The sequence below is a fragment of the Rugamonas rubra genome, from assembly GCF_900114705.1.
GTDB classification, from domain to species: Bacteria; Pseudomonadota; Gammaproteobacteria; order Burkholderiales; family Burkholderiaceae_D; genus Rugamonas; species Rugamonas rubra.
In genome coordinates, this window is sequence record NZ_FOTW01000022.1 from 1 (window position 1) to 55,868 (window position 55,868).

A 55,868-nucleotide genomic window follows, 5' to 3' on the forward strand; every position below is an offset into this window, starting at 1 on the left:
CACCGGCAGGAACCTGGCGGCCCGCACGGTTGGCGCGCAGGCCACCGAGGTAGCCATCCGCGCGGGCGTGCTCAATCGCATGACCTCGCTGGCACGCCCTCAGTCCGTCCGTATCGCGTAAATTCATGGGGGAAGGGGAAAGTCCCAGTTAGACTCGATTTATGCAACAACGCCAGTGAAAGAAGTAGACCAAGCGTGGAATGAGCTATGAACGCGTTTCCCCCTCGGGCCTATTTTTGGCAATAGGTGCGAAGGTCCGAGATGGGGCGGAGCGGCAGTTCATTTGAATGAACCCGAAAAAAATCGGCGGCTCAGCATGTCGCTGAGCCGCCGATTTTTCATCCGCAGGCCGCGCCGCTGAGCTTGCAGCGGGCGCCCTTCGGCCAGACTTAGTCGCCCGTGGTGGCGACTGGCGCGTCCGACGCCTTGGTCGGTGGGTTTTTCACGCCGACGGCGCTGAAGACCTTAGGTACTTTGGTGATCAGGTTGGCGGCCAGTTCCAGCTGGTTTTTCAGGCTGCCGGCGGCGTCCTTGACGGTGCCCAGTTTCGACAGGTTGGCCGGGTTGCCGGTCAAACCGCTGATGACGCCCGACGATTGGCCGACCAGTTCCTTGTCCTTCAGCGCTGCCAGGATGAAGTTGGAGGCGGCGCCGGCCAGCTTCTGCTTCTGCTTGGCGTCCATCTTCTTGATGTCTTCGTTGGCGACCTTGTCGAAGTCCTTGGCGTTGAGCAGGGCGGCCTGCGACTTGACGATCTCTTGTTCGATCGCGCCTTTTTCCTTGGCGTCGGTTTTTTCGCTGGCTTGTTTTTTCAGCGCGTCGATCTTGGCGATCTCTTCCTTCGAGGCCAGCGACGAGACCATCTGGTCGAGCGAGCTGCGCATCAGGGTTTCGGCGATGCCGGCGTTTTTCAGGAAGCCGTCGACGTCGACGCTGGCGCCGCTCGAACCGCCCAGGCTAGGCAGCGACAGGCCGCCCAGGCCGGCTTGGGCGCCGGCGCTGGCGCCGAGGATCAGAACGATGGCTGCGGTTTGTACGGTGGTGCGGAAATTCATGGTGTCGCCTTCTTCAGTTGGTGGTGGGTAAAACGATTTTTGTTGCGAGCGTGCCCATCAGCTTGTCGGCCTCGTCGAGCACGTCCTGCAGGATCAGCTTGCTCACGTCGCCGGCGCGGCTGGATTTTTGGTAGCCGGTGCTTTTGAAGTTGCCTTCCAGGCCCTGCTTGGCGACGACGGCGCCGTCCTTGCGCTGGCGCAGGGTGTAGCGCGCCGTCATGGCGCGTTGGCAGGTGTCGCCGCATTCCTCGGCGCCGGCGTCGACCCGCTGCACCGGCTGCACGCACAGGGCCACCGTCGGCACGTCCCACTTGATGGCGGCGCTGAAGCCGCTGCCGGCGTGGATGGTGGCGTCGGCGATCTGGCGCACCTCGGGGGCGTAGTAGGGGCCGGGCATGGCGCGCGCCAGGGCGACCGAGCTGACGTTTTCGAAGTCGGGCGTCTTGACGGAACCGAGGCTCTCGGCGTCCGGGCACAGCGTGAAGGCGGTGGCGGACTTGGGCGCGGTGCCCAGGCGCAGCGCCTCGAACACGTCGCCGGCCTGCACGGCCGGTTGGCCCTTGCCCAGCGGCAGCAGGGTGGCCAGCGCCGTGTCGGCGCCGTTGCGCGCGCCGGCCACCGCCTCGTAGACGGGGAACAGCACGCTGCGGCTCTTGCCGCCGATGTTGAACTGGGTCGGGTGCAGCACGTAGCCGGGTGCCTTGTTGGCGTAGACCTGGTTCGGCGTGGCAACCAGCACGCCGTCGGCGTCGGCGCGCTTGACGGTGGCCGTGTCGGGCTGGCCCTCGGCCATCTCGCCCATCTTTTGCGCCAGGGCCAGCAGGGCGTTCTTGATGGCGATCTCGCGCCGCGCCTGCGGCGCCAGGTCGAGGCCGCGCACCACGTCGATGGTCTGGGCGTCGTGGCCGGCGGCGGCGAACAGCACGCGGCCGCTGGTGTCGATCAGTTCGGCGTAGGCCTTGGCCTGGACGCCGCGCTTGGTCTGGAAGCCCAGGTTGGTGTTGGTCTCGTGCTGGATCGGGTCGCTCACGCGCAGGCGCACGATCAGGTCGGGCGTGTCGCGCTGGCTGGTGGTGCTGCTGCTCAGGTCGGCGTTCTGCACCACCGCGCGCAGCAGGCCGGCGAAGCTGGGGTTGACCTGCACCATGGTCAGCGGCGCCTTGGCGGCCAGTTCCTCGGAGAACAGCTGGGTCAGGTAGTCGGCCGAGAAGCCTTCCGGCACCTGGTCCATCACCACGGTGGCGCGCGGGCGCAGGCGGCCGTCGATCTTGCCGACGACGAACTTGTGGAAGCGCGCGCCGGTGCCGATGGCGTCGGCCAGGCCGATGCGGGCGACGGCGTAGTCGGCGGCGGCGTAGACCACCTTTATGTTCTGCGACTGGTCGTCGTCCAGGCTGTCGCCGGACTGGATGCCCTGGCGGTAGCCGCTCGACAGCAGCAACAGGCCGTTCTGCTGGCCGGTGACGGTGGTTTCGATGGTCTTCGGCTGGAAGTCGGCGCCGGCCTGCTTGCCCAGCTGGGCGATCAGCGCGGCCAGCGACTTGGCGTACAGCTTGTCCTCCTCGGCCTGCTTGCCGCCGCTGGTCAGCACCGCGGCCGGCAGCAGGGCCGCCGCCGCGTTGGTGCTGGTGGTGGTGAACAGGATCTCGCCGGTGGCGACGTTGGTGAAGTAGACGCTGCCGGTGACCGGGGTCATCAGCTCGTAGTTGCCGTCGGCCTTGGGGGCGTAGTAGGCGGCCATGCGCGTCAGGTGGAAGGAGACGGCGAAGGTGTTGGCGGCCGACTGCTTGGTCAGCGCGCGGATGCGGCCGGCGAAGGCCGCCTCCAGCGTCGCCTTGACCTGCTGCTTCAGCTGGCCGATGTCCTGGCTTTGCATGAAGCGTTGGTCGATCGCCGTGTTGCCGGCGTTCCAGAACACGCCGGCGACGGGGAAGACCATGGCGTCGGCGCTGGCGGCGGCCTGGCCGGCCAGGCCGGCCAGGGCCAGCGCGGCCAGCAGGCGGCTGACGTTAAGATTGAGCATGGGGGTTTTCATCGCGCGCTTATTGCTTCTTGGTCTTGGCTTTCGGCTCGGCGCCGCCGCACTTGGTCAGGCACAGGGTCAGCAGTTCGCCCTCGGCCTTGCCGTCGAGCTCCTTGCCGGCGAAGGCGGCCTGGCCGGCGACGGCGCCGTAGACGGCTTCCATCGCGTCGCCCTTGCCCTTCAGGGTCAGGGTCAGGGTGACGCCTTCTGGGCCGTCCGATTTCTTCTCGATGGCGCCGACGCCGTCGATGTCGCGCAGCGCCTTGGAGAAGGCCATGCGCATCGGCAGCGTCAGGTTGGCGCCCTTGAATTCGACGGTGTATTGGCGGCCGCGGGCGGCGCGGTCGGCCCAGTAGCCCAAGGTCGACGAGGCGAAGGAGGGCGCCATCATGCGCGCCACCTTTTGCGTCGCGGTGGCGGCGCAGGCTTCGATGTTGGCGCCGCTGGCCTGGGTGCTCTCGGCCATCGAGGCGATCAGCTCGCCGCCGGCGGTGGCGTAGGTCTTGACCTCGGCGTTGACGACGCAGCCCATGTCGCCGGTGGACGGGTTGAAGTCGCCGGAAATCACGGTGGCCGAGCCGACCATCAGGAAGTCGGCGTTGGCCTTGCTGCGGGCGAATTCGGTGAACTTGGTCATCTGCACGCTGTCCGACAGCATGGCCAGGTTGATCGGCTTGTCGCCGAAGAACTTGCCCTTGGCCATGCTCGAGTCGAGCAGGCGCAGATCGTAGTCGCGCAGCTTGCCGGAGAACTCGTTGAGGAACAGCGGACGGCTGGTCGGCTTGGAGGTGTCCTGGTACTTGACCAGTTTCTTGTAGCTGGCCGTCTCGTGGCTGGAGGCGGCGACGTTGCGCGCGTTGATCGAGGCGCTGGCCGACTTGGAATTCGAGGCGGCGGCGTAGTTTTCCTTGGCCGACAGGGCGGCGGCCGAGGACTGGCTGCCCGACACGTTGCTGCGGTTGCCGGCGGCGAAGGACTCGTCGCCCGAGCGGGCCGCGACGGCGGTCTGCGAGCTGCCGTTGACCTTGCTCGCCGAGGCCTGGCTGGCGTTGACGCTGGCGCTGTAGCCAACCGCCGAGTTGGCCGAGGCGCTGGCCGAGGAGGCGCGGATCGACTTGTCGCGGAAGGACGAGCCGGCGTCGTATTTCATCTCGACCAGCTCTTCGAGCGGCATGCGCAGGTCGCGCGTGCTGGTGAGGAACTCGTCGACCAGCATCAGGATGCCGAAGGAGCGGTCGTTCAGCTTGTCAAGGTCGGTGCCACGGATGGCGTTCTTGATCTGCTTGCGGTCGACGTTGACGGCGACGCGGGTGACGAACTCGCCGCCCACCGATTCCTCGGAGGTGACGCGGATGTCGCGCATCTGCTTGGACACCTCGGCGACGATGGGGGCGAAGCGCTCCTCGCTGGCGTCGAGGGCGGTGGCGTCCTTGATGGCCTTGAGCACGGCGTCGCGCACGGCCTCCTGCTTGGCGGCGCCACGGATGGCGGCGGCGTTGCCGGCGCCCAGCGGGGCGCGGCCCTCGCCGATGACGGAATCGTCGGTCGGAGCGGCGTTGGCGCCGGCGGCGAGCGCGAGTGTACCCACGGCCACGCAAATGGCCTTTTTCAATACGTTATGCATAGTTTGTCCTTGCTCGGCCGGGCCGAGGCGCGATTTTTTTGGGAGGGGGAGGCTTAGTCTTTTGGCAGTTCGACGACGATGTCGCCGGCGCGGATCACAGTCTTGTCCTTGGTCTCGCTGATGCCGACGGCGCCGCCGGCTGCGTTGCTACCGCCGGCCGAGAGTATCGTCTTTTCGCGTTTGGGGAAGGAGCTGTCCATTAACTCGGTGAACGCGGCCATATTCAGCAGCGGTTGCAGATTGGCGTTGCTGACGATCTCTTTATCGTCCTTCAGCCCCTTTTTGATGGCCGATTCCAATGCCGCCAGCGCGGCGTTCTTATCGCCCAATTGGGCGCGGGCCTGGGCCGCCAGATAATAGCCGTCGTAGGCGTCCGGGGTTTTCTTGATCAGCTCCTCGGCGGTTTTGGCCGCCTCGGTGAAGTTTTTCTGCGTCAGGTTTTGGGTGGCGCGGGTGCGGATCGCCTCGGCGCTGGCGAAGGGGCCGCTGTCGCAGGCGGACAGCAGCATGGCGGCGGCGACCGCCGTGGTCAGGACGAGTTTTTTCATCGGAAGTTTTTCGAGATGGTGATGGAGTAGGAGCGGCTGAACTTGTCCTGGCACAGACCCTGCAGCGCCTGGCCGGTGTAGCCGCTGTTGCTGTCGTTGCGCACCTGGATGTAGCACTTCAGCGTGGAGCCGTAGGCGCTCAGGTTGCCGGTCAGGGCGAAGCGGCGCGGGCAGTCCGGGTCGTCCGAATTGCGGCATTCCTCGGCCTGCACATACAGCCGCTCGGGGCCGCCGGCGACGGCGTTGAACACGGCCAGATGGGCGCCGTCGGCGACGTAGCGGGCCTCGAGGACCTCGCGTTTGCCGCCGGCGTTGGGGCTCAGTTCGACCGTGTGGAAGGCCGACAGGTCCGGCGTGTCGTTCAGGTTTTGTGGATTGTAGGGGGCTTCGGGCGGGGTGGCGCAAGCGCAAAGCAGGGCGGCGGAAAACAGTGCGGCGACGGCGGAAACAGAACGCATGGAGGACTTTGTTTCTAATTTGCAATGTCGCGATATTAGCTCACATTATGAATCCGGCGCAAATTTTATTTACTAGTAATGCAATTTGTTAATATTGTGTAAAGTTTTATCTAATATTATTTCGCCACCAGGCTGGTTTGAATGGTGGCGCGCGGTGTTTTCTATGCTAGGGAGAAAAAAGAACGGGTATGGCGATGCCAATCGTCGTGCGGAAATCGACACAATCATACTGATATGCTCGATCTATGCAACAAACAGTCAACCGGGGCGCGGTTTTTCCCGCGCCCCGAGCTCGCTACACTCGCTGCATTGCATTGTTGCCCAATTCGAGGAGCCCGACTGATGAACACCCTGCGCCTGCATTACTTTTTCGATCCACTGTGCGGCTGGTGCTATGCCAGCGCGCCGGCCATCGCCGGCCTGGCCCTGGCCTTTCCGGACTCGCTGGAGTTCATGCCGTCCGGCCTGTTCGCCGACGAGGGCGCGCGCGAGCTGTCGGCCGACTGGGCCGACTACGCCTGGCGCAACGACCAGCGCATCGAGCAGCTGACCGGCCAGCGCTTCACCAGCGCCTACCGCGAGCAGGTGCTGGGCGGCGCCGGCGTGCGCTTCGACTCCGGCCCGGCCAACCATGCGCTGACCGCGCTGCGCGAGCTGGACGCCGACCTGGAATGGCGCTACCTGCAGGCGATCCAGTTGGCCCGCTATGTCGACGGGCGCGACACGGCGCGGCCGGCGGTGCTGGGCGCCATCGCGGCGCAAGTGGCGGCCGAGTGCGGCATCGCCGTCGACGCGGCCGAGTTCGCCGAGCGGCTGCGCGGCGATGGGGCGCTGCGGCAAGCCACCGCGCGCCGCGTCGCCGCCACGCGGGACGCCATGCGCCGCCTGGGCCGCTCCGGCGTGCCGCAACTGCTGGTCAGCGTGGCGGGGCGGCAGCATGGTTTGTCGGGCGAGGCCCTGCACGGCGGCCTGCCGGCGCTGGTGGCGACGATACAGCGACTGGGGCAGGCGCTGCCGCTGTCGGCCTAGGCGGCGGACCGGGCGCGGCCACGCCACGCCAAACGGAACGGGGCGGGCGCCGCCTACGCGTCGCCCGCCCCGCCCGTGTTGCAACGATGGTTTAGTACTTGTCGGACTGGTCGGTCTTGCTGCCCGACAGGGTGCCGCTCTGGCTCAGCCCGCCGCCCTGGCTTTGCGTGCCGCCTTGGCTGCCGCTTTGCTGGGTGCCGCTTTGCAGCGAGCCGCTGCTTTGGCCCATCACGCTGCCGGTCGAGGTGACGCGGCCGGCCAAGTTCTGCTGGGTGCCGTAGAAGCCGTGGATGCTGCTGCTGAACTCGTTGCTGGCCATGTCCGGCCAGTCGTCCTTGTTGAAGCCGGGGGCGGCTTTCAGGCGCTCCTTGGACACGTCGAGCAGGAAGCGTTGGTTGGTGGTGTCCAGTTGCAGGCTTTGCCATGGCACGGCGAACAGCTTGTCGCCCATGCCCAACCAGCCGCCGAAGGACAGCACGGCGTAGGCGATCTGGCCGCTCTGCATGTCCAGCATGATCTCCTTGATGTCGCCCAGATCCTCCTCCTGCTGGTTGTAGACATCCTCGCCGATCAGGGTGTCGGCACCCATCAGGCGCGGTCCCGGGCCCTCGTCGTCGCGGTCGCGGTAGATGCCGAAGGTGTCACGGTCCGAATAGCTCATCTTGTTCTCCTTTGCTGGTGGTGTTCCTCGTTGAAACAGTCCCGTCGCAGGATGGCCGGCTAGTCCTTGCTTGCCGTTGCCATGCGTGCGGCGGGTGTAGACATCATGCTCACAGTGCTGTCTTTTTGCCATCGGTGCACGCGCAGTGCCGCTGTAGGATAAAGTTTAGTTCCCGGGGAACATATGGCCTCCGCTTGACGGATGTTAATTTATCAACATAGAATTCCCCTCCCTTTCCACGTTGGAGCTCCCATGTTCAAGCAGTTGGTGGTCGCCGTGATTTTCCGCATCAAATAGCATGCGCCGCCACGACATCGTCGACCACGCGCCGGCCGGCCAGCCGTTCGGGCTGGACTGGCGCCGCGCGGCGGACGGCGTGGTGTTGCCGCTGGTGTTGGCGCGCTTCGACAGCGCCACCTTCGCGGCCGGGCGCTTTGCCGAGGCCGGGCTGGCCTGTCCGGCGCAGATCGCCGGCAGCGTGCGCAAGCGCCAGGCCGAGTATTTCCACGGCCGCCTGTGCGCGCGTCAGGCGCTGGGCGCGCTCGCCGCGGCGGGCGACTTGTCCGCCGGGCACGGCGTCGGCGAGGTCGGCGTCGGTGCGCAGCGCGAGCCGCTGTGGCCGGCCGGCGTGGTCGGCAGCATCAGCCACAGCAAGACGCTGGCGGCGGCCGTGGTGGCCGACGCGGCGCGCTGCGGCGGCATCGGTCTGGACATCGAGGAGTGGGCCGACCGCGCCGCCGCCGAGGCCATGCCGGGCCTGGTGGTGTCGGCGCGGGAACTGGCCTACCTGCGCGGCTTTGAACGCGAGATGGCGCGCGAACGCCTGCTGACGCTGGTGTTCTCCGCCAAGGAGAGTTTCTACAAGGGCGCCTTCGGCGCGGTGGGGCGCCTCTTCGATTTCAACGCCATCGAGCTGGCGCGGCTGGACTTGGACGCCGGCAGCTTGCGCTTCGCGCTGGCCGAGACGCTGAGCCCGCAATTCCAGCTCGGCCAGAGCGTCACCGTCGAGTGCCGCGTGCTGGGCGCGGCCCATGTCGCCAGCCTGTTCGTTTGGTAAGCGCTTCAGCATCGGCCAGCACCACTGCGCCGTGTGCGGCGTGCTGGCCGACGAGCTGCCGCCGCGTCGAGCGCCGCCGCGTCCGCCCCGGTGCCAATGACCACCGTCGAAGTCGCCGCCGCCCTCCTGAAGAACGAGCGCATCGAGCTGTCGCCGAAGATCGGCACCACCGTGTATTCGCTCGACCGCCACTTGATCGAGGCGCCGGGCGCGCCGGGTTTGACGCATGGATGGAGGAACGCGCCGCTCGGCAACATTGATGGACGCCTGGCATTGATGAACGTGTTCGACCGTTCCTATCCGTTGCGCGACGGTTCCGGTGTCGGCGTCGGCGCGCCTCAATATGGTGCGCGCCGAACCATCTACGCCGGCATCTCCAGCAGCTTCTGATCGGCTAGAGTGGTATAAATGAAAGCGGCCCGGGACTGGAAGCCCGGGCCGCTATTTTTTGTGTAAAGTGAAGAAGCCCAATGTCAATAAGGCTTTGTTTGATGCCGATCAATTCGACTCGCAGGTAATTACTTTGCGATGGGAAATAATCCAACTGTCGACATCCTCGCGCACCAGCACGTCGCGCTCGGCGTCGAGCACGTAGCGGTAGCCCTGGAACAGGTAGTTGTCGCCGGGCTCGTAGCCGAGCGCGCTGGCGCCGTGGATCTCCAACGGGGCCTTGCCCGGCAGCGGGCATTCTTGCAGCAGCTGCTGTAGCGAGGGCGGCAAAGTGTGGGTGAATGCTTGCATGCTGGCTGCTCTTTCAAGTGAGAGATCAACGGCTTGACGTCACCAAGATAGCACTGTCGGCAGAGCCTGAAAATAGGCCTGCGCGTAAAAATAAAAGATAAATATTGATCGCTTTTTGGCGCGGAATTTGCGGCCTGTCGCGGCGGCGCCGATGCGCTGCGCGACGCGCGGACAAACTGTCGTTTAGATTCATCGGCTTAGTGCCGGAACTGAATTTGATGCATGACATCGAAACGGATTGCTCGGGCGGACCTGCGCATCGTTGTGTCGACGCACATCGGCGCAAGCGGCGGCAAGCTCGGCACCGCAAATACAACAGCGGATATTTCCTCATTCAAACTTGCCGAAGCTCACGTCCCCCATGTGTTTCTGCTCCAAAATGGCGCATAATTAGCGGCTGCGCTGTTGGACCAGCAGTCGACGAGGCGTTAGCCGATTTTTTTGTTAATTTTTGAACGAATTGAATACTATGACCGAGATCACGTCCTTACGAGACATTCCAAAAGAAAACATCTTCCGCAAGGGCGACACCTTCGTCCTGTTCGGCGAGTTGTTCGGCCGTGGCTACGTCAACGGCCTGCTGGATGAGGCGCGCAAGGCGGGCATGAACATCGTCGGCATGACGGTGGGTCGCCGCGACGAGAACCAGCAACTGCGTCCGCTCGACGCCGAGGAATTGGCGACGGCCGAGGCCAATCTGGGCGGCCGCGTCATCAACGTGCCGCTGATGGCCGGTTTCGATCTGGACGCGCCGGACGGCGAGCCGACCCCGACCGCGCTGCTGGCCGGCATGACCCTGAAGAGCTGGCAAGAGGACAAGCTGGACTGGGCGCAAATCGAGCGCTGCCGCGCCGCCGGCACGGCGCGCTTCAGCGCCTCGGTGGCCAAGGCCATGGCCGAGCTGGACAGCCTGATCCCCGACGGCAGCAATGTGTATTTCGCCCACACGATGGCCGGCGGCATTCCCAAGGTCAAGGTCTTCCTGGCCATCGCCAACCGCATCTACAAGGGGCGCGGCGAGCGCTTCATGTCCTCGCGCGCGCTGCTCGACAGCGACCTGGGCAAGCTGATCTTGATGAACTTCGACGAAGTCACCGCCAACACCTTCCAACATCTGATCGACGGCAGCGCCGCCATCCGCGCCCGCCTGGAACAGCAGGGCGGCCAGGCGCGCTACAGCGCCTACGGCTACCACGGCACCGAGATCTTGATCGACGACAAGTACCAGTGGCAGACCTACAGCAACTACACCCAGGGCCGCGCCAAGATGCGCCTGGAGGACGTCGCCAAGGGCGCCTGGGCCAAGGGTGTCAAGGCCAGCGTGTTCAACTGCCCGGAAATCCGCACCAACTCCTCGGATATCTTCGCCGGCGTCGAGCTGTCGCTGTTCCCCCTGTTGAACGCGCTGAAGAAGGAGGGCGGCACCGCCTGGAGCCAGCAGCAGTGGGAGGTTTGCCAGAGCTTGCTGGAAGATGGCGTGTCCTTGCAGGACTTGCTCGACCGCATCGCCGCCTACAACGGCGACGCCACTAGCGTCCTGTTCCGCAACTTCGCCGCCTGGCCGATGGACAACACGCCGGAGCTGGCCGAGGTCATGATCGGCACCTCGGACAGCATCACCAAGCTGCACAAGACCCGCGAGGCGCTGATCACCGACCATTTGAGCTCGCTGGTGCTGGAAGGCACGGGACCGTTGATGTTCCACGAGATGTCGGCGCCGCGCGCACCGGTGATCTGGCTCAACCACGACATCATCGCCCGCCAGCTGAACTCGGTGCACAACAACTAAGCGGCTTGCCCTCGGCAAGCGTTTGAAAACGGGCGCGCGTTGCGAAACGCGCGCCCGTTGTCGTTTCGGCCGGCCATGCTGCGCCGCAGCGCGTCTCGTCCGCGTTTGGCGTTGGTCGAAAATCGCCCGGAAGACGCGCCAAAACACGTGTAAACCTCCTCCCCATGCGCTGAAAATGCGCAGTTCTGCCTCCCCCTGCGGCATCTCCATTATTGATGCATATCAACTTTGCAAATATCTTATTGCATTAGTGAATGAGAATCAGTATCATTCGCATTTTAACGTGTAACTTAATAACAACTGGGTGAGTTGATGTCTATTACAAAAAAAACGTTGGTGATGGCAATTGCAAGTATTGGTTTTCAACCGGTCTACGCGGCGGACGCGGCCAGCTCGGCCGTGAGCGGGGACGTCGAGCAGGTCGTGGTCACGGCCACGCTACGCGCCCACACCATCGCCTCGGCGCCAGCCTTCATGTCGGTGGTGACGGCGGAGGACATCGCCAAGTCGCCGGTCAACAGCCTGGCCGACCTGCTGCGTGAAACGGTCGGCGTGAGCAACTTGGCCGACGGCACCGGCCGCGACGAGATCATCATCCGTGGCCTGGCCGGCAAGTACACCTTGATGCTGGTCAACGGCAAGCGCCTGTCGTCCGGCGGCGCGCTGTGGCGCGGCAGCGACTTCGACTTTAATTCGATCCCCTTGAGCAGCATCAAACGCGTCGAGATCGTGCGCGGCCCGATGGCGGCGCTGTACGGCTCGGACGCCATCGGCGGCGTGGTCAACATCATCACCAAGGCGCCGACCAAGGATTGGAAGAGCAGCGTCAGCGGCGAGTACCGCAGCATCGCCTCGGGCGACGAGGGCAGCGAGTACCGCCTGGGCGCCTCCACCTCGGGCGCCATCAACGACCGTCTGAGCCTGTCGATCAGCGGCGAAACCTCGGACCGCGACGCCTGGTACGCCACCTCGGCGGCCGACACCACCCGGCCGCCGAGGCTGGAAGAAAAGAATACGCGCAACCTGGTGTCCACTCTCAGCTACCAGTTGTCCGACAAGCAGAGCATCGACCTCGACCTGGGCTACAACAACGACAAGCGTCCGCGCGGCCTGTACTACTACGCGCTGAACCCGCGCACCCAGAAGGAATCGCGCGACTACCGCGACCAGGAAATGACCCGCTACACCTTCGGCCTGACGCACCGGGCGGAATGGGACTGGGGCAGTACCACGGCCTACGTGAGCCGCGAGCAGGCCACCATCGACGACTACAACAGCCGTTACCCGACACCGCAGACGCGCACGCTGAAAGAGGAGAACACCTACGCCAAGATGTACGCCAACTTCGCGCTGGGCAGCAACGCGATCAGCGCCGGCGTCGACCTGCGCAAGCAGGTGATCAAGGACCCGCTGACCTACCTGGTCAGCGGCCAGCACAAGACCAACAACCAGGCGCTGTTCGTCGAGGACGAGATCGCGCTGAGCAAGGACCTGAGCCTGACCCTGGCCGGCCGCGCCGACCACGCCGACTCCTTCGGTAATCATTACTCGCCGAAGGCCTACCTGACCTACCAGGCGAGCAGCGCGGTGACCGTCAAGGGCGGCGTCAGCAAGGCCTTCAAGGCGCCGGAGGCCTATCAATTGAGCAAGGAGTACAGCGTCATCAGTTGCGGCGGTAGTTGCTACCTGGGCGGCAACCCCGACCTGCAGCCGGAGAAGAGCCTCAACTACGAGTTCGGTGTCGAGCTGCACCAGCAGCACTGGAACCTGACCGCCGCCGTCTTCAAGAACGATGTCGACAGCATGATCATCGCCACCTATGACGGCGTGGCCAACAGCCGCCAGTGGGTCAACGTGGCCAAGGCCAAGACCAGCGGCCTGGAAGTGCAGGGCGACGTCGACCTGAACAAGGCCTTCTCGCTGAGCGCCAACTACACCCGCCTGAAGGCCGACTATACCGACGAAACCGGCAAAGAGGTCAAGCTGGAGAACCGGCCGAAGAACATGGCCCACGTCAGCCTGAACTGGAAGCCGATGGACCGCCTGCAAACCTCGCTGTCGGCCCACTACACCGGCGAGCAGATCTACCAGGGCAAGACCCTGCCGGCCTACACCCGCGTCGATCTGGCCTTGTCGGGCAAGGTCAACGACAAGCTGACCGTGCGCACCGGTGTCAAGAACCTGACCGACGTGGACCTGGAGAAGAAGAGCAAGGACTTCCTCTCCTTCGAACTGGGCCGCAACTACTACGTGAGCGCCTCGTACAACTTCTAAGCACGGCGCTTGTTTGATCGCCTGATGGAATGCCCAGCAGTCGGGCATTCCTTTTTGATTGGAGGGATTGTGATGACGATATCAGTACCAAGCGGAGAAGAGGGCCGCCTGTCCGCGCAGGCGACCATGCAATTCTTGTCGGCCCACCGCTGCGTTCGCGCCGAGGGTGTCGCCGAGCGCATCTGCCTGCCGGTGGACGCCGACGGCCAGGGCGACGCGCGCTTCCAGCGCGCTGTCGCCGAGGCCCTGCAGCACGCCCGCAACCGTGGCGTGGCCAAGCCCATCGCCATGGGGGCGATTCCATTCGACCTGAGCCAGCCGGTCTACCTGACCATTCCCCACCGTTACGAAATGAGCACGCGCGAGACGCTGGCGGCGATGGACGCGCTCGACGCGCAGTCGGCACCGAGCCGGCCGACCGCGCCCATGCCGGCCTTGCTGAGCGCGCACAGCGTGCCCGAGGCGGCCCGCTTCAAGCAGGCGGTGCAGCAGGTCGTGGCCAATTTCCAATTCAGCGACATCCGCAAGGCGGTGCTGTCGCGCATGCTGGAGCTGGAGCTGGCGGCGCCGGTCGACGCCGCCCAGGTCTTCGCCCGCCTGATGGCGCAAAACAGCAGCGGCTACCACTTCCGCCTGCCGCTGGCGGACGGCGCCGAGCTGGTCGGCGCCAGCCCCGAGTTGCTGGTGCGCACGGAGGGCGGCCGTCTGTATTCGAATCCGCTGGCCGGTTCGGCCAAGCGACAGGGCAACGCCGAGTTGGACTTCCAGGTCAGCAACGCGCTGCTGCAGTCCGGCAAGGACGGCTATGAACACAGCCTGGTGATCCAGGACATCGAGCGGGTGCTGGCGCCGCTGTGCCGCGCGCTCGACGTGCCGCCGCAGCCGACCCTGCTCAGCACGGCCGCCATGTGGCATCTGTCGACCCGCATCGAAGGCGAGCTGGCCGACCCGGCCATGACGGCCTTGCAGCTGGCCTGCCGCCTGCATCCGACGCCCGCCGTGTGCGGCTACCCGACGCGCCTGGCGCGCAAATTGATCGAGCTGGTCGAACCCTTCGAGCGTGGCATGTTCAGCGGCATGGTCGGCTGGTGCGACGGCGAGGGCAACGGCGAGTGGGCCGTGACGATCCGTTGCGGCCGCATCCAGGACAAGCGCATCCAACTGTTCGCCGGCGCCGGCATCGTCGCCGACTCCTGCCCGGAATCCGAGTGGGCCGAGACGCAGGCCAAGCTGCAAACCATGCTCAACGCGGTCGGCGTGACATTGCCGCCCGCCGCCACCACCATGACCACCACCACCGTCGCCAGCGCCGCCGCCAACGCCGTGCACACCCAACGCAGCGAGGAGCTGGCATGATCGATTTCACCCCCTGGCCGGCCGAGTTCGCCCGCCGCTACCGCGAACGCGGCTACTGGCAAGACCTCTCGCTGGGCGAGGTGCTGGGCCGCAACGTGGCGCTGCGGCCGGACGCCGTCGCCATCCTGTGCGGCGAGCGCAGCTATAGCTACGCCGAGCTGGACCGCCAAGCCGAGCGGCTGGCCCAGGCGCTGCTGGCGCGCGGCCTGCGCGCCGGCGACACGGCCCTGGTGCAACTGCCCAACGTGGCCGAATTCTATGTGAGCTTCTTCGCGCTGCTGAAGATCGGCGTGGCGCCGGTCAACGCGCTGTTCAGCCACCAGCGGCTGGAGCTGTCGTCCTACGCCGAGCAGCTGCAACCGCGCCTGCTGATCGCGGCGGCCGGCCACGGCCTGTTCGGCGACGGCGCCTTCGCCGGCGAGCTGCGCGGCCTGGCGCCGGCGCTGGACACGGTGCTGGTGCTGGGCGCCAACGGCTATGCCGACGAGCTGTCCGCCCTGTTGACCATCGACGCGGACGGCGACGCCCCGGCGATGCCGGCGCAGCCGTCGGCGCCGTCCGAGGTGGCCTTCTTCCAGCTGTCCGGCGGCAGCACCGGCACGCCCAAGCTGATCCCGCGCACCCACAACGACTACCACTACAGCGTGCGGCGCAGCGCCGAGATCTGCCGGCTGGACGAGGCCACGCGCTTCCTCTGCGCGCTGCCGGCGGCGCACAATTTCCTGCTCAGCTCGCCAGGCGCGCTGGGCGTGTTCCACGCCGGCGGCACGGTGGTGCTGGCGCTGGACCCCGAGCCGTTGCGCTGCTTCGAGCTGATCGCCCGCCACGGCGTGACGATGGCGGCGCTGGTGCCGTCGGCCGTGGCGCTGTGGTTGCAGGCGGCGCCCGGCCGGCGCGCGCAGCTGGCCACGCTGCGCCTGCTGCAGGTGGGCGGCGCCAGCTTCGCCGAGGCGCTGGCGCGGCGCGTGCCGGAGGAGTTCGGCTGCCGTCTGCAGCAGGTGTTCGGCATGGCCGAGGGCCTGGTCAACTACACCCGCCTGAGCGACAGCGACGAACACGTCTACACCACCCAGGGCTGCCCGATGAGCGCCGACGACGAGGTGCGCGTGGTCGACCTCGACGGCGCGCCGGTGGCCGACGGCGTCAGCGGCATGCTGACCACCCGCGGCCCCTACACCTTCCGCGGCTACTACCGCGCGCCCGAGCACAACGCCCGCGTGTTCGACGCCGACGGCTTCTACGCCACCGGCGACCTGGTGCAGCGCGGCGCCGACGGCTACCTGCGCGTGGTCGGCCGGGTCAAGGACCAGATCAACCGGGGCGGCGAGAAGATCGCCGCCGAGGAGGTGGAGAACCTGCTGCTGAAGCATCCCGGCATCGTCCAGGCGGCGCTGATCTCGGTGCCCGACGCGCTGCTCGGCGAGAAGAGCTGCGCCTGCGTGGTGCTGTCCGACGCCACGCTGCGCCCGGTCACGCTGCGCAAGTTCCTGCGCGAGCAGGGCGTGGCCGAGTTCAAGCTGCCGGACCGCTTCCAGATCCTCGACCGGCTGCCGCTGACCGCCGTCGGCAAGACCGACAAGCAAACCCTGCGCGCCCAGCTGCACACCGCGGCGGCGGCCGTCGCCTGAGTTGAATTCGCCGTTCACACGATTTGATTGAGAGAGATTCATGTCCATTCCCGCCATTTCCAGCTACACCATGCCGCCGGCCGGCGAACTGCCGGTCAACCGCGTGCGCTGGCAGGTCGAGCCGCAGCGGGCCGTGCTGCTGATCCACGACATGCAGGACTACTTCCTGCGCTTCTACGGCGCCGACAATCCGCTGCTGCGCCAGCTGGTCGACAACATCGCGGCGATCCGCCTGTGGGCCAAGTCGCGCGGCGTGCCGGTGGTGTACACCGCGCAGCCGAGCAAGCAAAGCCCGCAGGAACGGGCCCTGCTCAACGACATGTGGGGTCCCGGCCTGACCAGCGCCGAGCCGGCGCTGCAGCAGGTGCACGCGGCGCTGGCGCCGGACGCCGACGACACGGTGCTGGTCAAGTGGCGCTACAGCGCCTTCCAGCGCTCGCCGCTGGAGCAGATGATGCGCGAGCAGGGCCGCGACCAGTTGCTGATCGTCGGCGTCTACGCCCACATCGGTTGCCTGACCACGGCGCTGGACGCCTTCATGCGCGACATCCAGGCCTTCCTGGTGGCCGACGCGGTGGCCGACTTCTCCGAGCGCGAGCACCGCATGGCGCTGGACTACGTGGCCGGCCGCTGCGGCGCGGTGATCGACACCGCCAGCCTGCTGCCGGCGCCGGCGTTGGCGTTCACGCGCGAGCGCCTCAAGCTGATGCTGCTGCGCCACATCGACGAGGCCGAGGGCGAGGTCGACCCGGACGACAACCTGATGGACTACGGCCTCGACTCGGTGCAGGTGATGGCCCTGGTGGCCGAGTGGAAGAAGCTCGGCCTGGACGTCAACTTCGCCGACCTGGCCAAGACCCCGACGCTGAACGCGTGGTGGGACTTGCTGGCGCAGCGGCAGGCGGCGTGAGCGGACCATGAAACGGGACGACTCGGCCGAACTGGTGCGCACCCATCCGCTGCGGCCGGAGCACGGCCCGCTGCTGCAGTTCGAGGGCAAGCAGGTCTGGGTGACGGGCGCCGGGCAGGGCATCGGCCACCAGATCGCGCTGGCCTTCCGCCAGCTCGGCGCGCGCGTGGTCGGCATCGACCGCCACTTCGAGAGCGAGCTGGGCACCCGGCAGGGCAAGCGCTATCCGTTCAAGACGGCGCGGCTGGACATCGCCGACCGTGGCCAGGTCGAGCGGACCTGCCGCCAACTGCTGCTGGAGACGCCGAGGTTGGACGTGCTGGTCAACGCCGCCGGCGTGCTGCGCCTGGGCGCGCTCGAGACGCTCAGCGAGGAGGACTGGAAGAGCACCTTCGACATCAATGTCGGCGGCGTCTTCTACCTGCTGCGCGAGCTGATCCCGCAGTTCAAGGCGCAGCGCGGCGGCGCCATCGTCAGCGTGGCGTCGAACGCGGCCCACGTGCCGCGCATGAACATGGGCGCCTACTGCGCCTCGAAGGCGGCGCTGGTGAGCTTGAGCCACTGCGCCGCGCTGGAGCTGGCCGAGTTCGGCGTGCGCTGCAACCTGGTCTCGCCCGGCTCGACCGACACGCCGATGCTGCGCGCCATGCTGCCCGGCGCGGCCGGCCTGCAGCGCACCATCGACGGCCTGCCGGACATGTTCAAGCTGGGCATCCCGCTGAAAAAGATCGCCACCGCCAAAGAGGTGGCCAACGCCGTGCTGTTCCTGGCCTCCGACCTGGCCAGCCACATCACCATGCAGGACCTGGTGGTGGACGGCGGCGCAACCTTGGCCGCCTGAGCGGCGGCCCCGGGCCGCCGCATTTTCACATCTCAATATGGAGGCATCCGTGCACATACTGTTTTTCGTTCTGACCTGGCTGGCCTGCGCCATCCTCTACCTGAGCCACCGCCACCAGGGCTGGTTGGCGCAACCGTTGGCCGCCACGCCGTGGCGCGCCGTCGGCGCCGCGCTGCTGTTGCTGGCGCTGGGTTGCGGCCTGGCCGCCTTCAGCGCCATCACCGCCGTGTTCGGCTGGCTGATGCTGCTGATGCTGGCCTTCAGCGTGCTGCCGTTTTTCTCCCTGTGGATCAAAAGGATGCGCCGTGAACAGCAAGCCTGAAAAGAAAGCGCCCATCCGTCCCGACTGGTGGAGCAAGACCCTGGTCGGTTGCGTGCTGGGTTGGACCTTGGCGCTGGCGCTGGCCGGCCTGTTCGCCTGGGCCGGCCCCGGCGGCATCGCCGCGCCGCAAAAGAACCAGTTCGTGATGTGGTTGATCGCGCCGATCTGGATGATGGTGTTCAGCCTGAGCTATCTGTTCCGTAGCGGCTTGAGCGCGCTGGGCTGGCTGGGCGCCGCCAATCTGCTGGCCTATGCCGTGCTGTTTATGTACCGTGGACTTCCAACATGAAAATTCGTAGCGACATCCTGCGCATCTACCAAGCGCTGCACACCTGGGTCGGCATCGGTGCCGGCATGCTGCTGTTCATCGGCTTTTTCGCCGGCGCGCTGACCATGTTCAAGGGGCCGCTGGACCGCTGGATCAGCAGCCCGGCGCAGACCCTGCGGCCGGTGGCGCAGGCCCAGCTCGACCCGCTGGTGCGCCAGGTGCTGGAGCAGCACCCGTCGGCGCGCAAGGGCTTCACGCTGCACCTGGAGCAGCACGAGAACGTCGCCGCGCCGGTCAGCTGGAGCGGCGACGAGGGCGGCCGCGAGATCGACCTGTCGGCCAAGCGCTGGCAGGCCACGCTGGACGGCGACGGCAAGCTGGTGGCGCAGCAGGAGCTGCCCTCGCTGCTGGCCCAGCTGATCGACATGCTGCACCGCACCGGCGGCGTGCCCGGCACGGTGGGCGACGAATACCTCGGCATCTACCTGATGGGCGTGGCCGGCGTGATGTACTTCCTGGCCCTGGTGTCGGGCGTGGTCCTGCTGCTGCCGACGCTGGTGAAGGACTTCTTCGCGCTGCGCGCCGGGAAGAACCGCAAGCGCTTCTGGCTCGACGCGCACAACGTCGTCGGCATCGCCAGCCTGCCGTTCCACATCGTCATCAGCGTGACGGTGATCGTGTTTGCCTTCCACGACCAGTTCTACGACAGCCTGCAGGACGTGGTCTACGGCGACACGCCGATGTTCCAGCGCGGCGGCGGCAAGCCGGTGCCGCACTCGGTCAGCGAGATGCTGCCGGCCACCACGCTGATCGCCAAGGTGCAGCAGACCGCGCCGGACTTCCACATCAGCGAGATGCTGTTCATGGGCCTGGACGGGCCACGGCCGATGATACGCGCGGCGGTGGTCAATCCGCGCCACCTGGTGCACGGCCCGGAGTCGGCCTACGTGATGATCAATCCGTATAGCGGCGAGGTGACCAACAAGACCATGCTGCCGGGCCACGCCGACACCTGGAGTTCGCTGGTGACGCCGCTGTTCGCGCTGCACTTCGGCAGCTACGGCGGCAACATGATGCGCTGGGTGTACTTCGTCTTCGGCCTGAGCGGCGCCTTCCTGTTCTATTCGGGCAATCTGCTGTGGGTGGAGAAGCGCCGCAAGAACCAGATCCGCGACCAGGCGCCGCCGCGCCAGACGCTGACCACCATGCGCATGGCCTCGGCCACGCTGGGCGTCTGCCTCGGCTCGGTGGCCGGCGTGCTGCTGACCATGGTGGCCGGCAAATGGCTGTACGGCTCGGCCGCCAACATCAACTCGGCCTATCTGGCGGTGTACTACAGCGTCTTCCTCGGCGCCGTGGCCTGGGCCTTCTGGCGCGGCCCGGCGCGCGGCGCGGTCGACTTGCTCAAGCTGTGCGCGCTGGCCTCGCTGGCGATTCCTCTGACCTCGCTGGTCGCCGCGCTGCTGCCGTCGCTGGGCCTGTGGGCGCACACCAGCGCCGCCACGCTGGGCGTCGACTTCGCCGCGCTGGCCGGCGCCGCGCTGCTGCTGTACGGCGCCCGCCTGACCGCGCGCCGCGTGCTGCACGGTCCGGTGGACAGCGTCTGGTCGGCGGTGCCGGCATGAGCGCGGGCCTGGCCGACGATCTGCTCGGCCGGGCCGACCTGGGCGGCGAGGCCTGGTGGCGCGAGGTGCGCCAAGCCGGCACGCCGCTGTGCCGCGCGCTGCCGGACGGCCAGTTCGAGCTGAGCTTCCTGTGGCGCGACCCGGATGGCGGCCCGGACCGTTCCGACTGCCAGCGTGTCTATCTGGACGTGTATTCGCACACGCCGCATCCCACCGACGCGCTGACCAGCATGGCGCGGGTCGGACACAGCGACGTCTGGTTGTGGCAAACACGACTGTCGGCCGACTGGCGCGGCAGCTATTTCCTGATGCCGGCCAACGGCGAGCAACTGCCCCCGGCGGCGCCGGCGGCCCGCTCGACGCTGCGGGAATGGTGGATCGCCCTGATGGCGAGCATGGCGCAGGCCGATCCGCTGAACCGCCACACGCCGCACAAGGGCAGCTGGGGCGGGCCGCTGTCCGCGCTGCGCTTGCCGGCGGCGCCGGGCCACGCGGCCTGGGAGGCGCGCGACGCTGTGCCGCAGGGACGGCTGCTGGCGCAACGCTGGAGCAGCGCGCGGCTGGGGCGGGAGCGCGATGTATGGCTGTACCGCAGCGGCCCGGCTGCCGCCGATACCGATACCGATATCCACGGTGCCGCGCTGCCGCTGGTGATCCTGCTCGACGGCCACTACTGGGCGCGGCATATGTCGGTGTTCGGCCCGCTGGACGCCATGACGGCGCGCGGCGAGTTGCCGCCCGCCCTGTACCTGTTGGTCGACGCGCTGGACCCGGCGACGCGCGCCATGGAGCTGCCCTGCCAGGCCGATTTTTGGCTGGCCTTGCAGGAGGAGCTGCTGCCGCAGTTGCGGGCTGTGCAGCCTTTCAGCGAGCGGCCCGGCGACACGCTGGTGGCGGGGCAGAGCTTTGGCGGCCTGGCGGCGCTCTACGCGGCGCTGCGCTGGCCGGAGCGCTTCGGCATGGTGCTGAGCCAGTCCGGTTCGTTCTGGTGGGCGCAACCCGACGAGCCCGGCTGCGCCGGCGCCGCCGAGAACACGGACGAGAACACGGACGAAAGTGCCGTCGGCGGCTGGCTGACGCGCGCCGTCAACGGCGGCCTGGGCGCGGGGAGCCGGCTGCGGGTCAAGCTGGAGGCGGGCTGCTACGAGACGGACATGGCGGCCGAAAGCCGTGCCATGCAGGCGGCGCTGCGGCGCGCCGGCCACGCCGTGGACTACGCCGAATTTCGCGGCGGGCACGACTGGTTGTGCTGGCGTGACGGCCTGCTGGCCGGCCTGGGCGAACTACTGAATTCAAGAACCTGAGACGAGAGGACCACATCATGAGTCACGAAAACTATCTGAACCCGTTCGACGACGAACAACTGCAATTCACCGTATTGAGCAACGCCCAAGACCAGTACAGCCTGTGGCCGGAGTTCGCCGAGCGGCCGCAGGGCTGGGAGACCCGCTTCGGCCCGGCCTCGCGCAGCAGCTGCATCGACTTCGTCGAGCGCCACTGGAAGAGCATCAATCCGTTTAGCGCAGCGCGCTGAGAGGGCATCCGCATGAATCGTCCCCAAGCGCAGCAAGAAGTGCTCGTCCCGGCCGCCGCCGGCCAATCCCGCGAGCTGCCGTTGACCGGCAGCCAGCAGGGTATCTGGCTGGCCGACCAGGTGTCGGAACAGAAGAATAGTTATGTGATCTCGCATTGGATCTCCTTCACGGGAGAGCTACAGCCCGAGTTGCTGTGCCAGGCGATCCGCCAGGGCCTGGCCGAGGCGGACACCGTCACCGCGCGCTACGCCGGCGGCAGCCAGCAGCTGCGCGACGGCCTGGGCGCCGCCGACATCGCCGCGCCCGAGCTCTTCGACTGGCGCGGCCAAGCCGACGGCAAGGCGCGCGCGCTGGAGTGGATGTGGGCCGACACGCGCGCCGAGCTGCCGCTGGACGGCGACCTGCCGCTGTACCGCCAGGCCTTGTTCCATGTCCGCGACGGGCAGGGCGGCGACAGCTGGCTGTGGTATCAGCGCTTCCACCACATCATGCTGGACGGCTTCAGCTTCACCGCGCTGACGCGGCGCATCGCCGCGCTCTACACGGCGCTGGCGCAGGGAAGGGCGGCGCCGGACGGCACGCTGATCGGCGTCGCGGCGGTGGTGGATGAATATCTGGCCTACCAGGCCTCCGAGCGCTGGAGCGCCGACCAGGCCTTCTGGCGCGACTACTGCGAAGACATGCCGGCCCCGGCCAGCCTGTCGACGCGGGCGGCGGTGGAGGAGGCGGGTGGCGCCGGCTTGATTACCTTCGACCTGGCGCTGCCGGCCGCCACGCTGGCGCGCTTGCGGGCGCTGGCATCGGCGCCGGCAGTGGCGCCGGCCGGCGCGGCGGCGACGGCTGCCGTTGCGACGACTGCCGTTGCGGCCGCACGCCTGGCCGCGCCCGACCTGATCATGGGCCTGCTGGCCGCCTACCTGTACCGCATGACCGGCCAGGCGCGCCAGGCCATCGGCGTGCCGTTCATGCGGCGCATGGGATCGGCCGCCATCCACTCCTCGGCGCCGGCGGTCAGTGTGCTGCCGCTGCGGGTGGAGATGGCGGCGGAGATGGACTGGCGCGCCGTGGCGGCCTGCTTCAAGCGCGCGCTGAAACTGGTGCGGCCGCACCAACGCTACGACGCCGAGCAAATCCAGCGCGACATGCAGTTGGTCGGCTCCGGCCAAAAGCTGTACGGTGCGCTGATCAACTACAAGCTGTTCGACTACGAGCTCGACTTCGGCGGCGCCGAGGGGATCACCCACCACCTGGCCACCGGCCCGGTGGACGACCTGGAGTTCGGCCTGCTGGTGCACGGCGAACAGATCGCCATCGAACTGCGCGCCGACGCCGCGCGCTACCAGACGGGCGATCTGGCCGAGCACGCGCAACGCATCGTCCGCCTGCTGGAGAGCTGGCTGGCGCAACCGGAACAAGCGGTCGGCCGATTGTCGCTGATGGCGGCCGACGAGCAGGCGGCCGTGGCCGAGTGGTCGACCGGCCCGGCGGTGACGCCGGCAGAGGGCGTGCACAACGTGCTGGATCTGCTGACGCTACAGGCCGCGCTGCGTCCCGACGCCACCGCGCTGGTCAGCGGCGCCGAGCACTACAGCTTTGCCGCGCTGGCCGGCCGCGTGGCGCAACTGAGCCGCCTGCTGATCGCGCGCGGCGCCGCGCCGGGCACGGTGGTGGCGCTGGCCATGCCGCGCTCGGCCGACACGGTGCTGGCCATGCTGGCCATCCTGAACAGCGGCGCCACCTTGCTGCCGCTGGACCTGGACTACCCGGCCGAGCGCATGGCGATGATGTGCGAGGACGCCAACCCGCTCCTGCTGCTGAGCCGCAGCGACTGCGCGGCCGAACTGCCGGCGGCCATTCCCCGGCTGGACCTGGACGCCGCCGCGCTGCGCGCCGAGCTGGCCGGCCATGCCGCGCACGGCCTGGACGCCGACGAGCGCGCCGCCCCGCTGACGGCCGACTCGGTCGCCTACGTCATCTTCACCTCCGGCAGCAGCGGCCGGCCGAAGGGCGTGATGAACACCCACGGCGCCTTGTTGAACCTGTTCGCCTCGCACCAGGACACCATCTACCGCCCGGCGCTGGACGCCGTGCGCGCGCGCCATCCGGGCCGCGCGCTGCGCGCCGCCCACACCCATTCCTTCTCCTTCGACTCGTCCTGGCTGCAGCTGTTCTGGCTGCTGCACGGCCAGGAGCTGTACGTCTTCGACGAGGACACCCGGCGCGACGCCCACGCCCTGGTGCAGGAGGTGCGCCGCCTTTCGATCGACGCGATGGACCTGCCGCCGTCCTTCCTGGCGCAGATGCTGGGCAGCGGCTTGATGGAGCCGGGCGCCCAGCAACCCAGCCTGATCCTGATCGGCGGCGAGGCCGCGCCGGCCGCCCTGTGGCGCCAGCTGCGCGCCGTCCCCGGCCTGCTGTCGCATAATCTGTACGGCCCGACCGAATACACCGTCGACACGCTGCGCGCGGCGCTGGCCGACAGCGAACGGCCGCTGATCGGCCGGCCGATCGGCAACACCTCGGTCTACGTGCTCGACGCCCGCCTGCAGCCGGTGCCGGTCGGCGTGGTGGGTGAGCTCTACCTGGCCGGCAAGGGCCTAGCCGCCGGCTATCTGGCGCGCGGCGGCTTGAGCGCCGGCCGTTTCGTCGCCAACCCGTTCGCCGCCGAGGCCGGCGCGCGCATGTACCGCAGCGGCGACCTGGTGCGCTGGAACCGCGAGGGTCGGCTGGAGTTCGTCGGCCGCGGCGACGACCAGGTCAAGGTGCGCGGCTACCGCGTCGAGATCGGCGAGGTGGAGAACGCGCTGTCGCTGCTGCCCGGCGTGGAGAGCGCGCTGGTGCTGGCGCAGGCCGTCAACAATAGCCATCGCCTGATCGGCTATTGCGTCGCGCCGTCGTCCGAAGGCGGCGACGTGGCGCAGCGCGGCGCTGCGCTGCTGGCCGCGCTGCGCCGGGCGCTGCCCGACTACATGGTGCCGTCGGCGCTGGTGATACTGGACGAGTTCCCGCGCAACGTCAGCGGCAAGATCGACCGCAAGCGCCTGCCCGCCGCGGCCGTCCACAGCGCCGGCGGCGCGCCGGAGAGCGCGGCCGAGGCCCTGCTGTGCCAACTGATGGCCAAGGTGCTCAAGCTGGAGCGGGCCGGCGTGGAGGACGACTTCTTCGCCGTCGGCGGCGACAGCATCTCCGCCATGATGTTGTGCGGCGAGCTGCGCCGCGCCGGCCACACCCTGCGCCCCAGCGCGGTGTTCGCCCAGCGCAGCGCGCGCGGCATGGCGGCCGTGCTGACAGCCGTGCCGGAAGCGGGCGCCGAGGCGGCCCTCGCGCCGGCATGGACGGTGGCGCCGGCCCAACTGGCGCTGCTGCGCCAGCGCTACCCGGACTTCGCCGAACCGGCGCCGGTGCTGCCGCTGCAAAAGGGCATGCTGTTCCACGCCCAGCTGGGCCAGCAGGCCGCCAACTACAACGCTTTCACCCGCCTGCAATTCACCGGCGCGCTCGATAGCGGCCGTCTGCGCCAGGCCCTGCAAGCGGTGCTGAGCCGCTACCCGCAGCTGGCCGGCTGGTTCGACATGGAGACCGGCGACGAGGCGGTGTTCCTGCTGCCGCGCCAGGACGGTGCCAATGCGTTGGCCTGGCCATGGCAGGAGCACGATCTGTCGGCCTTGAGCGCGGAGCGGCGGGCCGGCGGCCTGGAGGAGATTGGACAGGCGCTGCTGGAGCGCGACTACCCGACCGACCAGGGCGCCGGCATGTTGAACGCCGCCCTGGTGCATCTGGACGGCCAGCACCACGTGCTGCTGCTGGTGATCCACCATCTGGTGGTGGATGGCTGGTCGACGCCTTTGCTGCTGCGCGACCTGCTCGCCGCCTACCGCGACGACGTAAGCATCTTGCCGGCGCCGCAGGCCGGCTACGCCCAGTTGATCGGCCAACTGGCCGGCCGCGAGCAGGCGCCCAGCCGGGCGCTGTGGCGCGAGACGCTGGCGCAGGTCCAGCCGACGCTGCTGTTCGAGCAGATCCCCGCCGGCGCGCCGGTCAGCGAATTCGAGCTGACCTTGCCGGCCGCGCTGAGCGGCGCCCTGATGGCGCAGATCCGCGCCCGGGGTTTGACCTTGAACGTGTTGATGCAGGGCGTGTGGGCCTGCGTGTTGGGCAGCATCGCCGGCCGCAGCGACGTGGTGTTCGGCACCCCGGTGTCGGGCCGCAGCGCGGCCATCGCCGGCATCGAGGAGCAGGTCGGCCTGTTCCTCAACACCCTGCCGGTGCGGGTGCAGCTGGCGCCGCAGCAGTCGCTGTGGGAGCAGCTGCCGGCGATGCAGCAGCGCCACATCGAGCTGCTGGAGCACGATGGCCTGGGCCTGGCCGAGATCCAGCGCCTGGCCGGCGCCGCCACCCTGTTCGACACGCTGCTGGTGGTGGAGAACTACCCGGACAACGCCTACCTGGAGCAGCAACTGAGCGGTAGCGACGGCCAGCCGCTGCGCGTCGGCGACATCCACAATCGCGGCTACAGCCACTATCCGCTGGCGCTGCTGGTGCTGCCGGGCGAGTCGCTGACGCTGCTGGTCGAGTATCGCGGCGCGGTGGCCGAGGCGCAGGCGCTGGCGCAGCGCGTCGAGCAGCTGTTGCGCAGCCTGGTCGAACAGCCGGCGCTGCCGCTGTCGCGCTACCCGCTGCTGCACTGGCGCGAGGCCGCGCTGCTGGCCGAGGTCAACGCCACCGACCGCGCGGTGGCGCCGGCCACGCTGCAAAGCGCGCTCGCGGCGCAGGCCGCCCGCACGCCGGACGCGCCGGCGCTGCTCGACGCGCGCCAGCGCCTCAGCTACGCGCAGGTGCGCCGCCAGGTGCACGGCCTGGCCGCGCAACTGATCGCCGCCGGCGTGCTGCCGGGCGACGTAGTGGCGGTGGCCTTGCCGCGCTCGGTGCGTTTGAGCCTGGCCGTCATGGCGGTGATCGAGGCCGGCGCGGCCTACCTGCCGCTGGACCTGTCCTATCCCGACGAGCGGCTGGCCTACATGCTGGGCGACGCCGCGCCGCGCCTGCTGATCTGCCAGGGCGACGCGCGTGAACGCTTCGGCGCCATGGCGCATAGCGCGGCGCTGCTGTCCTTCGACGCCTTGCTGGCGGACGCGGTCGACCACCCGGCGCCGCAGGTGGCGCTGACGCCGGCGCATCCGGCCTACCTGATCTACACCTCCGGCACCACCGGCCGGCCGAAGGGCGTGCTGGTGTCGCACGGCGCCATCGTCAACCGTATCGAATGGATGCAGCACATGTATCAATTGGGCAGCGCCGACGTGGTGCTGCAAAAGACGCCGAGCAGTTTCGACGTCTCGGTGTGGGAGTTCTTCTGGCCGCTGATGGTCGGCGCGCGCCTGGCGATGGCCGAGCCGGAGGCGCACCGCGATCCGCAGGCGCTGGCGCAGGCGATCGTCCTGCACGGCGTCACCTGCCTGCACTTCGTGCCGTCGATGCTGGCGATCTTCAGCGCCCACGCGCGCACCCTGGCGGGCCGGCGCGGCGGGGTCTGCCCCAGCCTGCGCCTGGTGTTCTGCAGCGGCGAGGCGTTGAGCAAGGCGCAGGCGCGCGAGTTCTCCGGCCTGATCGGGGCGCAGCTGCACAATCTGTACGGCCCGACCGAGGCCGCCGTCGACGTCACCTACCAGCCGGCCTTTGGCGCCGGCCTGGACGGCGAGGGATTGGGCGTGCCGATCGGCCGGCCGGTGTGGAACACCCAGCTGCGCGTGCTGGACCGCTATCTGCGGCCGGTGCCGCCGGGCGTGGCCGGCGAGCTGTATCTATGCGGCGTCCAGCTGGCGATGGGCTATCTGGGCCGGCCCGAACTGAGCGCCAGCCGCTTCGTCGCCGATCCCTTCGGCGACGGCGCACGCATGTACCGCACCGGCGACGTGGTGCGCTGGCTGGCCGACGGCGCGGTCGAGTACCTGGGTCGGGCCGACGACCAGATCAAGATCCGTGGCCAGCGCGTCGAGCTGGGCGAGATCGAGACGGTGCTGTTGGCGCAGCCCGAGGTGGCCAAGGCGGTGGTGCACGCGGTGGTGCTGGGCGCGCAGGCGCAGCGGATGGAGGGCGGCGAGGACCACCGCCAACTGGTGGCCTACCTGGTGCTGCGCGACGGCGCCAGCCTGGACGCCGGCGCCATCCGCGAACGGCTGGCGCAGCGCCTGCCGGCCCACATGGTGCCGGTGGCTTGCGTCGAACTGGCGCAACTGCCGCTGAGCGCCAACGGCAAGCTGGACCGCAAGGCCCTGCCGCTGCCGTCGCTGGGTGCGGCGGCTGGCGAAGGTGCCGGCCGCGCGCCGGCCGCCGGCCTGGAAAGCGTGCTGGCGCAAGCCTTCGCCAAGGTGCTGGAGGTGGAGCGGGTCGGCGCCGACGACGATTTCTTCGCCCTGGGCGGCCACTCGCTGCTGGCCATGCGGCTGGCGGCGGAACTGCGCCGCGTGCTGCAGCGGCCGGTGCCGGTCGGGCAGATCATGACCGCGCCGACGGTGGCGCGGCTGGCCGCGCAGATGCCGGGCGATCTGCTGCCCGGCGCGGTCGGCGGCGACGGCTTCGAGCCGGTGATCGAGCTGCGCGCGGGGCAGGGCGCGCCGCTGTTCTGCGTCTATCCCGGCTCCGGCTTCGCCTGGCAGTACAGCGTGCTGCCGCGCTATTTGAGCGGCACGCAGCCCATCGTCGGCCTGCAGTCGCCGCGCCCGCACGGCGTGATCGCCAGCAGCGCCGACATGGAACAGCTGCTTGAACGGCAGCTGCGCACCGTGCGCGAGATCCAGCCGCAGGGGCCGTACTACCTGCTCGGCTATTCGCTGGGCGGCACGGTCGCCTACGGCATGGCGGCCAAGCTGCGCGCGCTGGGCGAGACGGTGAACTTCCTCGGCCTGCTCGACACCTACCCGGCCGAGGCGCACGACTGGTCCGATCCGCAGGGCGCGGAGGCGGCGATGGGCGCCGAGCGCGAACAGGAACAACTGCTCAGCGACGCCTATGCCGACGGCGACGACGCCGCCATGGGCGACGAGCCGGCCCAGCTGCGCCAGGAGAAGGAGGCCGTGTTGGGGCAGGTCTTCGCCAACTACAAGGACGCGGTGCGGCTGTTGTCGCGCACCGTCACGCCGGACTACGACGGCGCCGTGACCCTGTTCGTCGCCGAGCGGTCGCTGCCCGACTACATCGCGCCGCGCGCCAGTTGGGAGAAGCACGTGCAGCGCTTGCAGGTGCACAGTCTGGCCGACTGCTCGCACGAGAACATCCTGTCGCCGCAGAGTATGACCACGCTTGGCCCCTTGCTGGACGCGGCGCTGCGCCAGGCGGCCAAGCCGGAAGCCGAAGAAGTATGGACGTTGGAACCATTGAAAGTGAAGCTGGCATGAGCAAGAAATCCTCCCTGTTTGTCGACCTCGGCCTGTTGCGCCGCAACCGCGATTTTTGCAGCGTCTTCATCGCCCGCACCATCTCGCTGCTGGGCCTGGGCATGTTGTCGGTGGCCGTGCCGATGCAGATCTACGCGCTGACCGGCGACAGCTTCCACGTCGGCCTGGCGATGGCGCTGGAAGGCGCCGGCATGTTCGTCGGCCTGCTGCTGGGCGGCGTGCTGGCCGACCGCTACGACCGCAAGAAGCTGATCCTGTTCGCCCGCACGGTGTGCGGCGTCGGCTTCCTCGGCCTGGCCGTCAACGCCTGGCTGCCGGCGCCGTCGCTGTGGGCGGTGTATGTGCTGTCGGTGTGGGACGGCTTTTTCGGCGCGCTCGGCGTGACCGCGCTGATGGCTTGCATGCCGCTCATCGTCGGCCGCGAGAACCTGATGCAGGCGCGCGCCATCAGCATGGTCACGGTGCGGCTGGCGACGGTGATCTCGCCGGCCATCGGCGGCATCATCATCGCCGCCGCCGACGTCGGCTGGAACTACCTGGTCGCCGCCATCGGCACCGGCCTGACCCTGCTGCCGCTGCTGCGTCTGCCGGCCATGTTGCCGGCGCCGGGCCCGGCGCACCATCCGCTGCGCGCCTTGGCCGACGGCTTCCGCTTCCTGTTCACCAATCCGGTGGTGGCCAGCACCGCCGTGATCGGTACGCTGATCACGCTGACCACCACCATTCGCGTGCTGTTCCCGGCGCTGGCGCAGACGGCCTTCGGCGGCGGCGCCTTCGAGGTCGGCATGATGTACGCCGCCGTGCCGCTGGGCGCCACGCTGGGCGCCATCGTCAGCGGCTGGACCGGGCAGTTGCAGCGTCCCGGCCTGGTGATGATGCTGGTCAGCCTGGGCGCCTTTGTCTGCCTGATGTTGATTGGCTTGAACCGCCACTTCGTGCCGACGCTGCTGTTGCTGGTGGTCTTCGGCTATCTGGTGGCTATCGCCTCGCTGCTGCAGTACACGCTGGTGCAGGGCCACACGCCGGACAATTATCTGGGCCGGGTCAACAGCCTGTGGACGGCGCAGGACGCGGCCGGCGACTCGCTCGGCACGCTGGGCATCGGCCTGCTGGGCAAGCTGTTGTCCTCGCTGGGCAGCATCTTCTTCTGCGGCGCCGCCGCCACCGGCATCGGTCTGCTGTTGCTGGGTAGCTTGCGCGTGCTGCGCCAGGCGCCGATGCACGACGCGGCGTTGAACGAGCAGGCCGGCGCGGCCTGAGCACAGGCGGGCCGGGGCCATGCGCTGAGATGGTTCTTCACGGATGGGAGGGATGCTGGCTTAAGCCCTCAAGGCAAGGGGTTTGACCCCGCACGGGGTCAGACCCCGACCGTGGCGGATCGGGGTGTGGGGGTAATAAACGCGGATGCGCCGGCTACGCGGCGCGCGCCAGGAACAGCATGTTGTCGGTCATTCTGGCCAGGCGCTGCAACTCCTCGTGGTTGGACGCCAGCAGCGCCTCGTAATAGTCGGTGCTGCGTTGCTGGCCCAGCGCCACCTCGGTCTGGCCGAGCAGGTTGGCGATCGGCGTGCGCAGGTCGTGCGCCATGTCGGCCGAGACCTGGCTGAGGCGGGTGAAGCCGTTGGACAGCCGCTCCAGCATGGCGTTGAAGGCGTCCACCAGCAGGGCAAGCTCGCGCGGTGCGCCGGCGCCGTCGAGGCGGGCGGCCAGGTTGGCCATGCCGATGCCGTCGGTCTGGCGCGCCAGCTCGCGCAGTGGACGCAGGCCGCGCCGCACCAGGGCCAGCGCGGCCAGGGCGGCCAGCACGGCGCCGGCGCCGGCCGACAGCAGGATGCGCTCGCGGTACTGCGCCAGCATGTGGGTGCGCTCGCCCATGGCGCGGCCGGCGATGATTTCCAACGGCCGTCGCGGATCGTCGCTGCGGGCGCTGGCGGCCAGCGCGATGAAGGGCACGCCGTTGGCATCGAACGTATGGCGCACCGCCGACAGCGTCAGCGGCGCCTCCGGCGGCAAGGGCGCCAGCTCGGGGATGGGCATGGCGCCGGGGTTGACCTCGATCAGCGGCGCCTGGCCGGCGAAGCGCAGCACCAGCAGCGCCTCGCGGTTGCCCAGCATGTTGGCGAACAGGCCGGGCTTGGCGCGGACCAGCTCCATCGTGTTCTCGTCCTGTAGCAGGACGCGGATCTGCTCGACGCGGTTGAGCAGGGCGGCGTCGTCGCGCAGCGTCAACTGCTGCTCCAGCTCGCGGTAGAGGAACACGCCGAGCGCCGCCAGCAGCGCGAAGCACAACAGCGCGAACAGCGCCGCCAGCCGCCTCGTCAGCGCATAGCCGGGCGGGCGCGCGCTCACGGCGCCAGCCCGCAGCGGTAACCGACGCCGCGCACCGTGTGGATCAGGCGCGGCGGCGCGAACGGCTCCTCGACCTTTTGCCGCAGGCGGCGCACGGCGACGTCGACGACGTTGGTGTCGCTGTCGAAGTTCATGTCCCACACGCGCGAGGCGATCAGCGAGCGCGACAGCACCTGCTCCTGGTGGCTGAGGAAGAAGTGCAGCAGCGCGTACTCCTTGTTGGTCAGGGCGATCGGACTGGCGCCGCGTTGGGCCTGGCGCAGCGCCGTGTCGAGGCGCAGGTCGGCCAGGGTCAGGGCGCCGTCGTCGTCCGGCGTTTGCAGCTGGCGGGCCGGCGCGCGGCGCAGCGCCACGCGCAGCCGCGCCAGCAGTTCGGCGAAGGAGAAGGGCTTGACCAGGTAGTCGTCGGCGCCCAGTTCCAGGCCCTTGAGGCGGTCCTCCAGCGTGCCGCGCGCCGACAGGAACAGCACCGGCGGCGGCTCGCGCTGCTCGCGCAGGCGGGCCAGCAACTGCCAGCCGTCCAGCCCGGGCAGCATGACGTCGAGCACGATGGCGTCGTAGCGGGTGGCCAGCGCCAGGCGCAGGCCGGCGGCGCCGTCGCGCGCCAGGTCGGCGGCGTAGCCGGACTCGATCAGGCCGTTGCGCAGATAGTCGCCGGCCTTCGGTTCGTCCTCAACCACCAAGATGCGCACTGTGGTTCTCCATGGGTTCCATCCCTGCCAAATAAGCCGCTATCGAAGCCGCCACCGAAGCCGCCACCGAAGCCGCTACTCTACCCGAAGGGCGGCGGCGCTGCCGGCGCGTGCGATAATCGCCGGTTTTGCCGCCCGCCTTCGACCCGATCACGGCGGCGCGCGTCATGAACGGGAGAGTTATGTTGTCGATGAAGCCGGCCGAAATCAAGGTCAATCTACTCAGCGGACTGACCGTCGCGCTGGCGCTGGTGCCGGAGGCGATCGCCTTTGCGCTGGTGGCCCACGTCAGCCCGATGACCGGCCTGTACGCCGCCTTCATCATGTGCCTGGTGACGGCGACGCTGGGCGGCCGGCCCGGCATGATCTCCGGCGCCACCGGCGCGCTGGCGGTGGTGATGGTCAGCCTGGTGCTCAGCCACGGCGCCGAATACCTGTTCGCCACGGTGGTGTTGATGGGGCTGTTGCAACTGCTGTTCGCCGCCTTCAAGCTGGGCAAGTTCATCCGCATGGTGCCGCACCCGGTCATGCTGGGCTTCGTCAACGGCCTGGCGATCGTCGTCTTCCTCGCCCAGTTCGGCCACTTCAAGCTGCCCGGCGGCGGCTGGATCGGCGGCGCGCCGCTCTACGTGATGCTCGGCCTGGTCGCGTTGACGATGGCCGTCATCTACCTGCTGCCGAAGCTGACCACGCTGCTGCCGGCCTCGCTGGGGGCGGTGCTGCTGGTGGCCGCGCTGGTCAACCTGCTGGGCATCGAAACCAAGACGGTGGGCGACATGGGCTCGATCGCCGGCGGCCTGCCGCAGCCGCACCTGCCGCAGGTGCCGCCGACGCTGGCCACGCTGTACATCATCTTCCCCTACGCGCTGGTGCTGGCCGCCATCGGCCTGATCGAGACGCTGCTGACCTTGAACCTGATCGACACCATCACCGACACGCGCGGCCGCCCCAACCGCGAGAGCATGGCGCAGGGCCTGGCCAACGTGGTGGCCGGCCTGTTCGCCTCGATGGGCGGCTGCGCCATGATCGGCCAGAGCATGATCAACATCGACAACGGCGCGCGCCACCGCCTGTCGGGCATCGTCGCCGCGCTGTTCCTGCTCGCCTTCATCCTGTTCCTGTCGCCGTGGATCGAGAAGATTCCGCTGGCCGCGCTGGTCGGCCTGATGTTCGTGGTCTGCGAGAAGACCTTCGCCTGGGGCAGCCTGCAGGCGCTGCGCAAGATCCCGCGGCAGGACGCCGTCACGGTGGTCGGCGTCACCGTCATCACCGTGCTGACCGACCTGGCGGTGGCGGTGCTGGCCGGCGTGGTGTTCGCCGCGCTGGTGTTCGCCTGGCAGCACGCCAAGCAGATCCAGGTGCGCGTCGAGACCGACGCGCGCGGCTGGAAGGTGTACCGGCTGCAGGGCTCGCTGTTCTTCGCCTCGGCCAGCCAGTTCGCCGGCCTGTTCGCGCCGAAGGACGATCCGGCCGACGTGGTGATCGACTTCGGCGCGGCGCGGGTGGTCGACCATTCGGCCATCGAGGCGATCGACGCCTTGGCGGCGCGCTACCAGCAGGCGGGCAAAACGCTGCACCTGCGCCACCTGAGCGCGGACTGCCGGGAGATCCTGGGACGGGCCGGCGCGCTGGTCGAGGTGAACGCCGACGAGGACCCGCGCTACCATGTCGCCGACAGTAAATTAGGCTGATGCGATGGACCGCCATCATTCGAACGGTACTATGGCTTTCGGTGCCGAACAATCTTTATTCAATGTTGCCCTTGATAAATTAGTTGCATAGAGTGTAAAATGCGCTGCCCCGTTATTGGGGAGGCGTTTGTATCGCCTCAAAATCAAAAAAGAACAGGATTGAAGATGAAACAACAATTTATCGCCGCTCTGATCGGTGCAGCAATCGCTTTCCCAGTTGCCGCGCAAGCTGAAGGCTACTTCGTCGGCGGCAACGTCGGTCGCTCGGAACAGAAACTGGACGCTCCAGGTTTTTCGCTGAAAGACAACGGCACCGGTTTCAAACTGAACGGTGGCTACCAGTTCACCGCCAACTACGGCGTTGAAGTTGCCTACGTAAACTTCGGCAAGGCCGAAATCAACAACGGCGGCGGCTACATCAAGTCGGAGCCACAAACCGTCTTCGTCGCCGCTACCGGCACCCTGCCATTGAACAACGAGTTCTCGCTGTTCGGCAAGGTCGGCATCGCGCAAAACCACGTTAAAGTCACCGCTCGCGCGCCAGGCTTCAACTCGTCGGAAAGCGAAAACCGCACCACCGCCGTATTCGGCATCGGTGCTGCTTACCAGCTGAACAAGAACGTTTCGTTCGTTGCTGAATACGAAAACTTCGGCAAGATCGCCAAAGACGAGCCAGTCAGCCTGAAAGCCGACATGCTGTCCGTAGGCGTTCGCTACAGCTTCTAATTCCCCCGGGAATTGACGCATTGAAAAGCCGGCCTCGCGCCGGCTTTTTTGTGTCCGCGCCCGCCGCGCGGGCGCCGGCGGGCCGGATCAGCCGCGCAGCGGTGTGATGCGGTAGACGCAGCGGCGCGCGCCGGCCAGCAGGTGCTCGGCGCGCTCGACGGCGACGCCCTCGCCGAGCACGCGGCGGAAGATGTCCAGCTCGGAGCGGCAAAAGCTCTGGCAGCTGGCGGCGGCGGCGCAGATCGGACAGTGGTTCTCGATCAGCAGCAGGCTGCCGTCGTCCTGCGGTTCGACCTCGGCCATGTAGCCCTCGGCGCTGCGCAGCCCGGCCAGCGCGGCCGCGCGCGCCGGCCAGTCGGCCGTGTCCGGGCCGAGCCGTTCGCGGTACTGGCGTTCGCTGTCGAGCTCGCGCGCGGTGATCAACTGCTCCAGGCCGGCGGCGCCGAACAGGCCGCGCACCTGCTCGATCAATTGCAGCGTCAGGTCGGCGTGGCGGTCGGGGAAGCGGGCGTGGCCGGCCGCCGTCAGGCGCCAGTGGCGCGCCGGGCGGCCCACCTTGTCGGCCGTCTCCTCGAATTCGACCAGCCCCTTGTCCTGCCAGGCCTCGAGCTGGCGGCGCGCGCCCATCGAGGTCAACTCGAGCAGCGCGGCCAACTGCTGCGCCGTCTGCGCGCCGCGCGTCTTGAGCAGGTACAGCACCTGTTCGGCGGTGCTCACGATTGCACCACGCGCAGGCTGGCGTTGGCGGCCATCTCGCCGCGCCAGGTGTGCAGGCGCCAGGCCGAGCTGGCCGTCAGCGCGGCGCCGAGCAGCAGGATCAGGCGGGTGTCGATCAAGGTCAGCACGGCACCGGCCAGCGCCATCAATATGTTGGCCAGACAGAAGGTGGTGGAGAGCAAGCCCATCACCGCGCCCTGGCCGTGGTGGCCGAAGCGCTCTGCGCACCAGTTCGGCACGATGGCCATGTAGAAGGCTTGCGGGATGCCGAACAGGACGATGGCGGCCAGGCCGACCCAGGCGTTGCCGGCCGCCAGCACGACGACGGCCGTCGCCGTGCCGGCGGCGTACAGGCAGGCGCGGCGCAGCGGGTCGCGCTGGCTGGGGCGGCCGGCGAACCAGGTGGTGGCGATCATCACCGAGCACATGGCGGCGGTGGTCCAGGCGATGCCACGCGCGCCGTAGCCGGGCACCTCCACCAGCCACAGCGGATAGAACTCGTAGAAGGCGGTGACGCCGCAGGTGTAGGCCAGTTGCACGACGAAGAACTGGCGCAGCTCGGCGTGGCGCAGCAGGTTGAGCGCGTGGCCGTCGCGCGCCACCTGCCACCAGGAGGTGTTGGCGCCGTTGGGCGCCTCGCGCGGCAGGGCCACGGCGACCAGCGCCGCCGTCACCGTCAGCGCCACCGTGGCGACCCAGAACGGCGTCGTCACGCCCCAGGCCAGCGTGGCGCCGGCCAGCAGCGGGCCGGCCAGCCAGCCCATGTAGAAGGCGCCGTTGAGCCAGGACAGGGCGCGCAGGCGCAGGTCGCCCTGCAGGCGGTCGGCCAGCAGCGCGCGCGCCACCGAGCCGTTGCCTTCGAGCAGGCCGGTGGCGAAGCGCGCCAGGATGAACAGCGGATACGATTCGAGCACCAGCGCCCAGGCCGTCAGCGCGTGGCCGAGCGCGGCGCCGAGGGCGGTGACCAGCAGCACGGGGCGGCGGCCGTAGCGGTCCGACAGCGGCCCGAGCAGGGCCGAGCCGATCAGCAGGCCGAGCGGGTTGATGGTCAGCGCCAGGCCGAACAGCAGCTTGGGCGGCAGGCCGAGGAAATGGTTCAGCCCGTTGCTGACGCCGGCGGCGAACAGCGGCGGCAGGATGGGGTAGGGCAGCGCCGCGCCGATGGTCGACAGCAGCGCCAACAGGCAGGCGGCGGTGATGAGCAGGGATGATTTCATGTTGGCCATTCAAGTGTGCATGAATGGCAATATACCGGGCTCCACAATATAAGTAAACTAAATCATTTACTTATTTGCCGACATATCCGACGCCTTGCTCGCCTTGCCATCGGCTTGGCCGGGCGAGCGCAGCGGTTCGATCAATTGCCGGGCGAAGGTGGGCGGCAGCGGCGTGTCGGTGCCGTAGGCGGCCGGCCAGGTCGGCGGCAGATGCAGGGTGCCGAACAGCTTGTCGCACAGCGGCAGCATGGAGGCGTAGTTGTGGTTGATGAACTCGTGGCGGCTGTGGTGCCAGTGGTGGAAGCCCGGCGTAGCGATCAGCCATTCCAGCGCGCCGAAGCGCAGGCGCAGGTTGGAATGGATGAAGAATCCCCAGATCGTGCCCAGCACGATCAGCCCGGCCGGCGCGACGCTGCCGCCGGCGCTGGGACCGGCCAGGCCCAGCAGGTAGAGCGGCAGCATGCCGCACAGGCGGGTGACCACCGTGTCCACCGGATGGGAGCGCGTGTTGACGAGGAAGTACATCTGCTCGGGGCTGTGGTGGATGGCGTGGAAGCGCCATAGCCAGGGGATCTCGTGGCTGAGCCGGTGGCCCCAGTAAAAGCCGATCTCGCCGACGACGAAGGCCAGCGCCAGGCGGGCCGCCAGCGGCAGGGCGCCCAGGGCGGCCGGCACGGCGGCCGGGACCAGCTGCTGCGCCGCCAGCGCGAGCAGCGACAGCGGCACGCTGAGCAGCATGGCCGGCAGCAGGCTGCTGAGGAAGTAATAGGCCAGGTCGCTGAGCAGGTCGGCGCGCGCGGGGCGGCCGGGCCGCACGGCCAGCCAGCGCTCCAGCGGCACGAAGATCACCGCCAGCAGGACCAGCCACACGCTCAGGCGAAACACGCTGAGGGCGAAGGCGGGCACATGGGCGAAAAGGCTGTGGATCAGGTTCATATCGGATGCATCCGTCTAAAACGACAAAACCGGGCAGGGTTGCCCCTGTCCGGTTCGCGGTCAATCTCGCGCTGGCTTGATCAGGCCGCGTTGCCCTGGCGGCGGCGCGCCATGAAGCCAACCATGCCCAGGCCGGCGAACAGCATGGCCCACGAGCTAGGCTCCGGCACGGCCGAGGTCATCGAGACGCCGTCGAGCAGCGAGAACGGCGGTTTGCCTTCCGGCGTGCCGACCGCCAGGAAGGACAGGATCTGGCTGGTGCCGGCGGCGGTGAAGGTCATGCTTTCCTTCATCCAGCCGCTCGAGCTGTGGCTAGGGTTGTGGTAGACCGCGGTCGACTGCTGGGTGGCGGCGTTGTTGCCCAGGTTGACCACCCATTGTTCGGTGGTGGCGCCGTCAAAGCCGGACTGTTGCGCGGCGGCCCATTCGAAGTTCACGGTGTACTTCTGGCCAACGACCAGGCCGTTGATGGTTTGCTGGATGGGCGAGACTTCGAAGGCGCCGTCGGCGGCGATGAAGTTGCCGCCGTTGTGGCTGGTGGCCAGCGGGTTGTTGCCGCCATTGTTGGCGCCCCACAAGGTCAACGCGCCGTAGGAGCCGACCGAGCCGGTGGTGTCGGCCGAACCGGCGGCGAAGACGAAGTTGTAGCCGTTCGACGACCAGTCGCTGACGGTGACGTTGTGGTTGAACTGGCCGATGCCGCTGACCTGCTCGAAGCCGCCGTTCTTAACCAGTTCGGTGGCTTGCGCCGAGAAGGTGCTAAGGGCGGCGAAACCGGCGATGGCCAGCTTGATGGTGTTCAAACGCATGGATGCTCCAAATATTGTGGTTCTTACTGCGCCTGGCGCGGCGGGCGGATCGGTGGACGCGCCCGTCGTGCCGCTTGGGCAGGAGAAGGATTTAGTGAAGGCGAGAGAATAGCATTTGATTGCATTGAAGGCAATCAAAATGTTTATTTTTCAATTTTATGTGGCGCCCGGAGGCGCTTGTCGGAGTGCCCCGGCCGTGCCGCCGTGCCGCCGCTCAGCCGATCAGTTCGGCGATGCGCGCGGCCAGCCGCTCGGTCAGCCGGTGGACGTGGTAGCCGTCGACGAAGCCGTGGTGGGCCTGGATCGAGAACGGCAGCGTCAGCGTGGCGCCGGCCGGCGCGCTGAAGCGGCCCCAGGCGATCAGCGGGATGTCGGCCTCGTGGTGGCGGTACAGCGGATGCTCGATGGCCGTCAGGTCCAGCCACGGCAGGCAGGTGTTGTAGACGTTGTCGCGCATCTCGCGCGGGCTCAGGTCGGCGCCGGTGTTGATCAGCGCCCGGCTGGCTTGGGCGACGCGGCCCGCCGCCACGCTGCGCTCGACGAACTCGGCCAGGTCGGGCGAGCGGACGAAGCGGGCGTAGTTGAGGTTGTTGTCCTGGTTGAGCACCGTGTAGGAGCCGTAGAACTGCTCGATCTTGATGACCTCGCCGTCGTGGACGCGGTACAGGAAGTTGTCGATGGACTGCACGCTGTCGAGCAGGCAGTAGAGGAAGAAGTGGAAGGGCGGTAGTTGGCGCGCCTTGCAGAACGGACGGAAGTCGGGCAGCGTCAGCGCCATGCCCAGGTTGATGCGCGGGTTGTCGAAACCGGCGAACAGCTCAAACCGGTCGCGCCGGTGTTCGAAATTTTTCATGCGGCAAGTTTAACCGATGGCGCCGCTTAGTTGCACTGGTAAATGGCCAGGCCGGCCTCGCCCTTGCCGTAGTCCAGCCGGTGCCAGCCGGTCAGGCCGAACGGCGTCTTGACCAGCAGGGCCAGCTTGTCGCGCGCCTGCGCCGACTTGCCCGGCAGCAGGCCGATGACGTGGACCGTGCTGCCGGCCGCGACGGTGGCCACCACCGTGCGGCTGGTCGGCGAGTCGTACAGCGCGGTGGCCTGTTCGACGGTGCTGTCGACGCCGATGTAACTCAGCGGCTGCGCCACCTCGACCAGCGCCTTGCCCCTCTGCGCGATCTTGCGGGTGCTGCGTTGGCCGCACAGCGACAGGTGGGTCTGGTTCAAATACGCCGCGCCGTTGCCGGCGAAGTACCACTCGGCGTCGTCCAGGTCGAACACCTCGTAGCTGCCGAGCAGGGCGCCGGAGGCGGCGTCGACCAGTTGGTAGGACGAGGGGAAATGCACGGTGTTCTGGATAGCGTCGAGGTGCACCCGCAGGTTCGGGCCGAAGGCCAGCGTGCCGAGCCGGGTCTTCTTGAACACCCGGCCGGGGTCGTCGTCCTGTTGCACGGGCTTGCCGCTCCACTTGAGGAACTGGGCCGGGCTGTCGACGTGGATGTGCGGAGCGGCCAGCGGCTTGTCGGCGAACGGCCGCGCGGCCGCGTTGTCGCCGGCCGAACCGGCCAACGCCGGCGCCGCCGCAGCGCAGAGCGCCAGCGCCAAGGCCAGGGCCTGGAACACGGGCGGCAGGCGCCGGCCGAGCGGACCGGGACGTTGTCGGCGCATCAGCCGCCGACCCGCTTGGGGCTGTGGCCGAGTTTCTGCAGCGCCGCCAGCACGGTGTCGCAGTGGTCGCCCTGCACCTCGATGACGCCGTCCTTGACCGTGCCGCCGCTGCCGCAGGCGGCGCGCAGCTGCTTGCCGAGCGCGGCCAGCGCGGCGGCGTCGAGCGCCACGCCCTTGACCAGGGTGACGCACTTGCCGCCGCGTCCCTTGGTCTCGCGCGACACGCGCACCTTGCCGTCGCCCGCCGGCGCGGCCTTGGCCTGGCCTTGGCAGGCGCAGGCGGCCAGCGCCCGGCGGCAAACGGGACAGGTGCGGCCCAGCTCGGTGGAATACACCAGGCCGCTGTTCGAACTGCTTTTCATCATGGTATGTCTTGCGGTGGGGTGGGGTTAGATCAGGTCGCGCTGGCGGCGGAAGGCCAGCCAGCCGGCCGCCACGGTGAAGCTGGCGACGATGCCGACGATGATCCAGAAGCCGCCATCGTCCTGCGCCAGCGGGATGCCGCCGACGTTCATGCCGAGCAGGCCGGCGATGATGTTGATCGGCAGGGCCAGCACGGTGACGATGGTCAGCACGAACAGGCTGCGGTTGTTGCCCTCGTTGACCAGGGCGGCGATCTCCTCCTGGATCAGCTTGATGCGCTCCTGCAGCGAGGCCATGTCGGCCAGCACCATCGAGAACTCCTCGGTGGACTCGCGCAGCTCCTGCGCGTCGAGCTCGGCGACCCAGGCGGGCGGGCGCTGCAGCAGGCGGAACAGCGCGGCCGGCTCGGGCGCCAGCAGGCGCTGCAGGCGCACCAGCACGCGGCGCAGCTCGCCGAGCGAGGCGCGCTTGGTGTTCAGTTTGCCGGCCAGCAGGTTGTCCTCGATGGCGTCGACGCGGGCGATGGCGGCGCGCACGATCTTCAGCAGGCCGTCGGCCTGGTCGCGCAGCAGGTGGATCAGCAGCTCGACCGAGGAGCGCAGGTTCTCGCCGTTGCGCACCGCGTTGCGCAGGCCGTCGATGGCCTTGAGCGGCTTGCGCCGCGCGCTGATGACCAACTGCCGGTCGACGCTGAGCCACAGCGTCGAGATGTCCGAGGGCTCGAAGGAGAAGTCGTGCAGCACGTCGTTGACGACGGCGATCAGGGTGTTGTCGGCCTGCTCGATGCGGGTCGAGCGGGGGCCCTCGTGCAGGCTCTCGTGGAACTCCTCGGGCAGGCGGGTGTGCTCGTGCAGCCACTTCTCGCTGGCGGTGTTGGCCAGGTTGAAGTGCAGCCAGATGAACTCGCCGGGATGGGCCTCGCGCGCGGCCAGCCAGGCGCGCGCCTCGTCGGCCTCGATGGCCAGGCCGTGCGCGGCGCGGCCGAACAGGTAGCCGCAGACCAGGCCGGATTGGTCGGAACCGTAGGACAGCGGGGCCGCCTGCATGCTAGACCAGCAGCGCCGCGCTCATGGCGGCGGCGTCGATCTCCGATTCGGCCAGCATGGCCGCCAGCGTTTCCTCGTCGATGAACAGGTCGATCACCGAGTCGGCGTGGGGCGGCAGTTCGCGCGGCGCCGACTGCAGCGGCGAGGCGACCGGCGCCAGGTGGTTGGCCAGCAGCAGGGTGTCGAGCAGGTTGTCGGGCGGGATCGAGAGGAAGCTGTCGCGCAGGCCCTCGATGGCCTCGGCCACCTCGTCCGGGATGCACAGCTTGGCCATCACCTCGCGCAGGATGATCTCCTCGCTGGCCGGCTGCCAGTTCTCCGGGTCCTCCTCGAGCAGGCCGGGGAACTCGTCGGCGCGCGACAGCAGGTAGAAGCCGCCGACCTCGTGCACGATGGCGGCGAACAGCGCCGTGTCCGGGTTGATGTTGGTGACCTGGCGGGCGATGATGCGGGCCAGCGCGGCGACGTGGATGGTGTGGTCCCACAGCTGCTCGGCCTTGGCGCGCACGCCGGGGTCGACGATCTTGCTGCCGAACTGGCGCACCACCATGGCGGCGGCCAGGGCGAACAGGTTCTGGTAGCCGATGCGCATGATGGCGCCGCGCACGTTGGTGATGGCCGGCGCGCCGGCGCGGTTGAACATCGCCGAGTTGGCGATGGCGACGGTGCGCGCCGCCAGCAGCGGCTCGGCCAGCACCAGGCCGATCGCCTTGTCGATCGGGCAGTCGGGATCGTCCAACGCCAGCTGTACGCGCAGCGCGGCGTTGACGCTGGTGGGAAAGACCAGTTCGCCACGAATGGCGAGGGCGGCGATGTGGCCGAATGCTTCGAGTTTATTCATGTACAAAATTATACGTCAGGCACGACTCCAAGCTCAATGCAATGATGCGCTTTGTGGTCGGAATGGAGCGGGCGCGACGGCAGGCGCCCCGGCGCGCGTTGGCGCGCCGGGGCGGGGCTCAGGCGTTGGCCAGTTCGGGCCGGCGCTGGGCGCCGTCCTTGCTGTAGCGGGCCACCGACAGGTCGGCCGACAGGATGGCCGGGCGGCGCGCCGAGATGATGTCCGCCAGCAGCTGGGCCGAGCCGCAGGACATGGTCCAGCCCAGCGTGCCGTGGCCGGTGTTGACGAACAGGTTGCGCAGGCCGGTGCGGCCGACCACCGGCGTGCCGTCCGGCGTCATCGGCCGCAGGCCGGTCCAGAAGGTGGCCTCGGCGGTGTCGCCGGCGCCGGGGAACAGGTCGTTGACGACCATTTCCAGCGTCTCGCGGCGGCGCGGATTGAGGCGGGTGTCGAAGCCGGCGATCTCGGCCATGCCGCCGACGCGGATGCGGTCGTCGAAGCGGGTCACGGCGATCTTGTAGGTCTCGTCGAGGATGGTCGAGGTGGGCGCGGCGCCGGCGTCGACGATGGGCACGGTGATCGAGTAGCCCTTCAAGGGGTAGACCGGGATCTCGACCAGCTGCTTGAGCAGCCGGGTCGAGTAGGCGCCCAGCGCCACCACGTAGGCGTCGGCGCGCACCAGCTCGGCGCCGCACTGCACGCCGGCGATCTCGTCGCCGGCCGTGGCCAGCCCGCTGATGTCGACGTTGTAGCGGAACTTGACGCCCAGCTCGACGGCCATGGCGGTCAGGCGGGTGGTGAACAACTGGCAGTCGCCGGTCTCGTCGTTGGGCAGGCGCAGGCCGCCGACCAGGCGGTCCTTGGACTTGGCCAGGCCCGGCTCGACGCCGACCAGCTGCTCGCGGTTGAGCAGCTCGAAGGGCACGCCGGTGTCCTGCAGCACCTGGATGTCCTTGGCGGCGTCGTCGAGCTGCTTCTGGCTGCGGAACAGCTGGGTGGTGCCCTGTTGGCGGCCCTCGTACTCGATGCCGGTGGCGGCGCGCAGGGTCTTGAAACAGTCGCGGCTGTATTCGGCCAGGCGCACCATGCGCTCCTTGTTGACGGCGTAGCGCTCGGGTGTGCAGTTGCGCAGCATCTGCCACATCCACTGCAGTTGGAACAGGGTGCCGTCCGGGCTGATCGACAGCGGCGCGTGGCGCTGCATCATCCACTTGACGGCCTTCAGCGGGATGCCGGGGGCGGCCCAGGGCGAGGCGTAGCCGGGCGAGATCTGGCCGGCGTTGGCGAAGCTGGTTTCCAGCGCCGGGCCGGGTTGGCGCTCGAGCACGGTCACGTCGTGGCCGGCCTGGGCCAGATAGTAGGCGCTGGTGACGCCGATGACACCGCTGCCGAGAATAACTACGCGCATTTTCCTGTCCCCTGAATTTTTTTAGACTATGACCAGATAAAGCACTATGATATGTTCATTCAGCCAGTGTTTGTTACTGTATAACCAGCAAAATTTAGTGGAAATTCATGCGAATTCACAAGGAGTCCGTCCGCAGCCTGGACAAGCTCGACCGCAAGATCCTGCGCATCCTGCAGGACGACGGGCGCATCTCGATGAAGGACCTGAGCGAGCAGGTCGGCCTGTCGATCACCCCGGCCATCGAGCGCGTCAAGCGCATGGAGCGCGACGGCGTCATCACCGGCTACCACGCCCGCGTCGACCCGCCGGCGCTGGGCGCCAAGCTGCTGGTGTTCGTCGAGATCACGCTGCACCAGAAGTCGGCCTCGGTGTTCGAGCAGTTCCGCCGCGAGGTGCTGCGCATCCCCGAGGTGCAGGAGTGCCACCTGGTGTCGGGCGACTTCGACTACCTGATCAAGGCGCGCATCCACGAAATGGCCGAGTACCGCAAGCTGCTCGGCGACATGCTGCTGCAGCTGCCCGGCGCGGCGCAGTCGAAGAGCTACGTGGTGATGGAGGAGATCAAGGAGACGCTGATCCTGTCGACCGAGGCGCCGCAGTGAGGCGGGCGCGGAGGCGGCGTTCACTGTAGTTGTTGTAAAGCAACCACGACTGGCGCGTTCGGCAATGGTTTCTAGCAAAACGATAGTGTTTTTCGTACAAGCAGTACGGCAGGCATTGTCTTGCTTCAGTTAGAATGCTTGCAGGGCAATCGTTAAGAACTGGAGCAGTTGTGAACAGCAATAACGGCAATCCCCCGGTCCAGCAGCACGAGCACAATGTGCATGTGCGCTCGCTGGACGAACATCTGTCGTCCGACCAGAGTTTCAGCTCGGCCTACGCGCGCGCGGTCGGCGCCATCGCCGCCGCGGACGGCGCACTCACCTTGGCGCAGTTCGCCGCCGTCACCGACATCGCCGGCGAGGGCAAGGCCTCCGCCGTCTTCACCGCGCTGGTGCTCAACACGATCGAATCCGGTGTCAGCATCGACTGGGCGCTCAACGCGCTGGCGCGCAGCTGCGCCGGGGTCGAGCAGGCGGCGCGCGACTCCGCCTTCAACATGAGCTTGCCGCTGCTGGCGCTGCACGGCGCCGAGGCGCGCGGCCTGGCGCAGCGGCTGGCCAAGGCGCTCGGCGTCAAGCCGGCCGACGGCCTGGCCGGTCTGCCGGCCGGCGACGAGCGCGGCCTGCTGGCCAACCTGGGCGAACAGGCGCGCAAGCTGGTCAAGGGCCGCTCGCTGGCCGACGTGGTGGCCGACTTCGGCCGCAGCACCGGCCAGCCGGCGCTGCTGGAGCAGGCGCGCCAGTTCCAGTCCGGCCAGATCGACCAGCTGCAGCTGCGCCAGCAGGTGCAGGGCGCGATGCAGGCCATCGCCGGCGCCATCCAGGCCTACCAGGAGCAGGCGCAGATGCTGCAGGTGGGCGAGGCCAGCGCGGCCAGCGTGATCAGCGCGGCGCAGGAGCTCAAGCAGCAGGTGCAGCAGCGCCTGACCCTGATCGACGCGCGCATCGCCTACGAGCGCAGCATGCTGGTGCAGGAGATCGACGACGCCGTGCACGACGCCGGCAACGCCATCGAGCTGGCCATCACCGACCGCCTCAACACCGACAAGTGGAAGGACGAGGAGGTGTGGGGCAGCATCGGCCGCAACCAGTTCGGCCAGGAGATGGAGCGCCGGCTCGACCGGGTGGTGCGGCGCAAGGAGGAGGCGCTGCACCTGCTCGAGCAGGACCTGCGCCTGTTCCAGCAGGCCATGCGGCTGAGCCAGTCGTCGGTGTTCCAACGCCAGCACCACACCGCGCTGGCCCGGCTGATGCCGCGCCTGCGCATCGGCACGCGGCTGGCCAACAGCGCCGACACGGCGGCCAACGTCACCCTGATGGGCGGCGCGGTGGCGGCGGCCGGCACCGGCACCGCCGCCTACCTGTTCGGCGCGGCGGTGATCCTGCCGGTGGTGGCGCCGGTGGCGCCCTTCGTCGGCGGCGCGGTGCTGCTGGCCGGGGTGTTCAAGTGGTTCGCCGACGGCGGCAAGCGCAAGCGCTCGGAGATCCGCGACAAGCGCGCCGCCTTCGAGCAGGAGTTGCGGCTGCAGCTGCACCAGGCCGAACTGAGCTTCCACGCCCAGCTCGACCTGGTGGCCGACGGCTTCCACGGCTCGGCGCTGCACCTGCTGACGCCGATCATGCTCGAGGCCGAGGCGGCCGGGCGCGTGCAGGGCATGCGCCAGCGCGTCGCCGACCGCGTCATCGCGCAGGCGCAGGCCGCCATCAAGCAGCTCGACACCGAGCTGGGCAAGGGCTAGCGCGCCGGCGCGCCAAGCGACATCGAGACAACACCATGCGCCCGATCACCTTGGTGGCGCTAATGTTCGCCGGCGCACAGAGGAAATTTAACTTGCAGAATAGAATCAATTGAAGCAGTGGGCAGCGGTCGTCGCGGGGGTGTCGCGACATGCCGGATTGCTGGCGCTGGGCTTGCCGAAACAAACATACAAGAAAGCACATCATGAAGAGCATCAAATCCATCGTTGTCGCCGCCGCCTTGCTGGCCAGCGGTAGCGCCGCCTACGCGCAGGACGTCGGCGTCTCGATCAGCATCGGCCAGCCGGGCTTCTACGGCCGCATCGACATCGGCGACGCGCCGCGTCCGCAACTGGTGTACGCCCGTCCGGTGATCATCCAGCGGCCGGCGCGCTATGTGGAAAGCGCGCCGATCTATCTGCGCGTGCCGCCCGGCCACGCCAAGCACTGGTCCAAGCACTGCCGCGCCTACAACGCCTGCGGCCAGCAGGTCTACTTCGTGCAGGACCGCTGGTACACCAACGACTACGCGCCGCGCTACCGCGCCCAGCACGGTGAGGGACGCGGCCACGACGGCAACGGTCGCGACGAGCGCCGCGAGGACCGCCGCGAGGACCGTCGCGACGAGCGGGGCAACCACGGCAATGGCAATGGCAACGACCATGGCAACGGCCATGGCAAGGGCCACAACAAGGATTGAGGCCGACCGCCGACCGCCACCCGGCGGTGCGGCGCCAACATGACGGCCGGCGGGTCGAAGGGGAGGGGCGTTTGCACAGCGAAATCGTGATTGTCGGCGGCGCCGCCGCCGGCGAGCTGGCGCTGGCGCGCTTCCTGATCAAGCGCAGCATGCCGCTGGTCAAGCTGCACTGAGCGCGGCGGCCGGGCGGAGAAAACCCGGCGGCGAAACCCAGGGTCAGACCCCTAGGGGGCTGACCCTGGCTCTGCGCCGTTGGGTGGTTTTGTGGCCGCCGGCGTCTTCGGCAGGATCACGGTGAGCATGGCGCCGCGCTGCGGCGCCGCGCCCAGCGTCAGGCTGCCGCCCAGGTAGAGCGCGCGCTCGCGCACCAGGCGCAGGCCGAACTTGCCGTCGGTCGGGTCGGCCGCCTCGGGCAGGCCGACGCCGTTGTCGCGCACCGTCAGCATGACGGCGTCCTCGTTGTCGTCGACCACCACCTCCACCTCGCTGGCCTGGGCGTGCGCGATGACGTTGTTGAGCGCCTCCTCCAGCGCGCGCAGCAGCACCACGCCGTGGCCGCGGCCGCAGTCGAACTCCTCGTCGGGCAGGCTGCAGCGGGCGGCGACCTGCTGCTGCTGGCCGAACTGCGCCACCAGCTCGGCCAGCGCGACGCGCACGCCGAGGAATTCGAGCTTGTCGTTCCACAGGCGCAGCTGCATCTGGCGGTTGGTGTCGATGATGTTGAGCAGCAGCTGCTTCATGTGCGTGGTGCGTTCGAGCAGCGCCGGCTCGGCCGGCATCTTCTGCGTCAGCAGGCCCAGATGCATGGTCAGCGCCGTCAGCGAGGAGCCCAGGCTGTCGTGCAATTGACGCGACAGCGAGCGGCGCTCGTCGTCCCAGCTGTTGTGGACATGGCCGAGCAGTTCGCTCAGGTCGGCCGCGCGCTGGGCCGGCGTGGCGGCGGGTGGGGTGGGGTGTGCCGGAACGGACATGGTGGTCTCTTGCTGCTCTCTGTTTTGGGTGAATCGGCCGCTTGTGATGGCCGATCATACCTGAGGATTGCAACTCGTGGCGCACCGCCGGACACGGCTGTGCTTTTGCCGCCGGCGCAGTGTTCGTTCGCGCACAGTCGGCGCGCGGCGGCGCTGCGATAGTGGCTGCTTCAACCATCGAAAGGAACCGCCATGAACATCGACACCGTTGTGGACCAAGCCTATCTCGGCAAGAGCTTCCGCGAGCTGGCCGCCGCCCCGCTCAGCGCGCTGCGCGGCGTCAGCGCGGCCGACGCCAAGGCGCTGGCGAAGGCCTTCAACGTCACCACCGTGCGCGAGCTGGCCGAGCTCGACTATGTCAAATGGGCGCGCGCCATCACCACGCTGGCCGAGTGCGAGCAGCCCGGCAGCGGCGAACTGGCCAGGGAGACGCTGCTCGACGAGGCGGTCGAGATGACCTTCCCGGCCAGCGATCCGCTGTCGGTCGACGCCGGCGTGACCCGCATCGAGGTGGCGCCGGACATGGTCGACGCCCAGGGCGACCACCAGAACGCCGGCCGGGTCGAGAAAAGCACGGCGGCCGGCGTCAAGGGCGCGGCGCGGCAGGCCGGAACGCAGCGAGGCTGAGAAACCCCGCCGGCGTAACTCTAGGGTCAGACCCTAGGGTCTGACCCTGGCTCTGCGCCTTTGGGTGGTGTTGGCGCCGCCGGCGGCTCAAGTGGCCCAGCGCTGGCGGTAAGCCCTCAGGCCGGCGTCGGCGCCATGCCGCGGGCCGGCGCGGCGGCGGCCGGCGCCACGCAGCAGCGGTTCTTGCCGCTGCGCTTGGCGCAGTACAGGGCGCTGTCGGCCACCGCGATGAGGGCGTCGACGGCGTCGGCGTCGTCGGGGAAGATGCCGATGCCGATGCTGGTCGACAGGTTCAGCTGCAGGCCGTTGACCAGGTAGGGCGCGGCCACCACCTCGATCAGCTTGGCGGCCGGTTCCTGGGCGTCGCCCAGGCAGGCCAGGTCGCCCATGACGATGACGAACTCGTCGCCGCCGACGCGGGCCACGGTGTCCTCGCGGCGCGAGGCGCCGACCAGACGCTGCGCCACCTGCTTGAGGATCTCGTCGCCGTAGGCGTGGCCGTGGGTGTCGTTGATGGTTTTGAAGCCGTCCAGGTCCAGATACATGACGGCGGCCTTGTTCTGCTTGCGCATGGCGTGCTGCAGGGTGTTGGCGATGCGGTCCTCGAGCAGGCGGCGGTTGGGCAGGCCGGTCAGTGGATCGTGCAGCGCCAGTTCCTGCTGCTGCTTGCTGTACTGCGCCAGCTCCTTGTACAGCAGGCGCACCTCGAGCATGTTGTGGATGCGCTTGTGCACCTCGAGCAGGTCGAAGGGCTTGCTGATGAAGTCGCGCGCGCCGGCCTCGAGGGCGGCGATCTTGAAGCTGGGCTGGGCGGTCAGCGCCAGCACCGGCAGGTAGCCGCCCTGTTCGATCTCCTTCAGGCCCTTCATCACCTGGAAGCCGTTCAATTCCGGCATCTGCAGGTCGAGCAGGATCAGGTCGTAGCAGTGCTGGCGGTGCAGCGGGCAGACCTGGTCGGGCAGCATGGTCGAGGTGACGTCGGTGTAGCCGGCGTCGCGCAGTATCTCCAGCATGAGCTCGACATTGTCGGCGCAATCATCGACCACCAGGATCTTAGCGTGAAGGATGTCGTCTCGGCTGGGCATAGTTGTCTCGGTCGCTGCTCTGTAGGTGGTCCACGGCCGGGGCCGGGATGTAGTCAAATCATAATGCGCCAGCCAGGCGGGCGGCGCACGGGTGGCCCTGCGGAATCAAGTATTTCCGTGTGGAAATTAATTGTACCCGCTTTTCGTCTGCGAAGTGTAGCAAAAATGAATTGAATTGCTTGTAGGACGGCGCCGCACGTGCCGGTAGGACATCTTATTTCCTTCGGGGTAATGGCTCGGCGGAACCGGCGGCGCCGCTGGCGGCGGCCGGGTATTTCTGCTTAACATTGATTATAGGCTAGTAAGCTTTTTCCCGGTTTTCAAGCGGGACGCGCCCCGGCCACCGCCGCGATCAAGGCGGCCGGCTCGACCGGCTTGGTCAAATGGGCGCGGAAGCCGCTCTGCAGCGCCTTGATGCGGTCCTCCGAGCGGGCGAAGGCGCTCAGCGCGATGGCCGGCAGGGCGGCGCCGGCCGGGCCGAGGGCGCGCACCCGCTCGAGCAGGGCGTGGCCGTCGACGTCGGGCATGCCGATGTCGCTCAGCAGCAGGTCGCAGGGCGCGCTGCGCAGCAGGGCCAGCGCCTCGGCGGCGCTGGCGGCGGTGCGCACGCGGGCGTTGCAGTCGCTCAGGATGCGCTGGATCAGCTGGCGGGCGTCGGCCTCGTCGTCGACCACCAGCACGCGCAGGCCGGCCAGGTCGGTGCGCGGCGCCGTGGCGGCGGCCGGGGCCGCCGCGCCCGGCACGCGCGGCGGGTCGGCCGGGCGCGCCGCCAGCGGCAGGCGCAGCGTGAAGCTGGCGCCGCGCCCGGCGCCGGCGCTGGCGGCGGCCACCGTGCCGCCGTGCTGCTCGGCCAGGTGTTTGACGATCGACAGGCCCAGACCCAGGCCGCCGTGCTGGCGCGTGGTCGACGAGTCGGCTTGGCGGAAGCGCTCGAACACGTGCGGCAGGAAGGCGGCGGCGATGCCGCTGCCGCTGTCGGCCACGGTGATCTCGACCTGGCCGTCGGCCTCGCCCATGGCGATGTGCACGGCGCCGCCGCGCGGCGTGAACTTGAGCGCGTTCGACAGCAGGTTCCAGAGGATCTGCTGCAGCCGGTTGGGGTCGGCCATCACCAGCCCGACCCGGGGCGCGAAGCGCTGGCCGATGCTGATGCCCTTGGCGTCGGCGGTCGGGCGCACCGTCTCGATGGCCGCCTCGAGCACGCCGAGCGGCGCCAGCGGGCGCATCTCGAGCAGCACCTTGCCGGAGGTGATGCGGCTCATGTCGAGCAGGTCCTCGATCAGCTGGGCCTGGGCGCGGGCGTTGCGCTCGATGGTCTGCAGGCCGCGGTGCAGGTCGGCCTGGTCGCGGCTGCCCCGGCGCAGCACCTGGGCCCAGCCGAGGATCGCCGTCAGCGGCGTGCGCAGCTCGTGCGACAGGGTGGCCAGGAACTCGTCCTTCAACTGGCTGGTGCGCTCGACCTCGGCGCGCGCGCCGCGCTCGCTGTCGAGCAGTTCGCGGCGCTCCTCGGCGGCCTGCTGGGCCGCCTCGTACAGGCGGGCGTTGTCGATCGCCACGCCGGCCTGGGCGGCGATGCCGCCGAGGATGCGCTCGCTGCGCTCGCCGAACATGGCCGGCTCGGGGTGGCCGAACACCATGCTGCCGACCACGCCGCCGGCGCGCGACAGCACCGGCACCGCCAGATAGCTGCGCATGGCCGGCCCGTCCGCCGCCGCGTCGCCGGCGCAGTGCCGGTAGCGCTCGTCGCGCAGCAGGTCGTCGCTGCGCACCGTGCCCTCGCCGCGCAGGGCGGGGCCGAACAGGGCGCCGCCGCGCTCGCCGCAGGCCGCCGCGAAGCCGGCCGGCGGCCGCCCCGACACGGTGTGCAGCAGGCGCGCAGCACCGCCGGCGCCGGCGCCGGCCTCGGCGCCGTGGTAGAGGAAGGCGCCGAAGCGCGCCCCGCTGATGCGCGTGGCCGCGTCGGTGACCTCCTGCAGCAGCGGGCGCAGGTCGCGCGTCGAGGCCAGCGCGTTGCCGGTGCTGTTGAGCAGTTCGAGCACGTTGCTCTCGTCGCGCAGCGCCTCCTGCACGCGCTTGACCTGGTCGACGTCGGTGCTGGTGCCGAACCAGCGCAGCAGCTGGCCGGTGCTGTCGCGCACCGGGTTGGCGCGGGTCAGGAACCAGCGGTACTGGCCGTCGGCGCCGCGGATCGGCAGCTCCATCTCGAACGGCGCGCCGCTGCGCAGCGACTGCTGCCAGCGCTGGCGCAGCGGCTCCCGGCAGGACGGCTCGTAGGCGTCCTGCCAGCCGTCGCCCACCACCTCGCCGGGCGCGGCGCCGGTGTAGGCGTACCAGCGCTCGTTGTGCCAGGCCACGCTGCCGTCGGCGCGGCCGATCCAGGCCAGTTGCGGGATCGAGTCGGCCAGCGCGCGCAGCTCCTCCTCGCGCTGGCGCAGGCTGTCCTCGGCGGCCTTGCGCGCGCTGATGTCCTGCGCCATGCCGGTCATGCCGAGCAGCACGCCGTCGTCGCCGAAGTTGGCGTGGCCGACCACCGAGACCCAGCGCCGCTCGCCGTCGCCGCGCTCGATGCGGCATTCGATGTCGCAGTCGCTGTGGCTGGCGAAGGCGTCGAAGAAGGCCAGCCGGGCCGGCTCGCGGTCGGCCTCGAGCAGGCGCGCGCGCAGCTGCGGCCAGGCCAGCGCCTGCTCGGCCGGCAGGTCGAAGATGTCGGCGGCGCGCCGGCCCAGCGTGACCAGGCCGCTGCCGGCGTCCCACAGCCAGTCGCCCAGCTTGCCGGCGGCCAGCGCCACCTGCAAGCGCTCGGCGCTGTCGCGCAGGGCGCGCTCGCCGAGCTTGCGCTGGGTGATGTCCTGCAGGGTGGCGGTCAGGCCCTCGGCCGACGGGTAGGCGCGCACCTCCAGCCAGCGCTTGCGCGGCGCGTAGTACAACTCGAAGGCGACCGTCTGGCGCTGCTCCAGCGCCTGGCGGAACTGGCGCTCCAGCACGCCGCCGCACAGCGCCGGGAAGGCCTGCCACAGGGTCTGGCCGGGCAGTTGCAGCGGCGCCGCGCCGGGCGGGCGCAGCAGCTCCTCGGCCTGGGCGTTGAGGTAGCCGATGCGCCAGTCGCGCTCGATGACGGCGAAGCCGTCGGTGATGCTTTCGAGCATGTTGCGCATCCGCTCCTCGGACAGGCGCAGCGCCTCGCGCGCGGCGCGGGCGTCCTGCTCGGCGCGCTGCAGCGGCGTGGCGCCGGCGCCGGCGTCGAGCAGGGCGCCATGGCCCTCGCGGCCGGTCATCCGCGCCCCTCGGCCCGGCGCGCGGCCGGGCAACGGTGGGCGGCGGAGGGAACGGCGGGGCGGGGCTGGAGGAGGGACGTCATTTGCTTGTAAACACCGTGGTCGAACTTGCGGGCGGGCCGGCAATGGGTAAATGGCTGGCTGAGTGCCTGGCGTGCGGCGTGCCGCCGGCCGGCATTGTAGCGCTTTGTTGTAATTTTACACTGCACGGCAGCCGGTTTCGCGCACCGGATCGCGGCCGGCGCCGCGCCCCCTGCGCCGGGAGAAACAGGCATCTCGCACCATGCTACACCGACCGGCGGGGCGGCGGCCGGTGCGGGGCAATGGAAATTTCTTGTTGGAATTTGCTGCGGCGCCGCGCCGCAGGCCGCGCGGGCAAAAAAAAACCCGCTACGGGAGCGGGTTAAATCTATTTCCTTGGAGGAGATAGAGGAGACAGGTGAATTATGCTGCGCTGCGAAAAACAATGCCAATTTTTATTCGTGATGAGAGAAATCACTAGCATGAATGCAGTGACATCCGCACAACACGTCCCGGCCTGCGGGCGCGGAAAGGTGTAAGCTTGCCAAGTTTGCGGCCCGGGCCGCGCAGCATATCGAGAAAGCGAGAAAGATGGCCACCGTAGTCAAGCACCGCAATGTGAACATCGTTCTGTTGGAGCCGGGCGAGGAGTTGGCCGCCCATTGCCACGCCGGCGACATCGCCATCGTCGCCGACCGGCAGGGCTGGTGGACGCGCTTCGTCGGCCCCGACGGCCAGGTCGACAGCTACGATGTTCCCTATGCCTCGCGCAACGAGGCGCTGTGGGCGGCCAAGGCGGCCGCCGAGTTCGGCCTGGACTGAGGCGCTCCGGGCATTGTTGCGGCGACCATGGGGAATGGTCCGCCCCTCCGTGCTTGGCGTGCCAGGAAATAAGCTTGAAATTGGGCTGGACAGCGCCGCCGAAGCTCCCTATAATCCTGCTTCTTTCGGGAAGCAAGCTTTCCGAAGGATGCGAATAGACGTGGTTTAGGCGAGTTGCAAGATAGTTGGTTTGGTCGATTTATCGATTGTCCAACGAAACGGTTGAAAAAATCGAATTTTGCAAAATTAAATAAATGCGTTATAATGTTGCTTAAGCGGCTGTAGCTCAGCTGGATAGAGTACTTGGCTACGAACCAAGGGGTCGTGGGTTCAATTCCTGCCAGCCGCACCAGAATGTTGGGACCAGATCGAAAGATCTGGTCCCTTTTTCTATTTCCGCCCCATCCTTTTCCCACTCCACACAAAAAAACGCCCGATGCGGGCATCGGGCGCTCTGTCATGCGCGGACCGGCGTCGCCGTCCGTCTCTGACTTTCGTTTAGGCCTTGCGGCGGCGCGCCAGCGCGCCGACCAGCAGCAGGCCGGCCATCAGCATGGCGTAGGTTTCCGGTTCCGGCACCGCCGTCACGTTCGACTGGTCGAACTCGACGCGCAGACCAGTCGGATTGCCGCCGTTCTGGGCGTAGTTGGTGACCACGAAGTCGAGCGAGTTGGCGCCGCTGAGGAAGTACGACGAGGCGCTCAGGCTGGCCCAACTGCCGTTGCCGAAACCGTTGGTGGTGCCCAGCGCGTGGCCGTTCAGATACACGGTGGCGGCGTTGTCGGCGGCGAAGCGGCCGCTGAACGAGGCGCTCGCCGCGTCGTAACCGCTCAGGTCGAAGCCCAGGTGCCAGGTGTAGGTGTTGTTCGCGCTCGGGTCGAACGATTCACCCTGCAGTGCGGTCGGCATGATCCAACGCGAGGTGGCGGTGTTGGCCGACCAGTGGGGGAAGGGGAAGGCGCCGGCGGTGGCGGTGACGTAGCTGGCGTTGCCGTTCAGGGTGTAGTTGCCGTCGACCAGGCCGGCGGCGGCGCCGGTGTTGACCAGGCCGTTGATCGTGTCGGCCTGGGCGGCGCCGATGGAGGAGAGGGCCAGTGCTGCGGCGAAGATTGCGGTTTTCATGATGGTTTTCCTTATATTGTCCATAAAAGAACACTGCTGAATGGGGCAAACCATGTGTGGCCGCAGGGTGGGGGCGGGAGGCCATTGCCGTCTAAAGTGTTCGCAGGGCAATTTTCATTACCTTGAGATAATTATGATATGGATCAAATAGAATGTCAAAGAAATACTTGCAATTTCCGTAAGGAAACATCGCGCCGGTCCGCCATCGCGCCGGCGTGCGGCGATGGCTCTGCCCAAAAGAAAACGCCCGCTGCGTTGGCGCAACAGGCGTTGTTTGGGCGGAGGCGGGCGCCTGGCCGGCGCCGGCTTCAACTGCGGCGCAGGCGTCCGGCCGCGCCGACGAGCAGCAGGCCGGCCAGCAGCATGGCGAAGGCTTCCGGCTCCGGCACGGCCGTCACCTGCGAGCTGAGGAATTCGACGCGCAGGCCGGTCGGGTTGCCGGCGCCGTAGGCGTCGTTGGTGATGACGAAGTCGAGCGAGTTGAGGCCGGCGACGAAGTAGCTGGCGGCGCTCAGCTGGCGCCAGTCGTTCTCGCCGAAGCCGCTGGTCAGGCCGATGGCGTGGCCGTTCAGGTAGGCGGTGGCGCGGTTGTCGGCGGCGAAGCGGCCGCTGAAGGAGGCGCTGGCGGCGTCGAAGCCGCTCAGGTCGAAACCCAGGTGCCAGGTGTAGGTGCCGGGCGAGGTGTGGTTGAACGATTCACCCTGCAATGCGGTCGGCATGATCCAGCGCGAGCTGGCGGTGTTGGCCGACCAGTGCGGGAAGGGGAAGGCGGCGTCGTTGGCGGTGACGAAGCTGGCCTTGCCGTTCAGTTGGTAGTTGTTGTCGACCAGGCTGGCGTCGACGCCGGTGTTGACCAGGCCGTGGATGGCGGCGGCCTGGGTGGTGCCGGTGGTGGCCAGGCCCAGCGCGGCGGCGAAGATCAGTCTATTCATCATGTTCGGGTGTCCTCAAAAAGTATTGCCGGGGAAGGCGAACCATGAAGACCGCGACGGAGGCGCGACTGGCTATTGCCTTGAAAGGTGTTTCGTAAGCAACTTACGTTACCATTTAATAATTATGGATTATATTTTAAGCAATGTCAAAAGATTATTTGTATGGATGTGCTAAGCGCCGCCGGGTCGCTGGCCCGGCGCTTGGCGCGGGCCGCAAGGCGCAGCGCGCTGACGGGGGAAAACGGCTGTATGCAGAAAGCTTCGCCTTTTTCAAAACCCCTGCTATAATGCTGGCCTGCGCGGCTGTAGCTCAGCTGGATAGAGTACTTGGCTACGAACCAAGGGGTCGTGGGTTCAATTCCTGCCAGCCGCACCAGAA

The 55,868-nt window shown here is 68.3% G+C and carries 48 protein-coding genes, 2 tRNA genes and 1 pseudogene; 27 read left to right on the top strand and 24 right to left on the bottom strand.

Features of this window, described 5'->3' with window-relative positions; genetic code table 11:
• Positions 1 to 121, top strand: a pseudogene (locus BM252_RS30370) (IS5/IS1182 family transposase); the annotation flags it as partial.
• Positions 122 to 389: 268 nt separating this feature from the next.
• Here BM252_RS30370 and BM252_RS21510 read toward each other — a convergent pair.
• The 5 genes from BM252_RS21510 to BM252_RS21530 all read right to left on the bottom strand — a co-directional run bounded on the left by BM252_RS21510 (position 390) and on the right by BM252_RS21530 (position 5,708).
• Positions 390 to 1,055, bottom strand: coding sequence for a hypothetical protein (locus BM252_RS21510; protein ID WP_093389732.1), 666 nt, complete (start codon positions 1,053 to 1,055; stop codon positions 390 to 392).
• Positions 1,056 to 1,068: 13 nt separating this feature from the next.
• Positions 1,069 to 3,078 carry a hypothetical protein gene (locus BM252_RS21515; protein ID WP_093389733.1) on the bottom strand — a complete coding sequence of 670 codons (2,010 nt, stop codon included), beginning with the start codon at positions 3,076 to 3,078 and terminating at the stop codon, positions 1,069 to 1,071.
• Positions 3,079 to 3,097: 19 nt separating this feature from the next.
• On the bottom strand, positions 3,098 to 4,666 hold the full coding sequence (locus tag BM252_RS21520; protein ID WP_139236657.1) for a hypothetical protein: 1,569 nt from the start codon (positions 4,664 to 4,666) through the stop codon (positions 3,098 to 3,100).
• Between the two features lie 89 nt (positions 4,667 to 4,755).
• Positions 4,756 to 5,250 (bottom strand): tetratricopeptide repeat protein, encoded by a 495-nt coding sequence (locus BM252_RS21525; RefSeq protein ID WP_093389735.1) that lies wholly within the window; start codon positions 5,248 to 5,250, stop codon positions 4,756 to 4,758.
• The gene (locus BM252_RS21530) at positions 5,247 to 5,708 is read right to left on the bottom strand and encodes a hypothetical protein (RefSeq protein ID WP_093389736.1); all 462 of its coding nucleotides are present in this window, start codon (positions 5,706 to 5,708) and stop codon (positions 5,247 to 5,249) included. The genes BM252_RS21525 and BM252_RS21530 overlap by 4 nt, the downstream gene beginning before the upstream one ends.
• Positions 5,709 to 6,050: 342 nt before the next feature.
• Between BM252_RS21530 and BM252_RS21535 the strand changes: the two genes are divergently transcribed.
• Positions 6,051 to 6,737 carry a DsbA family protein gene (locus BM252_RS21535; RefSeq protein ID WP_093389737.1) on the top strand — a complete coding sequence of 229 codons (687 nt, stop codon included), beginning with the start codon at positions 6,051 to 6,053 and terminating at the stop codon, positions 6,735 to 6,737.
• A gap of 91 nt (positions 6,738 to 6,828) precedes the next feature.
• Here the strand turns inward: BM252_RS21535 and BM252_RS21540 are convergent, their stop codons facing one another.
• The gene (locus BM252_RS21540) at positions 6,829 to 7,398 is read right to left on the bottom strand and encodes a PRC-barrel domain-containing protein (RefSeq protein WP_093389738.1); all 570 of its coding nucleotides are present in this window, start codon (positions 7,396 to 7,398) and stop codon (positions 6,829 to 6,831) included.
• Positions 7,399 to 7,696: 298 nt separating this feature from the next.
• Here BM252_RS21540 and BM252_RS21545 point away from each other — a divergent pair, with 298 nt between their 5' ends.
• The gene (locus BM252_RS21545) at positions 7,697 to 8,455 is read left to right on the top strand and encodes a 4'-phosphopantetheinyl transferase family protein (RefSeq protein WP_093389739.1); all 759 of its coding nucleotides are present in this window, start codon (positions 7,697 to 7,699) and stop codon (positions 8,453 to 8,455) included.
• A 96-nt stretch (positions 8,456 to 8,551) separates the two neighbouring features.
• Complete coding sequence (locus tag BM252_RS21550; RefSeq protein ID WP_093389740.1) at positions 8,552 to 8,845, top strand: hypothetical protein; 294 nt, start codon at positions 8,552 to 8,554, stop codon at positions 8,843 to 8,845.
• Between the two features lie 108 nt (positions 8,846 to 8,953).
• Here the strand turns inward: BM252_RS21550 and BM252_RS21555 are convergent, their stop codons facing one another.
• On the bottom strand, positions 8,954 to 9,196 hold the full coding sequence (locus BM252_RS21555; RefSeq protein WP_139236659.1) for a hypothetical protein: 243 nt from the start codon (positions 9,194 to 9,196) through the stop codon (positions 8,954 to 8,956).
• A 222-nt stretch (positions 9,197 to 9,418) separates the two neighbouring features.
• Between BM252_RS21555 and BM252_RS31160 the strand changes: the two genes are divergently transcribed.
• From BM252_RS31160 to entS, 14 genes are all read left to right on the top strand, one after another.
• The gene (locus BM252_RS31160; protein ID WP_174900618.1) at positions 9,419 to 9,586 is read left to right on the top strand and encodes a hypothetical protein; all 168 of its coding nucleotides are present in this window, start codon (positions 9,419 to 9,421) and stop codon (positions 9,584 to 9,586) included.
• A 79-nt stretch (positions 9,587 to 9,665) separates the two neighbouring features.
• Positions 9,666 to 10,985, top strand: coding sequence for an enoyl ACP reductase FabMG family protein (locus tag BM252_RS21560; protein WP_093389742.1), 1,320 nt, complete (start codon positions 9,666 to 9,668; stop codon positions 10,983 to 10,985).
• A gap of 339 nt (positions 10,986 to 11,324) precedes the next feature.
• Positions 11,325 to 13,259, top strand: a complete 1,935-nt coding sequence (locus tag BM252_RS21565; protein WP_174900619.1) for a TonB-dependent receptor plug domain-containing protein — start codon at positions 11,325 to 11,327, stop codon at positions 13,257 to 13,259.
• A gap of 72 nt (positions 13,260 to 13,331) precedes the next feature.
• Positions 13,332 to 14,615 (top strand): isochorismate synthase, encoded by a 1,284-nt coding sequence (locus BM252_RS21570; protein ID WP_093389744.1) that lies wholly within the window; start codon positions 13,332 to 13,334, stop codon positions 14,613 to 14,615.
• The gene (locus BM252_RS21575) at positions 14,612 to 16,243 is read left to right on the top strand and encodes a (2,3-dihydroxybenzoyl)adenylate synthase (RefSeq protein WP_093389745.1); all 1,632 of its coding nucleotides are present in this window, start codon (positions 14,612 to 14,614) and stop codon (positions 16,241 to 16,243) included. The genes BM252_RS21570 and BM252_RS21575 overlap by 4 nt, the downstream gene beginning before the upstream one ends.
• A gap of 40 nt (positions 16,244 to 16,283) precedes the next feature.
• Complete coding sequence (locus tag BM252_RS21580) at positions 16,284 to 17,153, top strand: isochorismatase (RefSeq protein WP_093389746.1); 870 nt, start codon at positions 16,284 to 16,286, stop codon at positions 17,151 to 17,153.
• Between the two features lie 7 nt (positions 17,154 to 17,160).
• Entirely contained in the window at positions 17,161 to 17,994 is an 834-nt protein-coding gene (dhbA, locus tag BM252_RS21585; protein WP_174900620.1) for a 2,3-dihydro-2,3-dihydroxybenzoate dehydrogenase, read from the top strand.
• A gap of 49 nt (positions 17,995 to 18,043) precedes the next feature.
• Positions 18,044 to 18,316, top strand: a complete 273-nt coding sequence (locus BM252_RS21590) for a hypothetical protein (protein ID WP_139236663.1) — start codon at positions 18,044 to 18,046, stop codon at positions 18,314 to 18,316.
• Positions 18,300 to 18,605 (top strand): hypothetical protein, encoded by a 306-nt coding sequence (locus tag BM252_RS21595; protein WP_093389748.1) that lies wholly within the window; start codon positions 18,300 to 18,302, stop codon positions 18,603 to 18,605. Before BM252_RS21590 ends, BM252_RS21595 begins: the two co-directional genes overlap by 17 nt.
• On the top strand, positions 18,602 to 20,209 hold the full coding sequence (locus BM252_RS21600) for a PepSY-associated TM helix domain-containing protein (protein WP_093389749.1): 1,608 nt from the start codon (positions 18,602 to 18,604) through the stop codon (positions 20,207 to 20,209). Before BM252_RS21595 ends, BM252_RS21600 begins: the two co-directional genes overlap by 4 nt.
• On the top strand, positions 20,206 to 21,513 hold the full coding sequence (gene fes / locus BM252_RS21605; RefSeq protein WP_093389750.1) for an enterochelin esterase: 1,308 nt from the start codon (positions 20,206 to 20,208) through the stop codon (positions 21,511 to 21,513). Before BM252_RS21600 ends, fes begins: the two co-directional genes overlap by 4 nt.
• A 17-nt stretch (positions 21,514 to 21,530) precedes the next feature.
• Positions 21,531 to 21,743, top strand: a complete 213-nt coding sequence (locus BM252_RS21610; protein WP_093389751.1) for an MbtH family protein — start codon at positions 21,531 to 21,533, stop codon at positions 21,741 to 21,743.
• Between the two features lie 12 nt (positions 21,744 to 21,755).
• Positions 21,756 to 29,138: a non-ribosomal peptide synthetase gene (locus tag BM252_RS21615; RefSeq protein WP_093389752.1), complete on the top strand. Its 7,383-nt coding sequence runs from the start codon at positions 21,756 to 21,758 to the stop codon at positions 29,136 to 29,138.
• A complete protein-coding gene (gene entS / locus BM252_RS21620) occupies positions 29,135 to 30,397 on the top strand; it encodes an enterobactin transporter EntS (RefSeq protein ID WP_093389753.1) in 1,263 nt (420 codons plus the stop codon). The genes BM252_RS21615 and entS overlap by 4 nt, the downstream gene beginning before the upstream one ends.
• A gap of 154 nt (positions 30,398 to 30,551) precedes the next feature.
• Here entS and BM252_RS21625 read toward each other — a convergent pair whose 3' ends face one another.
• Together BM252_RS21625 and BM252_RS21630 are read right to left on the bottom strand one after the other, a co-directional pair.
• A complete protein-coding gene (locus BM252_RS21625; protein WP_217429946.1) occupies positions 30,552 to 31,487 on the bottom strand; it encodes a histidine kinase dimerization/phospho-acceptor domain-containing protein in 936 nt (311 codons plus the stop codon).
• Complete coding sequence (locus BM252_RS21630) at positions 31,484 to 32,179, bottom strand: heavy metal response regulator transcription factor (RefSeq protein ID WP_093389754.1); 696 nt, start codon at positions 32,177 to 32,179, stop codon at positions 31,484 to 31,486. The genes BM252_RS21625 and BM252_RS21630 overlap by 4 nt, the downstream gene beginning before the upstream one ends.
• Before the next feature lie 167 nt (positions 32,180 to 32,346).
• Between BM252_RS21630 and BM252_RS21635 the strand changes: the two genes are divergently transcribed.
• Positions 32,347 to 33,870 carry a SulP family inorganic anion transporter gene (locus tag BM252_RS21635; RefSeq protein WP_245774376.1) on the top strand — a complete coding sequence of 508 codons (1,524 nt, stop codon included), beginning with the start codon at positions 32,347 to 32,349 and terminating at the stop codon, positions 33,868 to 33,870.
• A gap of 165 nt (positions 33,871 to 34,035) precedes the next feature.
• A complete protein-coding gene (locus BM252_RS21640) occupies positions 34,036 to 34,596 on the top strand; it encodes an outer membrane beta-barrel protein (RefSeq protein WP_174900621.1) in 561 nt (186 codons plus the stop codon).
• An 87-nt stretch (positions 34,597 to 34,683) separates the two neighbouring features.
• On the opposite strand, the gene BM252_RS21645 is transcribed toward BM252_RS21640, so the two are convergent.
• The 10 genes from BM252_RS21645 to BM252_RS21690 all read right to left on the bottom strand — a co-directional run bounded on the left by BM252_RS21645 (position 34,684) and on the right by BM252_RS21690 (position 43,595).
• Positions 34,684 to 35,313 carry a helix-turn-helix transcriptional regulator gene (locus BM252_RS21645; RefSeq protein ID WP_093389757.1) on the bottom strand — a complete coding sequence of 210 codons (630 nt, stop codon included), beginning with the start codon at positions 35,311 to 35,313 and terminating at the stop codon, positions 34,684 to 34,686.
• Complete coding sequence (locus BM252_RS21650) at positions 35,310 to 36,530, bottom strand: MFS transporter (RefSeq protein ID WP_093389839.1); 1,221 nt, start codon at positions 36,528 to 36,530, stop codon at positions 35,310 to 35,312. The genes BM252_RS21645 and BM252_RS21650 overlap by 4 nt, the downstream gene beginning before the upstream one ends.
• Before the next feature lie 66 nt (positions 36,531 to 36,596).
• Positions 36,597 to 37,466, bottom strand: coding sequence for a sterol desaturase family protein (locus tag BM252_RS21655; RefSeq protein WP_093389758.1), 870 nt, complete (start codon positions 37,464 to 37,466; stop codon positions 36,597 to 36,599).
• 80 nt (positions 37,467 to 37,546) lie between these two features.
• Positions 37,547 to 38,275, bottom strand: a complete 729-nt coding sequence (locus BM252_RS21660; RefSeq protein WP_093389759.1) for a PEPxxWA-CTERM sorting domain-containing protein — start codon at positions 38,273 to 38,275, stop codon at positions 37,547 to 37,549.
• 214 nt (positions 38,276 to 38,489) lie between these two features.
• Positions 38,490 to 39,128, bottom strand: a complete 639-nt coding sequence (locus BM252_RS21665) for a CatA-like O-acetyltransferase (RefSeq protein WP_093389760.1) — start codon at positions 39,126 to 39,128, stop codon at positions 38,490 to 38,492.
• A gap of 26 nt (positions 39,129 to 39,154) precedes the next feature.
• Complete coding sequence (locus BM252_RS21670; RefSeq protein ID WP_093389761.1) at positions 39,155 to 39,937, bottom strand: hypothetical protein; 783 nt, start codon at positions 39,935 to 39,937, stop codon at positions 39,155 to 39,157.
• Complete coding sequence (locus tag BM252_RS21675; RefSeq protein ID WP_093389840.1) at positions 39,937 to 40,299, bottom strand: translation initiation factor Sui1; 363 nt, start codon at positions 40,297 to 40,299, stop codon at positions 39,937 to 39,939. The genes BM252_RS21670 and BM252_RS21675 overlap by 1 nt, the downstream gene beginning before the upstream one ends.
• Positions 40,300 to 40,326: 27 nt before the next feature.
• Complete coding sequence (locus tag BM252_RS21680; RefSeq protein ID WP_093389762.1) at positions 40,327 to 41,346, bottom strand: transporter; 1,020 nt, start codon at positions 41,344 to 41,346, stop codon at positions 40,327 to 40,329.
• Between the two features lies 1 nt (position 41,347).
• Positions 41,348 to 42,187, bottom strand: coding sequence for an HDOD domain-containing protein (locus tag BM252_RS21685; protein ID WP_093389763.1), 840 nt, complete (start codon positions 42,185 to 42,187; stop codon positions 41,348 to 41,350).
• Between the two features lie 118 nt (positions 42,188 to 42,305).
• Positions 42,306 to 43,595: a D-amino acid dehydrogenase gene (locus tag BM252_RS21690; RefSeq protein ID WP_093389764.1), complete on the bottom strand. Its 1,290-nt coding sequence runs from the start codon at positions 43,593 to 43,595 to the stop codon at positions 42,306 to 42,308.
• Positions 43,596 to 43,702: 107 nt separating this feature from the next.
• On the opposite strand from BM252_RS21690, the gene BM252_RS21695 reads away from it, so the two are divergent.
• From BM252_RS21695 to BM252_RS21705, 3 genes are all read left to right on the top strand, one after another.
• Positions 43,703 to 44,197, top strand: coding sequence for an Lrp/AsnC ligand binding domain-containing protein (locus BM252_RS21695; protein ID WP_093389765.1), 495 nt, complete (start codon positions 43,703 to 43,705; stop codon positions 44,195 to 44,197).
• A 170-nt stretch (positions 44,198 to 44,367) separates the two neighbouring features.
• Positions 44,368 to 45,936, top strand: coding sequence for a hypothetical protein (locus BM252_RS21700; RefSeq protein ID WP_245774377.1), 1,569 nt, complete (start codon positions 44,368 to 44,370; stop codon positions 45,934 to 45,936).
• 203 nt (positions 45,937 to 46,139) lie between these two features.
• Entirely contained in the window at positions 46,140 to 46,634 is a 495-nt protein-coding gene (locus tag BM252_RS21705; RefSeq protein WP_342742537.1) for a hypothetical protein, read from the top strand.
• Positions 46,635 to 46,858: 224 nt separating this feature from the next.
• Here BM252_RS21705 and BM252_RS21710 read toward each other — a convergent pair whose 3' ends face one another.
• Positions 46,859 to 47,605 carry a sensor histidine kinase gene (locus BM252_RS21710; RefSeq protein WP_093389766.1) on the bottom strand — a complete coding sequence of 249 codons (747 nt, stop codon included), beginning with the start codon at positions 47,603 to 47,605 and terminating at the stop codon, positions 46,859 to 46,861.
• Between the two features lie 192 nt (positions 47,606 to 47,797).
• Here BM252_RS21710 and BM252_RS21715 point away from each other — a divergent pair, with 192 nt between their 5' ends.
• A complete protein-coding gene (locus BM252_RS21715; protein ID WP_093389767.1) occupies positions 47,798 to 48,232 on the top strand; it encodes a hypothetical protein in 435 nt (144 codons plus the stop codon).
• A gap of 116 nt (positions 48,233 to 48,348) precedes the next feature.
• Here BM252_RS21715 and BM252_RS21720 read toward each other — a convergent pair whose 3' ends face one another.
• The gene (locus BM252_RS21720) at positions 48,349 to 49,317 is read right to left on the bottom strand and encodes a diguanylate cyclase domain-containing protein (protein ID WP_093389768.1); all 969 of its coding nucleotides are present in this window, start codon (positions 49,315 to 49,317) and stop codon (positions 48,349 to 48,351) included.
• Between the two features lie 320 nt (positions 49,318 to 49,637).
• Entirely contained in the window at positions 49,638 to 52,592 is a 2,955-nt protein-coding gene (locus BM252_RS21725) for a PAS domain-containing protein (protein WP_245774378.1), read from the bottom strand.
• Positions 52,593 to 53,204: 612 nt separating this feature from the next.
• On the opposite strand from BM252_RS21725, the gene BM252_RS21730 reads away from it, so the two are divergent.
• Together BM252_RS21730 and BM252_RS21735 are read left to right on the top strand one after the other, a co-directional pair.
• On the top strand, positions 53,205 to 53,435 hold the full coding sequence (locus tag BM252_RS21730) for a hypothetical protein (protein ID WP_093389769.1): 231 nt from the start codon (positions 53,205 to 53,207) through the stop codon (positions 53,433 to 53,435).
• A 275-nt stretch (positions 53,436 to 53,710) separates the two neighbouring features.
• Positions 53,711 to 53,787, top strand: a tRNA-Arg gene (locus BM252_RS21735).
• A 146-nt stretch (positions 53,788 to 53,933) separates the two neighbouring features.
• Here BM252_RS21735 and BM252_RS21740 read toward each other — a convergent pair.
• The gene (locus tag BM252_RS21740; RefSeq protein ID WP_093389770.1) at positions 53,934 to 54,557 is read right to left on the bottom strand and encodes a PEP-CTERM sorting domain-containing protein; all 624 of its coding nucleotides are present in this window, start codon (positions 54,555 to 54,557) and stop codon (positions 53,934 to 53,936) included.
• Positions 54,558 to 54,865: 308 nt separating this feature from the next.
• Positions 54,866 to 55,489 (bottom strand): PEP-CTERM sorting domain-containing protein, encoded by a 624-nt coding sequence (locus BM252_RS21745; RefSeq protein WP_093389844.1) that lies wholly within the window; start codon positions 55,487 to 55,489, stop codon positions 54,866 to 54,868.
• Between the two features lie 299 nt (positions 55,490 to 55,788).
• Between BM252_RS21745 and BM252_RS21750 the strand changes: the two genes are divergently transcribed.
• A tRNA-Arg gene (locus BM252_RS21750) sits at positions 55,789 to 55,865 on the top strand.
• The last annotated feature ends 3 nt before the right edge of the window (positions 55,866 to 55,868 follow it).

Bases quoted from the DNA above. Each gene is read 5' to 3' on its own strand.
- BM252_RS21665 (WP_093389760.1), bottom strand. From the start codon at position 39,128: ATGAAAAATTTCGAACACCGGCGCGACCGGTTTGAGCTGTTCGCCGGT.
- BM252_RS21525 (WP_093389735.1), bottom strand. From the start codon at position 5,250: ATGAAAAAACTCGTCCTGACCACGGCGGTCGCCGCCGCCATGCTGCTG.
- BM252_RS21740 (WP_093389770.1), bottom strand. From the start codon at position 54,557: ATGAAAACCGCAATCTTCGCCGCAGCACTGGCCCTCTCCTCCATCGGC.
- fes (WP_093389750.1), top strand. From the start codon at position 20,206: ATGAGCGCGGGCCTGGCCGACGATCTGCTCGGCCGGGCCGACCTGGGC.
- BM252_RS21715 (WP_093389767.1), top strand. From the start codon at position 47,798: ATGAACATCGACACCGTTGTGGACCAAGCCTATCTCGGCAAGAGCTTC.
- dhbA (WP_174900620.1), top strand. From the start codon at position 17,161: ATGAAACGGGACGACTCGGCCGAACTGGTGCGCACCCATCCGCTGCGG.
- BM252_RS21680 (WP_093389762.1), bottom strand. From the start codon at position 41,346: ATGCAGGCGGCCCCGCTGTCCTACGGTTCCGACCAATCCGGCCTGGTC.
- BM252_RS21615 (WP_093389752.1), top strand. From the start codon at position 21,756: ATGAATCGTCCCCAAGCGCAGCAAGAAGTGCTCGTCCCGGCCGCCGCC.
- BM252_RS21515 (WP_093389733.1), bottom strand. From the start codon at position 3,078: ATGCTCAATCTTAACGTCAGCCGCCTGCTGGCCGCGCTGGCCCTGGCC.
- BM252_RS21570 (WP_093389744.1), top strand. From the start codon at position 13,332: ATGACGATATCAGTACCAAGCGGAGAAGAGGGCCGCCTGTCCGCGCAG.
- BM252_RS21540 (WP_093389738.1), bottom strand. From the start codon at position 7,398: ATGAGCTATTCGGACCGTGACACCTTCGGCATCTACCGCGACCGCGAC.
- BM252_RS21635 (WP_245774376.1), top strand. From the start codon at position 32,347: ATGAACGGGAGAGTTATGTTGTCGATGAAGCCGGCCGAAATCAAGGTC.
- BM252_RS21545 (WP_093389739.1), top strand. From the start codon at position 7,697: ATGCGCCGCCACGACATCGTCGACCACGCGCCGGCCGGCCAGCCGTTC.
- BM252_RS21550 (WP_093389740.1), top strand. From the start codon at position 8,552: ATGACCACCGTCGAAGTCGCCGCCGCCCTCCTGAAGAACGAGCGCATC.
- BM252_RS21690 (WP_093389764.1), bottom strand. From the start codon at position 43,595: ATGCGCGTAGTTATTCTCGGCAGCGGTGTCATCGGCGTCACCAGCGCC.
- BM252_RS21535 (WP_093389737.1), top strand. From the start codon at position 6,051: ATGAACACCCTGCGCCTGCATTACTTTTTCGATCCACTGTGCGGCTGG.
- BM252_RS21660 (WP_093389759.1), bottom strand. From the start codon at position 38,275: ATGCGTTTGAACACCATCAAGCTGGCCATCGCCGGTTTCGCCGCCCTT.
- BM252_RS21675 (WP_093389840.1), bottom strand. From the start codon at position 40,299: ATGAAAAGCAGTTCGAACAGCGGCCTGGTGTATTCCACCGAGCTGGGC.
- BM252_RS21565 (WP_174900619.1), top strand. From the start codon at position 11,325: ATGGCAATTGCAAGTATTGGTTTTCAACCGGTCTACGCGGCGGACGCG.
- BM252_RS21510 (WP_093389732.1), bottom strand. From the start codon at position 1,055: ATGAATTTCCGCACCACCGTACAAACCGCAGCCATCGTTCTGATCCTC.
- BM252_RS21650 (WP_093389839.1), bottom strand. From the start codon at position 36,530: ATGAAATCATCCCTGCTCATCACCGCCGCCTGCCTGTTGGCGCTGCTG.
- BM252_RS21685 (WP_093389763.1), bottom strand. From the start codon at position 42,187: ATGAATAAACTCGAAGCATTCGGCCACATCGCCGCCCTCGCCATTCGT.
- BM252_RS21610 (WP_093389751.1), top strand. From the start codon at position 21,531: ATGAGTCACGAAAACTATCTGAACCCGTTCGACGACGAACAACTGCAA.
- BM252_RS21600 (WP_093389749.1), top strand. From the start codon at position 18,602: ATGAAAATTCGTAGCGACATCCTGCGCATCTACCAAGCGCTGCACACC.
- BM252_RS21745 (WP_093389844.1), bottom strand. From the start codon at position 55,489: ATGAATAGACTGATCTTCGCCGCCGCGCTGGGCCTGGCCACCACCGGC.
- BM252_RS21555 (WP_139236659.1), bottom strand. From the start codon at position 9,196: ATGCAAGCATTCACCCACACTTTGCCGCCCTCGCTACAGCAGCTGCTG.
- BM252_RS21720 (WP_093389768.1), bottom strand. From the start codon at position 49,317: ATGCCCAGCCGAGACGACATCCTTCACGCTAAGATCCTGGTGGTCGAT.
- BM252_RS21670 (WP_093389761.1), bottom strand. From the start codon at position 39,937: ATGCGCCGACAACGTCCCGGTCCGCTCGGCCGGCGCCTGCCGCCCGTG.
- BM252_RS21695 (WP_093389765.1), top strand. From the start codon at position 43,703: ATGCGAATTCACAAGGAGTCCGTCCGCAGCCTGGACAAGCTCGACCGC.
- BM252_RS21710 (WP_093389766.1), bottom strand. From the start codon at position 47,605: ATGTCCGTTCCGGCACACCCCACCCCACCCGCCGCCACGCCGGCCCAG.
- entS (WP_093389753.1), top strand. From the start codon at position 29,135: ATGAGCAAGAAATCCTCCCTGTTTGTCGACCTCGGCCTGTTGCGCCGC.
- BM252_RS21655 (WP_093389758.1), bottom strand. From the start codon at position 37,466: ATGAACCTGATCCACAGCCTTTTCGCCCATGTGCCCGCCTTCGCCCTC.
- BM252_RS21530 (WP_093389736.1), bottom strand. From the start codon at position 5,708: ATGCGTTCTGTTTCCGCCGTCGCCGCACTGTTTTCCGCCGCCCTGCTT.
- BM252_RS21705 (WP_342742537.1), top strand. From the start codon at position 46,140: ATGAAGAGCATCAAATCCATCGTTGTCGCCGCCGCCTTGCTGGCCAGC.
- BM252_RS21580 (WP_093389746.1), top strand. From the start codon at position 16,284: ATGTCCATTCCCGCCATTTCCAGCTACACCATGCCGCCGGCCGGCGAA.
- BM252_RS31160 (WP_174900618.1), top strand. From the start codon at position 9,419: ATGACATCGAAACGGATTGCTCGGGCGGACCTGCGCATCGTTGTGTCG.
- BM252_RS21640 (WP_174900621.1), top strand. From the start codon at position 34,036: ATGAAACAACAATTTATCGCCGCTCTGATCGGTGCAGCAATCGCTTTC.
- BM252_RS21730 (WP_093389769.1), top strand. From the start codon at position 53,205: ATGGCCACCGTAGTCAAGCACCGCAATGTGAACATCGTTCTGTTGGAG.
- BM252_RS21575 (WP_093389745.1), top strand. From the start codon at position 14,612: ATGATCGATTTCACCCCCTGGCCGGCCGAGTTCGCCCGCCGCTACCGC.
- BM252_RS21560 (WP_093389742.1), top strand. From the start codon at position 9,666: ATGACCGAGATCACGTCCTTACGAGACATTCCAAAAGAAAACATCTTC.
- BM252_RS21725 (WP_245774378.1), bottom strand. From the start codon at position 52,592: ATGACCGGCCGCGAGGGCCATGGCGCCCTGCTCGACGCCGGCGCCGGC.